The sequence below is a fragment of the Bacillus salitolerans genome, assembly GCF_042680805.1.
GTDB classification, from domain to species: domain Bacteria; phylum Bacillota; class Bacilli; order Bacillales; family SA4; genus Bacillus_CJ; species Bacillus_CJ salitolerans.
This window is the reverse complement of sequence record NZ_JBHUEM010000039.1, coordinates 13,432-63,770: the sequence shown is the minus strand read 5'-3', so window position 1 is coordinate 63,770 and position 50,339 is coordinate 13,432. Positions and strand designations below refer to the sequence as shown.

Below are 50,339 nucleotides of genomic sequence, written 5' to 3'. Positions count from 1 at the left end.
AGTTAAGCTTAATCCCACTCGTCCTGTAAATGCGGATTAGTACGTTAATAAAATTTGTACGTTATGCCAGAATGCATCAATGCAGATTAAGAAGCGAGTGAATAGCCCATTTCTGAATCAAGAAAGTGGTACCTATATCATAGATAACTTGGTTAATTGTTACTTGTAAAAAAAGGATATTACAGTAAGTGTATTTGAGTTACCCTAAAACTTAAAAAAAGTATTTGACATTGTACGCTTAACTTATAAAAAAAGCTCAAATTTGTATAGGAACAAATTTGAGCTAATAAATTATCCAATAGGTACACCAGGGTCTAAGGTAGAAGTAAATGTAGACAAGCCTTATCCAGAGAATAGTAGAGCAACAAACATGAAACTAACGATTAATTTTTCATGTAAACTCTCCCTTTTTATACTATATACTTTTTAATATATGAATAAAAAATCTATCCTTATTGGAAGTGAAAATTTGTTTTGCTTGCTTAAAACAGTCCATATTATTGGTAGCAAGGCCATAATAGTACCATTGAAAGGCGGTTAAATGATTTCCTTGTTTAGTTCGAATCTCATCAAGAATATCAATGCCCATATCTATATTCCCTCTAACGATATGTCGGTGAGCGAGTTCTGCTAATGAATCTGGATTGGAGTCTAGCTCACGCTTCCAATAGCTCCGAAGAAACTCTTTTGTGTTATTTATATCTTTCGATTTTTGTACCTTCTTTTTATCTGGAAGTATGGAGATGATCTCTTCTGCTCTTTTAATATATTTCATACTTTCTTCAAATGATTCAAACATATAAGATTGAGCTAATACGTGATATGCATTTGAAGCGACTATAGGATATCTCAAGTAGTGTGTTTGTGTCACAATACATGTAGCAATGTGTCTGCACTCTTCCACTTTATTTGCCAAGAGATGGCTAAAGCAAAAAAGGTTATATAAATGAAGTTCGTAGGATGTCTTAATATATTCATTTTCAAAGTGCTGCACTTCTGGCAATATGGCATTACTCACTTTGAAAAATGCCTCATATTCTCCAATGTCATATACACCAAACATATGTAAAATACAGAGAAGTAGATGAAGCTCTTTCGATTGACTGTTCCTACTAAGTACGATCTGATTTAGCTTTTCTCCGAATAGTTCGCCTTTATATCGTTGAACAACGATTTCATAGACCTCTGCCCACTCTCGATTAAGTGGATCTTTTGAACTTTTTTCTCTATTAACAAGTTCTTCTAGTAATTCTATCTCCCCATGCATCGTATAGAACTCCATCGCAACCCTAAGATTTTCTGCTAAGGTTGTGTGATTCATTAACAGCGTTAATTGTTGTCTTTGCATTGGTATATCATTCTTATAGAGCTTTTCTACAAGAGTATACATATCCTGAAAAGGTATGTTTTGTACTCCATCAGCTAAAATTTCTGGGAATAGGTGCTCGAGTTTATTATTCATCACATGTTCTTTTAATGTTGATACTACGTCGTTCATACTATCCCCTCCCTGTTTTTGGCTAGGTATCATGGTATGTTTTCAATATTATATCAATCTATTGTAAAAAATTGCAAACTATTAGTGAACAAATTAATAATAGTACAATGTATAATTTATTTATATAGGATAAATTTACGATTTTTCAGAATTGGCGTGATAGGGTTGAATATATTAACACATTATATACAGTTGTTTAATGGAATTGCTCCTTCTATTAACAAAAAAATAGAAATATCAATAAAAGAAATCTCGCAGCTATTATATTGTACAGATCGAAATAGTAATCTCGTTATTGCAAAATTAGTAGAGCAAGGCTGGATAGACTGGTTACCAGGCAGAGGGAGAGGGAACCGCTCCCGTATTGTTTTCCGAAAAAATCCGACGAATCTCGTTATTCAAAGATGTAAGGAGTTCGTAAAAGCAGGAGAGATAAAGGAAGCTAGGAAGATGATCTCTGAGCATGAGGGTGATGTTGATTCATTAAGAAAGCAATTTGATCAATGGTTTGAATCATTATTTGGCTTTCATGTCGAATCAGTTGAAGAGGAAAAGGTAGATTTATTACGTCTAAAGGTTCAATTCAATTTGTTAGCATCGCTAGACCCCTTACATGCCCACCTTCGTTCAGAATGTCATATAGTGAAACAGGTATGTGATACTCTCGTTCGTTACAACAAACAGACAAGGGAAATTGAACCGCACTTAGCTTTTTACTGGGAGCATGATCAAGAATGTAAAAATTGGAGTTTTTTTCTGAGAAAAGGTATTCGATTTCATAATGGAGAAACGTTAACAGCTCATGATGTGGTGTATTCTCTTATTAGGGTAAAAAGGACGGATAATGCTTATAAGTGGATGATGAAAACAATGTCATCCATTAAGGCTATTAATGAAGGAGAGGTAGCCATTTCTTTTTCTAAGCCCTATCCCTTTCTCCTACAGATTCTATGTGATGAAAGATTATCTATTGTTCCGGATGGTTTTGACATAGAAACGCTACTAATTGGGACGGGTCCTTTCTATCTATCACAATTGAATGAATTTGTAATTCAATTAAACGCACATTCTCATTATTTTAAGGGCAGGCCCTATCTAGATGTTGTGGAGCTCTGGAATGTTGAGGAGGGAAGGCAGGATGATGATAAACCTCACGATGTTAGATTTGGGTTGTTACAAAAGGAAGAAGAAACATCTGATAGAAAACAAAGTAGGGTGCTAGAATGGAATGTACAGTATCTCACTCTCAATTGTAAAAAAACAGGGCCTCTCCAAAGCATAAAGCTGCGGCAAGCTCTTACAATCATGTTGGACCGTCAAAAACTAATAAGCGAACTTGGTGGCCCAAGAGAAGAGATTGCCCATGGTTTTCTTCGAGATTCTCTCAAGTTCGAAATAGTAAGTCAATCAGTTCAACAGCTTTTGGCTGAGAGTGGATATAATGGTGAAGTACTTCACTTGTATACGTTTACCGACGAGGATCATCAAGAAGATGTAACATGGATTCAGCAGCAGTGCGGAAAATATGGAGTACATATTGAATCTCATTATGTTGAGGCGACTGAGTTGTTACAGGCAGAAACACTTGAAAAAGCAGATATCCTTCATGATAGTGCAAGTCTTGATGAAGAAATAGAGAGAAATTTCCTGCACATAATACTTGCACGTAATAGCTTTATTTTTTGTCATATGAGAGAAGAGATGAAATTATATATGGAAAAATCATTAGATCACCTATTTGAGGCGGATAGCGAAGAGGTACGTCTCACAATCTTAAAGGAAATTGAAAAGAAACTTTTGGATGTGTGCCAAGTGATTCCTCTTTATCGAAATCAGGCAAGGGTGCATTCAGATTCAATGGTCCAAGAAGCAACGCTCAATGCTCAGGGATGGTTAGATTTTTATCACATATGGTTTCGAAGAGACAGAGGTGTAAAAAGTTGAAAAGATTTACAAAGGTGGTGTAAATCATGGCATGGATATTATTAATTGTGACGATTCTTCTCGAGGTAGCTGGAACCATTTCTATGAAGCTTTCGAATGGACTTACAAATCCTATCCCCAGTGTCCTGCTATTTGTGTTTTATGGTGCATGTTTTGCCTTATTTGCAATTGCTGTAAAAACAATTGACCTTAGCATTGCCTATGCTATTTGGTCAGGAGCTGGGACAATGCTTGTCTTTATCATTGGTGTATTTGTATTCCAAGAAAATCTCACATGGATGAAAACGGGCTGTATCATTTTAATTATTATTGGAGTCGTCGGGCTGAAATGGTCACACTAAAGGGTCATAAGACAAGTGAAAGATACAGTTGGAGGAATTAAGTATTGGATGACCCTAGTGCTTTCGTTTGTTGTAATTGTCTTTTTCATTCGGAGTGGTGAAAACAATACGCCTTACACCTTTATCCGGAGAATGTATGTAAGTTTGTACATCTTGGGAAGATTCACATGGATTTCAATAGTGATGGGTAGCTTTATTATTGTTGTAATTTCATCCTGTAATGGGAATGTAAAAGGTTATTTATTCCGAGAGCAAGGAGATACATTTTATCATGAAATGAGGTTTTAAGTGCTCCTTTTTTTTCCATAATGGAAGTGGGAGGTGCAAGCTTGAACCACTATTTATCTATTGCACTAGAAATTACTATCGGTTTAGGTTTATTGTTTATCGTGACGAAGGTCCAGGGGAAAACTCAATTTTCTCAAATTACACCCTTTGACTTTATCTCAGCGTTAATTTTAGGAGAATTATTAGGAAATGCCATTTATGACCATGAAGTAAAAATTACGGAAATCCTATTTGCAGTAACTCTTTGGGGAGTACTGATTTATTTTATAGAGTTTCTCACCCAAAAATTTAAAGGATCACGAAAGATACTTGAAGGAGAGCCTAACATTGTAATTCATAAAGGACAAATAAAATATAATGCCTTAAAAAAGGCAAGGCTCGATATTAATCAATTACAAAGCTTAATTCGACAGCAAGGATATTTTTCATTCCAAGAAGTGGAGTTTGCCATTATTGAGACGAACGGATTAGTAAGTGTTTTACCAAAGCCAGCTTTTGATACACCTAAAAACCAGGACTTAAACGTCCCTCTCAGTTCAGTCTCTTTGCCCATTAATCTGATCTTAGATGGTGAAGTCGTTCAAAAAAATTTAAAAGAAGTAGGGTTTGACGAACAATGGCTGAAGAGTGAGCTAGAACAGCAAGATATATCTGATTACCGGGATGTGCTTTTTGCTGAATGGGTGCAAGACAAGCCATTATTTGTATTAAAATATGAGAGTGCCACGAGTTGACTAGCGAGCTCTAGTTATGGAAAAAAGTGTTGTTTGCCATTAAGACGGCTCTTTTATAAGAATATACTTTGTTCATATAAAAAAGAAGAAATCACCAGTTTCATATGGAATTTGGCGATTTCTTCTTTTTTCTACTATTTAATTACCTCATCGATAATCCCATATTCCTTTGCTTCCTCAGCACTCATAAAGAAATCTCGGTCTGTATCATTTGCTACTTTCTCTACTGATTGTCCAGTTCGATCCGCAATAATTTGGTTAATATGCTCTCTTAGTTTAAGAATTCGTTTCGCTGAAATCTCTATCTCAGTCGCTTGGCCTCTTGCACCGCCTAGTGGTTGATGAATCATTATTTCACTGTTCGGCAAAGCGAACCGCTTTCCTTTTGTTCCAGCTATGAGAAGCATAGCACCGAATGATGCAGCCATTCCCGTACAAATGGTTCTTACATCTGGCTTAATATATTGCATCGTATCAAATATTGCAAATCCAGCTGTTGTCGAACCACCAGGGCTGTTAATGTATAGAGAGATATCTTTGTCCGGGTCATCCGCTGCGAGGAATAACAGCTGTGCAACGACACTGTTTGCCACTGCATCATTTATTTCATCACCAATCATAATAATCCGGTCTTTTAAAAGCCTTGAGTAAATATCGTACGAGCGTTCTCCACGACTAGATTGTTCCACAACATAAGGAATCGTATTCATATTTAATTGCCTCCCTCGTTTTATTGAGCTAGTAAACATGTAATTTTTACTAGGCTGCCATTCGAGCGAAACTTGAAGGAGAAGTAAAGTGACGCAATTTGTGCATCGAGAAGATTGGATTTGTATGTTCCTTCTTTAGAGAATGGATAGAAGGAATGCTCTTTATAATGATCGTAGGATCTTGGCGGGTCAAGGCTTCATGTACAACGGTTTCGATTCTACCTCTCTCTTCATTATCCCAGTATTGGTCGACGAGTGGATTCCGGTTTAGTGATTCACGCTTTTCGAGTTTTTGTTTAGCTCGGTGAATGGTCGCTTTTACAGCTGTCTCCGTTGTTTGAAGAAGGTCCGCAATTTCCGAAAGCTGGTACTGAAATCCTTCTTTTAACGTAAACATGATGACCTGTTTTGGTGTTAGAATATTTAACAGCAATTGTATGGTTTCATCCCGGTTATCCACTTGAATCATTTCATCTAACGCTTTTTCTGGCACGCGCTCTACGGTTTCCTTGCCACGTTTGCGGAGTGTGTCAACCCAATGATTATGAGCAACTTTATTGAGTAATGATGAAGTAACGTCCTCGTTGCTACCATATTTTTTCCATACCTTTAATAAGGCTTCTTGAGCAAGGTCCTCACCATCCCAGCTACTCTGCGTTAGAAAATGACAATACTGACGAAGTCTTGGATAGAATTCTACTAGTACTTCCTCTGAAACATGACTTTTCTTTTCTTTATGATCCATAGACCCCTCTCTAAGCTCGTTATACACTGTGATCACTCCTTCAGTAACGTCTCTACCCTTTAAAACGATTAGCACGCATGAAAAGATATGGGGGAGACTTCTTTTTTTTATTTTATCCGAATAATGCAGTTTCGTACCAGTAAATGTCATTGAAAAGAAAAGTTTCGACAAACTTCGGGAAGTGACTGTCACTTCGTTCTAAAGTTGTAGAGATTATTCCATCTTTCACATGATTCGGGTAGGTGTTGTTCTTCTTATAATGAAAGTAAGAAGACGGTTGAAGGAGAGATGAAGGATGAAGGGAAATCAAAAGGTTGCGATGATTACGGGGGCTTCAAAAGGGCTGGGGAAGGCATTAGCTATTGCGTTTGCGAAGGAAGGGTATCGTCTTGCAATCTGTTCAAGAGGCGAAGAAGCTTTGCAACAGGTGAAAAAAGAGCTAGAAAGCATGGGAGCAGAAGTAATTGCTGTGATTGCAGATGTCGCCAAAATACGGGATGTCGATCGGTTTGTATCCGTAGTCGAAAATGTTTATGGGCAAATAGATGTTCTTGTTAATAATGCTTCAATATTTGGGCATGGCCCGAAGTTGTTGTTAGATTACTCAGCTGAAAAGTTTGAAGAGGTACTCAGCGTGAATGTCATGAACCCGTTTCTACTTACGAAACGAGTATTGCCAGGGATGCTGTCTAGAAATGAAGGATCTGTTATTAATGTAACGTCAGAGGCTGGGAGAACAGGATTTGCTGAGTGGGGCGCATATGGGATATCAAAGTTTGCGGTAGAAGGTTTAACTCAAACATGGGCAGAAGAACTGGAAGAAACAGGTGTAAGAATAAATATGGTAGATCCCGGTGAAATGAACACGGAGATGCATGACATTGCTGTTCCTAGTTGTGACTATGAGCTTGCTGAACCAAACGAAGTTGTAGGTGTCTTTCTATATTTAGGTTCAGACCAATCAATAGCAGTAAATGGTCAAAGATTTGAAGCACAAAGCTTCTTAGAATCGAAAGGAAGTGGTGAGAAATGACATTAGCGAATGAGCAATTTGAAATTCCAACGACTCAGAGTGCGAATATACCAATTGAATTAACGGGTAAAAGTAGAGATTCAGTCAGGATGATGGTGCTTGATCGTAAGACAGGACAATTTTCTAATCACCATTTTAATGAATTAGATTCATTCTTACAACCTGGCGATGTCGTTGTACTCAATAATAGCCGGACCATCCCTGCCGTATTAAAGGGCAAGCAAGGAAAAAGAGAAGTAGAAATTCGTTTATCACGAAGGGTTTCAGCTCAAACATGGGAAGCACTTATTGTAGGAGGGATCTATTCCAATACTAAATGTATTGAATTTTCGAATGAGGTTACGGCAACAATTGAAGGACAAGGTAGTGAACGACCGTTAGTAGTACTTTCATTTTCAGTAGGTGGAGCTGATTTCTATCAATTTATTTACAAATATGGTGAGCCCATCCGTTACGAATATATTGAGCATCCATGGCCGCTTGAAGCGTACCAGACAGTTTACGCTTCTGTCCCTGGATCAGTAGAAATGCCATCTGCCGGACGTGCCTTTACGTGGCAACTTTTAAATCGATTAAAGAAAAAGGGAATTGAGGTCGTCATCCTGCAGCTACATGCTGGTCTCAGCTATTACGGGAATGATCGCTGGCCAAATCCAACGAATCACCCAGAGGCATTTCATATTCCTTTGCATACTGCAAAGGTTATTAATCAGGCGAAAAAAGATCGACGAAGAATTATAGCTGTCGGAACAACCGTTGTACGTGCGATTGAGACCGTGGCAGACGATAACGGACATGTTCGTAGTGGAGAAGGAACGACAAGATTATATATTAAAGCAGGTATGAAACTGAAAGCTATAGATGGTCTAATTACAGGATTACATGAACCTGAAGCGAGTCATTTAGATCTTCTCACGTCTCTTATTGAGAAAAAGAAACTTATCCATGCTTATGAAGCAGCGTTAAAACAAGGATACCTTTGGCACGAATTTGGAGATATGAACCTGATCTTACCAATCGAGGTATAATATGAAGCATCATCATGTGGGTTTATATGTGACTAATTTAGCGAAATCAGCACAATTCTACGAATATTACTTTGAGTTTAAACCGGTGAAGCGATTGACGCTACTAGGGGAAGAAATCATTTTTATCGCTCGTGAACGAGTAATAATAGAACTCATTCAATCAGAGGAACAACAAGGACCGTTCCATCATACCTTTCATTTTGCACTAGAGGTATCAAATTTAGATAAATGGATTCAAAACTTAACCAGTAAAGGTTTAGAAATAGCCGAAGGACCATACGATCTTGAAACCGGCTGGAAAATCGCTTTCTATCAGGCACTAGACGGCGAGGTCATTGAGTTAATTGAGCGATTCGACCAGGATCGATTCGACAAGTGACAGTCACTTGTCGAAATTTCTTTGTAGACTTTCATTTGATGCATGTGAGCCCAAGAGCTAAATGATCCCAAAGTGTGTGTTCAACTTTTTCTTTTTGGTAGTCCTCACAGCGTATCATTAAGACAATCTCAGAGGTGATTTTCCGGGTGCTTCCTTTGTTTTTATTTAGTAATAACAGCTTTATAAGTATACCTAATAAAATGCCTGAAACCGCTCCAATAATTCCCCAAATAATAGGGCCCCATGCCAGTACATACCCGTATATGGAACCGAGAAGCATGAGGCATGTCCCTAGGATTGCTCCCAAGTCGAATAGACTATAGCCGTCAGCCTGATAGATGGAATCAAAGACCCTTCTTGGTTCTGTTCGCTTATCAAGAGGAGCTGCAAAAATCCGTTCCTTGGGAATGCCGATTTGTTCGAGAGAGCTAACGGCGAGCTCAATATATATTGTGTTTTCAAAAGTCGCTATGATCATCAAAGGGGCTCAACTCCTAATGCTTAACGGGAAACTCGAAAAGAGGGTCTTGGTAGCGCTGTCTCAAGAATTTAGACATTTCTTTTTCAAAAAGCTTGTTGTATTCAACAGCAGATGAATAAGCATCGTAAATAATAAATAAGTAGATAGAAGGTAGATATAGTACCCATTGTATATCTGTTATTTCTTTTGCTTTTTCAAAATGACCTACTAAGGTGTATTTAATTCCAAGTGGTATTTCTCCGAAATATAAAATTGCAATTGTATAGCCGAAGATAAAGAAACCCGTTAACACTTTATGTATGTAAAGGTGACCAAGACCAGGAATCAAGGCGGACCATGCAGCAGCAACCAAAGGTAAACGCTTGTCCATAAAATTCATTCCCCAAGGACCAAGAAGAAGAGGCTTAAGAGGGGCATCTTCCCGGTCAGCTAAAATATATTGTTTATTTATATCGACGGTGGTTCGGTAACTATCCCAAATCCCTAGCATGTAAATCCCAACATAGAGCATTAACCATCGTTCATTAACGACTTCCTTTGCTGTATCAAAATCCCCAATCATACTGTAGTAGATACACAGGTTTACTTGGGCTAATTGATTAATAAACAGTTCCCATATAATGAGGATAAATCCAGCCATATAACGGTGCTGCAGTAAATGACCAAATCCAGGATAAGCAAACGAGAAAAATGCGACCACAAAAGGGTTACGAAGGTGAAGTTGAGTAAGGGTAAACTGGGAAATATGAGCTCGTTGACGTCTAGATGGTTGGATATGATTCAAAAGGGACACTCCTAAATGGTTGGATATGAATGGCTTACTAGTTTTATTATTTTCCAACTTTTGAAATCCATACGATTTAATATCCTTAATTGGAAACTTTTTAGCGAATAGGAGAAGATAAACCATATATCTTAGAAGCGTAGCGTATAGGAAACGGCCAAAGAATTGACCCTAGTCAGTATTCCTAAAACAAGCAACAGGGTGTGAACTGCATTTTAAGCTTGGATATGTTAGAATGGTTTTCAGTGTCAAAAAGGAGGCAACGAAGAAATGAAGAAAAGAATACTAATGGGCTTTTTAGTGTTAGGGTTAAGTGTAATGATCCTTGGAGCATGTAATAATTCAAGTTCAACCGACAATGATCCAGTTGCAACTGTGGATGGCGAGGAGATTACCCGTACGGATTACGAAACGCTATTACAGAGCGTGAAAGAAAATTATACCGCCCGGGGAATTGACACTGAAAATCTTGATGATGAAACGAAAAAACAACTAGAAGAACAGGTGATCAATCAGCTAGTCAACACGAAAATATTGCTACAAGCTGCTAAAGCGGAAGGTATAACTGTTGAACAAGAAGAAATAGACCAAAGTTTAGCAGACATGAAGGCGAATTTTGAGGGAGACCAAGCCTATCAAGATGCTTTAGAAAAAAATAAACTAACTGAAGAAAGCTTAAAAGGAAAAATCCAAGAAGAATTATATATCACGAAATACATCGATCAACGTGTAGGCGAAGTCGAAGTCAGCGAAGACGAAGTGAAGAAGCTTTACGATGAATATAAACTAAGTGCTGTAACAAACCAACAGGAAGTTCAAGAGTATGAAGAAATAAAAGAGATATTAGAACAACAAGCAGTCTCACAAAAGAAGCAAGAAAAAGTCAGTGAAATGATTGAGACGCTACGCGAAGAACATGATATCAAAGTATTATTATAAAAAATGCTAGCTGCCTCTTATTGAGGGAGCTTTTTTTATTATTTCGTAAGTATAAAAGTTTTCAGCAAGAGAATGGGTGAGTGACTTGGAATCCAGCTTAAGTACCTAGCTAAGATGAAATGGCGACGATTTTTACCATTTCATCCTATTCGAGGGAAAAAATAATCACTTTTTCCTTGGTCAAATAACCTGTCATGAATAAAAGGAAAAACCACCCTTGTTTTCATGCCAGAACATTTGCTCTGCCTAAGGCTAAACGTGGCGCTCTGAGCCTTTTGTTCAAATGTCCAATGTAAAAAATTTGAAGATGGAAAGGAAATCAGCTTTCTTTGAGCATCATAAAAATTTGAAGGTTGTCAGTTTAAAGGAACCTTCTAGGAGCTTCGCCCATATGATAGTGAGACGAAAAAGGGCAGGGGTGACACAAGATGGAGCAAAGAGAACGTAATCTTTTTACAGCTTCACTGAAAACGGTAAAAGGAACAAAATACGGATTTATCAATAAACAAGGAGAATTTGTCATTAAACCGGTATTTGACTATGCGTTAGACTTTCAGGAAAATGGTCTTGCTATCGTAGAAGAACAGAATCGATATGGTGTGATTAATCATGCAGGGAGGTATGTGTTAAAACCAACCTTTCAATCGATTAACCCGTATTCAGAGGGAAGAGCTGTTGCGATGGATGATAATGGCTCACACGTTATTAATGAAAAAGGACAGATTATAACGAAGAAGCCATATTCATTTATTGGGTCATTTCAGGAAGGTAGGGCTGTTTACTCAACAAAAACCGATTCAGACTATCTTTATGGCTATTTAAATCTACTAGGAAGTGAGGTAATCCGTGCAAAATATAGATTTGCCAATGATTTTCAAGATGGAGTCGCTCTCGTTCAAAAAATGGATGGAACGTATGCACTTATTAACATAGAAGGAAAGGAACTCCACCAGTATACCAAGCCTTTTATTTCCTACTTAGGAAATGGCTTATTGGCCTTTAAGGAAGCAGACGATTTTGAAGCGAAAGCAGGTATTATGGATACCGTTGAAAACATATTAGTCACACCGACTTACTCCTGGATTCAACCATTCCAAGATGGTAGAGCAGCTGTGAATATTTCAGATGATTATAAAAATCAAGTGGGTCTCATTGATAGAACGGGTAAGTACTATATAAAACCAAAATATATGGACATCATGATGCTAGGACATAATCGTGTAGCTGTTTCTAAAGCTATAAGTGAAGAAGAACCTTTCCTCGGAGCGAATTATGCCATTGCTACCACAAACGGTGAATTTTTGACTGATTTCAATTTTACACAAGTCTCCCCTTATGAAAACGGTTATGCATCTGTAAGTGATGGGAAAGAAACCTATTTTGTTGATAAGGCAGGAGTGAAATCGAGACGATATCCTACTGTGAATGGAGAAGGAACACTAACATTTGAAGGTGAATTAATTCAGAGCCTTGTAGACCAGCGTGTCACGTATTTTACAAGAGACGGGAAGCTAGTCTGGAGTCAAAATAAAGTGATTCCGCTGAATAAACAATATAAAGTAGTAGAAAAGAAATATCAACCATCTAACCATTATTTGGTTTACTATCCAGCTGTCGAAGGAATGATGGATGAAAAGGCGGAACAAAAATTAAACGAAACATTATTAAACTTATCAAAGGCTGAACCAACCTCTGAAAAACAGGACTATACGTACTCAGCTGATTTCAATGTCGAATTTTATAAAGAACAATTGCTCGTTCTAGAGATTGATGGGTATTTTTATCCACTGGGGGCAGCCCATGGAATGCCATCGAAAGAGACTCCATCCATTCATTTAACGAACGGTACGATTTATGAATTAAAAGATTTGTTTAATCCAGGTAGTGAATATGTAAAAGTTTTGAGTGATATCATTGAAAAGCAAATAAAAACGGATGACACGTATTCATATGTTTTCCAAGATCAATACAAGGGAATTAAACCGAATCAACCTTTTTATGTAAATAACGATGCATTATTTATATACTTTGCACCATATGAAATTGGCCCTTACGCAGCGGGTTTTCCAACGTTCAAAATTCCGTTTGCTGAGATTATGAATATGATCAATAAGAAGGGTGAATTTTGGCAGGCGTTTCACTAAACAATTATCGGTTCGATATATATTTTGTTTCAAAAAAACTGGGTCAACAAAAGCTGGCTCAGTTTTTATTTAAGAATAAGGAATTATAAGTTGTTGATTGTATCTTATTACGATGTGCTTAGTAATCCGGCTCCAGCGCCCAGCCAAGATGAAATGACGACGATCTTAACCATTTCATCCTACTCGAGGTTGGATACAGTTGAAACTTCCATCAGTGAGTATTTCTGATGGTTAGTTGAACCAATCGGACTCCAACTGGTGATTTTGTTTTTACCGCCAGTTGGAGTGGGATAAAATAAGGGAAAACCACCTTTTTTTCATGCCAGAACATTTGCTCTTCCTTAGGCAATACGGGGCGCCCTGAGCCTTTTGTTCCGTTCGATGTGTAACTTTTCCTTATCTTGTTCGTATAGTAAGTAACATAGGATATGGAGGGAATCTTCATGTTAACTTTAGCTGAGAAATTTTTATTATTAATGATCGATGATGAGACTGGAAAAATGGCGCCTGGTTCATCCACTGTACTTCCATATGGGTTGGCAGGTGCCATTATCATTGATCTTTCACTGAAAGGCTGCTTAGACTATAAGGATAAGAAAGTGTTTTTCTTAGACAAGGAAAATGCGGGCGATCCAATTTTAACTAACATGCTTGGATATTTAAAAAGCAAGGGGACTTCTAGGAAGCTAAATTATTTAGTCCAAAAATTGGGATACGAGATCTCTCGGAAAAAAATAAGTGAGTCGTTTATAAACAGGCTTGTTGAAAAGGAAATCCTCCAAATGGACGAAGTTCAATATTTATTCTTTTTTACAAAAAAAGTATATCCATCTAATAATACGGGGACTGAGAATGAAATACGTTCAAACATAAGACAACTTATTTTAGAAGAGAATAGCCAGCATGATGAGGAAAGTATTGCGCTTATTGGATTATTAAAGGCATGTAACCTTGATAAAAGTTTGTTTTCAAAGGAAGAGTATAAGCTAGCAAAGAAAAAGATTACGAAAATAATGAAGGAGATTCCATATGGGAAAGCAGTGAATGAAGCCATTATGGCGATGCAGTCAGCGGTCATGGCGAGTATAATCGCTGCAACAGCTGCAACCACATCAACTTCAGGAGGTTAACGTATGAGAGAACTTGGCATGTAACAAGTTCCTTCATTCACGCGTATTGAAAAAACACCGATATTATCGGTGTTTTCAAGTATCTTGTAAGATTTTTCTGTTTTTTTGTTCGGTTATATCAATGCTGGATCCAATGATCTCACTAATTTTTCCGCTACGGATAATAGGGGTTAACGTCGTGATGTAGAAAGTATCTCCTATCTGACCTTCAAAAGAAACTTTATCTTCACCGTTCCACACTTTATCATAATAGATCTGCTTCAAAGCTGCATCATCATCAGGGAAAATATCGAATATATCCTTTCCCACTATATTTTCAGGGCTTAGCCCCATTCTATATAGAAGGTCTCCATCACAGAGTGTATAGATAAAGCGCCCATTTTGTTTCTTGCATTTAAAGATCATCCCATTATGAAGGCGAATTGCCTCAGAAAGCTCACATTGTGCTCTTTTGACCATATTTTCATCCCATAATTGCTGCGAAACTTCTTGAGGTAAAGCGCTAAATTGTAATAGATGCTCTAGCTCTTCTAACATGGAAGGAACCATATCTGCTGGTATCGGCTTACTAAAGAAGTAACCTTGTGCTTCATGACAGAGATGCTTTTGCAGGAACAATAGGTGTTCCTTTGTTTCTACACCCTCTGCGATTACTTGCAGTTGAAGGCTATGGGCCATGGCAATAATTGTTTTCACAATCGTTGCATCACTTAAGTCTTGCAGTAATTCTCTTACAAAGCTTTGATCAATTTTTAGCTTATCAATAGGAAAACGTTTTAAGTAAGCTAAGGAGCTATAGCCTTTACCAAAGTCATCCATGCTAACCTTTACACCAAGCTTTTTTAACTCTTGAAGAATGGAGATGGTGTAGGTTGTATCCATTAGCATACTCTCTGTAATTTCAAGCTCTAGTAAAGATGGTTCAAGTTTGGTTTCAGTTAGAATCGTTTTCACTTTTTGTACAAAGTGAATGTCATAGAATTGCCTTGCTGATATGTTGACCGCCATTACAAAAGGAGGAAATCCCTCTTGTTGCCACTTTTTATTCTGAAGGCAAGCTTCTTTTAATACCCACTCACCAATTGGGATAATTATTCCAGTTTCTTCTGCAAGTGATATGAAGGAATGGGGAGAAATAATCCCTTTTGTAGGGTGGTTCCACCGGATAAGAGCCTCCATCCCAATTACTCGATTGTCAATTATATTTATTTGTGGCTGATAATGCAGGATAAATTGATAGTTTTCAATCGCCCTTCTAAGGTCAGTTTCAAGCTCTAGCCTTTCAGTGTATCGCTTTTCTAGTTCAGCATAATAGAACTGATAGTTATTTTTACCTTTATTTTTTGCTAGATACATAGCTGAAACAGCATTTTGTACAAGAATGTATGGAGCGATATTCTCATTTGAATAGATGCTAATTCCTATACTCGGAGTGATAAAAATCTCTCTTTCTTCAATGATAAAAGGGTGTTTGAAAGAACCTAGAATCGAATCGGCCAAATGCTCAACCTCAGTTTGATTTTCCAATTGTTCTAGTAAGATAGTAAACTCATCTCCACCTTGTCTTGAAAGGGTTGCCCTGTGATCGAGCTTTTCTTTCAATCTTGTTGCAACTTCTATTAATACGAGGTCCCCTGTTTGGTGACCCAAGGATTCGTTTATGATTTTAAAACGGTCTAAGTCGATACATAAAATAGCGATTAATTCAGTGTTTAATTTAATCTGTATGGATTGTTCGAGCTGTTTTGTAAGGAGTTGGCAATTTGGAAGACCTGTAAGTGAATCGTGGTAAGCAAGCTGATGGTTATATTCTGAGAGTGACCGGTACCTCTCTTCACTTTCCATTAATTTTTGGATTAGTTTGCGATCTTTTTTTTCTTTTTGATATAAATGAAAAAAAAGAAACAGAATGATCAAAAAATGCAAGAGATGAATCACCCATTTTTCCCACAAATGGTTGGATTGATCAATGGAGAGAAGTGTCTCCATGATAAGAATGAAGAATAAAGCGTATATAAGCTTATTAGACAGAAAAGACATTCTCATCGTAGACCTCCCGTAGCAACTACTTTTATGAAAATTAGGTTAAAATTAACTAATTTATATAAACGTAACGTATCCATACATACAGGTCAATGTCATAAAGTTCCAAAAGACGACATTTTCCGACATTTTTCGTAAAAATTTTTATTCGTTCAATCGCTTGCGAAAAGTGTCGTCTTTTGCATTATGAATTCAATAGATTATAGACATTCATTTTGGTTGAGGCAGAAGCAGTTTTTGCCATAGTAGAAGTCCGGTAACATTAAATCAAAATAGTTTTATCCAAGACGAAAATCAATTCCTTTGCATTGAATGGGATTCAATGGTGTAAGTAAATGCAAAAAGGTAAGCTTTTTAGTTTGAGCTTACCGGTATCATAAATCCATATTTTTTAAAAATCGAAAGGGACGTTTCACTTGATAAATAGTGGTAAAAAATTTCCGCTTCATCATGATGATTGGTTGAAGATATAACCCCTACTGGATATATGATGGGGCTATGTGCCGTGTCTTCAATTGTCCTTATAATCTCTACTTTGGATGAAATATAGGCGTCTGTTTGATAAACAAAGCCGAAATCAACATTTCCAGTTTCTACGTATGTTAAAACTTGGCGTACATCTTTTGTATAAATCAATGTAGGCTTTAGCTGTTCCCAAACTCCTGCCTTCTCCAATGCTTCTTTCGAATAGCTACCAGCAGGTACTGTTTCAGGTGAACCTATGGCAATTCTCCAATCTTTCTTCGTTAATTCTTCTAAATCGGATATTGTCCTATTATTAGTCTTTGAAGCGATAAGTACAATGGCATTACTGATTAAATTTGAAGTGTAGCGTTGATCCACAACATTGCTATGAAGTAAGGTGTTAAACGGCTCTTTTGAAGCCGAAATAAATACATCTACAGGGGCACCTTGGGATATTTGATGCTGCAAGGAACCAGAACTTCCAAAATTGTATGTAATTGTAATCGATGGGTTTTCTTTTTCAAAGTTCGTTTTGATTTCATTTAATGAGTCTTTCAAGCTAGAGGCGGCTGAAACAGTTAATTCTGTTTTGTTGTGATTAGGACTGCAACCTACAAATATGCTAATAAGGAAACATATTACTAAAGATATATAGATCATTTTTTTCAATGTTAAAATCCCTTCTTTCCAATGTCTATTATAACCTTTTTTAAAAAAAGGATTGAATAAGGAAATATTTAGGGAGGAACTGAATGTATTTTAAAGAATTAGTAAAAATCATGTGACTCTATTCTTATGGTGGATAAAATGACTTTAAAGATGATAATGATTTACGTTTTGGTCATTGTGTTAACAGACATAGGGAAAACATAAAGAATATAACTGTGTAACCATATATTGATTTTACAAAACATTAAAAAAGTAATCGCTGACAATATGATACGATTTGAATGGAACGATGATATAGGAGGTATATATGGAATTGGTATTTCAATTTTTCAAAATCATTCATATTATTGGTGGATTTGTCGCTTTATTCACCTTTTGGATACCGGTAGTGACAAAAAAAGGTGGGAAAATTCATAATCGTGCAGGGTGGATTTATGTGTACGGAATGATAATTGTAGCGATTTCTGCCTTTTTCATGGGAGCATACCGAATCTTAAATGGTGAAAGTTCAAGCGAGCAAGTATCCTTTTCATGGTTCTTGCTCTTTATCGCAATCTTAAGCTCTTCTGCTGCCTATTACGGGCTTCGAGTGTTAAAATTTAAAAAGCGAAAAGTACGGCATACTCACCCAGTTGATCTCGGATTTCCTTTAGTTTTATTATTTTCAGGAATCGGTATTAGCATATATGGTGTTACTCAAAATTTCCCTTTATTAATTTGGTTTCCAATCGTAGGTATTCTGCTTGGAATCGTCCAATTAAAATACTGGCTGCAAAAGCCCTCAAAGAAAATGCATTGGTGGTATGAACATTTCTCTGGTATGCTAGGCTGCTCGATATCCACGATTACAGCCTTTACCGTTTTTGGAGCACCTAGATTATTACATATAGAATCGGTCAGTATCTGGTTATGGTTCATACCGACAATTATCATTACACCGATGATTATAGGATTTGGTATCTATTATGACCGTAAGTTTTCTGGAAAGAAGGCAAAGGTGGCAGAAGAATTGTAAATAAGTGAGGGAACTGTAATGGAAATATCTCTTAAAGGAAAGAAAGCAATCGTAACTGGCTCGTCTAGAGGAGTTGGTTTTTCTATTGCTGAAAAGCTAGCATTATCAGGGGCTACTGTTTTACTAAATGGACGGTCAGAACAAGGGGTCCAAGAGGCAATTATGCAATTAAAACAGAGCAATCCACTTGCTGAAGTGACAGGCTGTGCTGCAGATATAAGTACAAAAGAGGGGTTTCAAGCTATAGTAAATACATGGAATAAGGCAGATATCCTTATTCATAATGCTGGTGTTTACGAACCGAAACCCTTTCTTGAAATTAATGATGATGAGTGGGAATATTATGTAGAGTTACATATTTTAGGGGCAGTTAGGCTATCTCGACATTACATCAAGGGAATGACACAAAATAATTGGGGAAGAGTTCTATTTAATGGAAGTGTGACTGGTGGCTTTTTCTCAGGAGAAATGGTTCACTATGGAACAACGAAGGCTGCTTTATTAGGGCTTTCACGAGGAATTGCGGAAAGTGTTTCCGGAAGTGGCGTAACAGTCAATACATTTCTGCCTGGACCGACGAAAACTGAAAAGGTACAGCGTTTTATTGAGAATGAGGCAAGTAGGTTGAATCAGTCAGAAGGTGAGTTTGAAAAGAAGCTATTTCATGACTCATTACCGACTTCTATTATTAACCGGTTTGTTACACCTGAAGAAGTGGCAAACTTAGTTGTGTTTTTGGCTTCCAATCAAGCATCAGCTATTACGGGGGCAACTCTTAAGGTGGATGGTGGTATTGTTAGATCTATATTATAGTAGAAATGAGACTACAAATATGATTAGTATTATTGATTTTACGAATGATCGTTTAGTTCAAGAGCTATATCAATTACAGAGGGCATCCTATCTTATAGAAGCAAAGATAATCAATTTTGATGATATTCCTCCATTACTTGAAACGTTAGAAGACTTTCGTAACTGCAAGGAGATGTTTTTAGGCTATTTTGAAGAAGGGGTGTTAGCTGGAGCCATTTCGTTCGAAAAAGAAAATCGAGCGTTAACCATTTGCAGATTGGTCGTACATCCGAATCATTTTCGTAAAGGAATTGCACAAAGCTTGCTACATGCTCTTGAGGCATTAGAGCCAAAAGGATCCATTCAAGTATCAACTGGCCGAGATAATGAACCAGCAATAAAGCTTTATAGCAAAAACGGCTATACATTGGAAAGGGATATAGAGGTTGTTCCAGGACTGGTTATTAGTTCATTTATTAAAAGAAAAGAAATGATAAGTTTTTAAGGTGTCTTATTACGAGATGTTTAAGTAATTCAGCTCCATCGCCCAGCCAAGATGAAATGGCGACGATCATTGCCATTTCATCCTACTCGAGGGAAAAAGAAAAATCACTTTTTCCTTGGACAAATAACCTGTCATGAATAAATGGAAAAAGCACCCTTTCTCATTTAAGAACATTTGCTTTGTCATAGGATAAACGGGGCACCCTGAGCCTTTTGTTCAAAATAGGTAGGGTGAATGGTGTGGGAAAAAGTAACACACCAAACTCTTTCTATCATTTGTCGAAATATGTTAGAATAGGCAAGAAGGGAAGGTGGATGTAAATGAATTATGATGTAATTGTCACACTTGGTGCTATTTTCATGGCGTTTGGTTTTATTGGCTTAATTTGGTCTGATTTGAAGAATGCCGAATATCTTAAGGGTAAAACATACCTACCATTTTTCCCTGGGATCTTCACTATCGGTGGGATTATGATGATTTTAGTTGGGTTTATAAGTCCATTATTATTACAATCGCATTAAAATAAATACAGTCTGAAAAACTCTTATTCTGTTTGATAGAATAAGAGTTTTTTTTGTAAGGATTAAAAGAAGACAGAGTAATGGTAGTAATCATTATCATCGAAGGCAAAAACATGCAATAGTATGACCCCTTTTTGCTAATTACCTTCTATATAAATAACAAAGGAGGTGATAGTACATGGCACAAGCGATTATAACGGACTCACAGCTTCGCTTAACGTTTGACATGGGTGTTGGTGAGGATGGAAAACCAGTTTTTAAGAATAAAAACTTTAATAATGTAAAAACGGATTCCACAACAGATGCCTTATATGCCGTTGCTCAAGCACTAGTAGGTCTTCAGCAAAAGACGTTACATGAAATTGAGCGCAATGACAGCCACTTCCTAGGGGAGTAATCATGAATAAAATGGAGAAAGGAGGTGTATAGAACATGGCAAAGGTACTTCAATTACAGTTTCTTAATCAGGAGGATAAAACGGTTACTCTTACGATTGAGGATCCAATTGAACCAGTTGATCCAGCGGCAGTTAATGCAGCAATGGATGTAATCATTGCTTCAAATGTGTTTATCTCTTCTGGTGGAGAGTATACATCAAAAAAGGGCGCACGAGTCGTTGAGCGAAACATTGAAGAAGTAATCTTATAGTTCAGGATCTCCCAGGTTACACATGTAACCTGGTTTCTTTTTAACTAACAATACAGAAGGGAGTTGACGTGTATTGGAACAGCTATTGCCTTTCATTAGTGAAGTGGGGTTTCCAATTGTCGTAACCATTTATTTGCTACACAGGATAGAAACAAAGCTTACTGTACTAAATGAATCGATTCAAAAGCTTCCAATCGAGCTAAAAGACCAACTATTTCCATTGAAAAGACCCGTGTGAAACACGGGTTTTTATGTTGAAAACGATGTGTTTAGCTCAAAAACTAGTAAAAATAATATAAAAAGTAGTAAAAAAATTGGTATTTACTTCTAAGTAAAGAAGTAGGGAAATTGAATTTGTTATGTGTATAAAGATTGATGTATCAGGGGTTTAAGCTTCACGAAATATGTTAAAGACAAATTATTGGAATTAACAGTTGGTTACAAATATTAAAAAAATATTAAATTTTCTAAAAAAAATGATGCAAAATAGTTTGAAAACTTATATAATACAAATTGTAGATGGAAACATCGAAGATAAAAAATTAATCTTTAGGGGAGGTTACCTATCCATGAGAAAGTCAAAATGGATGATGCTACTAGTTCTATCACTAGTACTAAGCTTGTTCCTTGCAGCTTGTGGTGGCGGCGACAAAGAAGAAGCTACACAAGGTACTGATGGAAAAGACAGTGGCAAAGATACTACTAAGCAACAAGAAGAAACACCTGCAGCTCCACAAGTATTAAATGTACTTGAAGGTGCTGAAATTCCAACAATGGACTCTGTACAAGGTACAGATGCTGTTGCATTTAACGTAATGAACCAAGTTTTTGAAGGTCTTTACAGACTTGGAGAAAACAATCAACCAGTTCCTGGTATGGCTGAAAGCCACACTGTAAGCGATGATGGATTAGTTTATACGTTCAAGCTTCGCGATGCTCAGTGGTCAAATGGTACTCCAGTTACTGCGAAAGATTTCGTTTATTCATGGCAAAAAGCTGTTGATCCTGCAAGTGCTTCTCAATACGCTTTCATCTTAGGTGATGTGAAGAACGCTAACAAGATCAATGCTGGTGAAATCACTGACTTAAACGAATTAGGAGTTAAGGCTCTTGACGATAAGACTCTAGAAGTTACTTTAGAGCAACCTGTTCCTTATTTCTTATCACTAACTACATTCGCTACATTCTTACCACAAAACCAAGAGTTCCGTGAGTCGCAAGGTGAGAACTATGGTTTAGAAGTTGAAAACCTAATCTACAATGGTCCATTCACATTAACAGAGTGGAAGCATGAAGAAGGTTGGGTAATGACTAAGAATCCTAACTATTGGGAAGCTGACGTTGTTAAGTTAGAAACAATCAATGTTAAAGTTGTTAAAGATACAGCTACTGCTGTAAGTTTATATGAAACTGGTCAAATCGACCGTGTAGGTTTATCTGCTGAATTCGTTGATAAGTATAAAGGAGATCCTAACTTTTCAACATTAGGAGAGCCAGTATTATTCTACTTCAAGTTTAACCAATCAAGAGGTGGAGCTTTAGCAAATGTCGATGTTCGTAAAGCACTTTCTATGGCAATCGACAAGCAAGGTCTAGTTGATGTTATCCTAAACAACGGTTCTCAAGTTGCGAACTTCGCAGTACCAGCTGATTTCGTAACACACCCAGAAACTGGTGAAGATTTCCGTGCGAAGCATGGTGACTTCAACACGTATGATGTGGCAAAAGCTCAGGAACACTGGCAAGCAGGTCTTGCTGCTCTTGGAACTGACTCTGTTGAGTTAGAAATCCTTGGTGGTGACACTGAAACTGCTGTTAAAATGCAAGAATACTTTAAGAATCAATTAGAAACTAACCTTTCAGGTTTAAAAATCAATCTATTAAACGTACCATTTAAGCAACGTTTAGAGCTAGATGAAAAAATGGAATACGATTTACAATTCGCAGGTTGGGGTCCTGATTACCTAGATGCGATGACATTCGCTGATCTATGGGTAACGGATGGTGGCCACAACATGATGGGCTACTCAAACCCTGCATATGACAAGTTAATTCAAGATGCTAAGACAACTCTTAGTGGTGATCCAGTAGCACGTTTTGAAGCAATGCAAGAAGCTGAGCGCATCCTTCTTGAAGAAGATGCAGCACTTTCACCACTTTACCAACGTGGATCTGCAAGGTTAATCCAACCTTATATCAAGAATGTGTTAGAACACTCATTTGGACCTGACTTCAGCTACAAGTGGGCTTCTATCGAAAAATAAAAATAGCCAATCGGTGTATTTTAACCCTTTAAAGCGTAATAGCTTTAAGGGGTTTTTTATTGTTTTATATTCCGAATCCGCACCAAATAGTAATTATATTTACTTTATAGAGTATATAAGATAATGTGAAACCAGATGAACTAAAAAGGAGAGGTGCACATGTCGAAGATTTTTGAGTTAAAACCAAGTAGTGATACACTTCACGGATTTTTTAGCCGAGAATTAAAGCCTGCTCTTGACATATCTACTGGAGACACTGTTATTTTCCAAACCTTAGATTCGGCTTGGGGGATTGAGGAAAGGCCAGGTATAGGGAAACCGAGAAGGAAGTTTACGGGATTAAGTGAAGAGAGAATCCATAACCAGTTTGGTCATGCACTTGTTGGACCTATATATGTGAAAGGTGCTCAAGTGGGTCAGACACTTGAAGTGAAAATTAATGAGGTAATTCCAGGAAAGTATGGGTGGATATCGGCTGGTGGTTTTCCAAGCTATTGGATAAAGAGATGAAGCTAGATGATGTAGAAGAGGTTATGCTGGACTTTGAGCTAGATACAAAGACGAACCTTGGTAAGAGTAAATTCAACAATTTTGACTTCGAAGTTAAACTTCGTCCGTTTATGGGCGTTATGGGTATGCCTCCTAATGAAGAGGGGCGCTATTCAACTGTTGTGCCGAGGTATTGCGGGGGGAATATAGACTGTAAAGAGCTTGTAGCTGGAAGTACTCTTTACCTGCCTATTCCAGTCGATGGGGCTCTATTTTCAGTAGGAGATGGTCATGCACTTTAAGGGGATGGAGAGGTAGGTGGACCTGCACTTGAATGTCCGATGGAACGGGTTAGTTTAACCTTTTCGATACGCGATGATATACCTATTAAGATGCCAATGGCACATACAAAATCTGGCTGGTTAACGATGGGAATCGATGAAGACTTGGATAAGGCTATGTGGATAGCTCTAGATGGCATGTTAGATTTAATGTCTGGCCTCTATTCTATTTCTCGTACAGAAGCCTATGCCTATGCATCAATGGTTGTTGACATGAGAATTACGCAGATAGTCAATTATTCAAAAGGAGTTCATGCTTTTTTACCACATGAAGCCTTATCAAAGAATGGAAGGGACTTTATAACTAGGACAAATTAATGAAATTTCCTTTAATTCACACTCACTATAATTAGAAATATACTTTATAGTAGAAGTAATACATTTTATTAATATGGTGAGAAATTTGAGGAGAATAATAATATTTAGGCGTGAAAATTTAAAGGAAATAATGATTAATATAGTGTTAGGGTTTTTACTGATACTTATTACCTTAACCGGAACTTCCATCTATATGGGGTATAAAGTAATGAGTCCTATTAAACTCGGTATTCTACAATTGCCGTCCGACTATGAATTAGCATATGAGGACGTATCGTTTGAGAATATTTATGATGGTGTTGAATTAAAGGGATGGTGGATCCCTAGTTCACGCTATGATTACTTGTATCATAAAGCCGTCATTTTTTCACATAGCTATGGTGATAATCGAGAGAGAATGCCAATTGAAACACTTAAACTGGCAAAACGTTTGTCGAGCCAAGGCTATCACGTCTTTATGTATGATTTTAGAGCAAGTGGTGAATCAGGTGGTCGGTTTACGACAATAGGTAGGAAGGAGAAAACAGATCTCCTTTCAGCGATTCATTATGTAAAGGAGGACAAGGGAATACACGAGATTGCGTTAATAGGATGGTCAATGGGAGCAGCTACCTCTATTATCGTGGGCAGTGAATCAGATGATGTAAAGGCGGTCATCGCAGATAGTCCCTTTGCCGACTTAGAATCGTACACTTCTGAAGCTTTTGCCTATTGGACAGGTCTTCCGAATTCTGTAGGTAAATATATGATTAGAGTCGCAGATAACATTTTTATAGACATGAATCTTTCAGAGGTAAAGCCATATATTGCTGCTCAGCGATACGAAAATAAAGGATTAATGCTCATTCATAGTACGAAGGATGGAGCAATTTCCTATAAACAAAGTGAACTTATATTTAGCCATGCTCCTAGTGCAGAATTATGGATTACAAAAAAGGGTGGGCATATTCGAAACTATAAGCACCAAAAGGAAATTTACGAAGATCGAATCATCGAATTTTTAAACAAATATATTGAGCAGGATTATATGTTTCAGCCTCTTTAAAGGGATTCGTAAGGTCATATCGAATATATTATAGATGAAAAATAGCCTATATTAAGGGTGTGTAGTTAGATGATACTAGAAGAAGTGCATAAGTTAGAAGCTTTTGAATTGGAGTTAACGAAATTTAATTCGAAAAGAGCCTTATCAGAAGAAGTAAAACAACTTGAAGTGCTTGAAGTAGGAAATTGTAAGGTTTTAATTGATACTAAATCCCCTAAATCTATGTACTACAATCGCGTAAAGGGGTTTAGCTTAGAAGACAAGGATCAATTACACAAAATACTTGCTATATACGAAAAGGAGAATATCTCGCCTTGTTTTGATATGTCACCTCTACATGTAAATAACGAAATCGCGAATATATTAACGGAAAACGGATTTATGCTATCAGATCAGCTCGTATTTTTAAAATGGAGTCAAGATCAACCGTACTTTTCTAACTATAATCAAAAAGCACTTACTATAAGTGAAATTACGAAGGACAATGTAAAAGAGTTGATTCAACTAATAGTTAATTCCAATGATTTGAAGCTAAGTGATGATGTCATTCATAGACAATCACATTATTTTTATCAACCAAATTTTAAGAATTATATTGCTTACGTTGATAACAATCCAGCGGCATTAGCATCGATTTTTATTCATCAAAATAAGGCTTATTTTGCAAATGCCTATACGTTTCCAGAATTCAGGGGTAAAGGGTGTCAACATGCATTACTTCACCACAGACTAATGGTTACAAAACAACTAGGAATTAGCATGGTCTATTCTGACGTTGAATTCGGTTCAATCAGTCATAATAACCTGAGGAAGTTCGCCTTTCAACAATTGTATATGAATTCATTTTGGATCAGAAAAGCTTAAATATATGTTGAAAACATCTATTATCGAGTTGTGAGCTGCTGTTAATTCCTGAATGACGAAGACAATCATTGGTTGATTATTCAAAATAGAGGAATTTAAATTACTAAGTACTGAGAAGCATAAACAGAAAAAGGCTACTTTTCGTTCATTGAAAAGTAGCCTTTTTCCATTTGTATACATTTGTAAGTATATGTGGAATATCACGGTTGAATTGGTAAACTTTGCGCATAATAAGTGAAAATTGATTCGAGGTGACTGTATGGGTAATCCATTTGAAGCTTTGTGGAACACGATTAAAACGTTCGTTGATGTTGAAGAAAAATCACCACTTAACATTATTGAGGTAGGTGACTGCTGGCAGTATTTAACGACTGTACAAGAATTTATTCGATATGAGGAGATTGGCCTCAATACGACGAAGGATGATGAAGTAAAAGAAATGTTACACGATGCATTGAAGCTATGTAAATCTCAGTCAAAACGATTGTCAGATTTTATGATAAAGGAAGGCATTCCACTCTCAGTCGTTGCTTCCCCTAAGCCTGATTCCGATAATAATGATATTCCCTTAGGAGTTAAATTAACAGATGACGAGATCGTAAATGGGGTAGCATTCAAATTTGTTACAATCTCTCAGCTATCATCAAAGGGGCAGGTGGATGCGATTCGAAATGATGTGGCCATGATGTGGCTGGAATACTACTCAGAGATTGTGACATTTGGAGCAACTCTTCGTGTCCTAATGAGAAAGAGGGGATGGCTGAAGGTCCCACCTTACTATGTTCCACCAGGAAACCCGATTAAGTAGCGTTTGTTAAGAAATGACTATTAAAATTTATATAAGTGAAATGAGAGTATCGAAGAAAAATATGGGTAAACTTATGTGTGAGTACATAGTGAAGGAGAATTTAAGATGACAAATGTAAAAGTAGCAATTATTTATTATAGCTCAACAGGAACGAATTATCAGTTAGCTAGATGGGCGGAGACAGCAGCTAAGGAAGCTGGGGCTGATGTGAAAGTATTACGAATTCCTGAAACGGCACCAGATAGTGCGATTGATACAAATCCTGCTTGGAGGGGCCATATGGATGAAACCAAAGATGTTCCAGTCGTGACACTTGATGATCTTGAGTGGGCAGACGCTATGATCTTTAGTGTTCCAACTCGTTACGGGAATGTTGCCTCTCAGTTTAAGCAATTTATTGATACAACTGGTGGTTTATGGTTTAATGGAAAGCTGGCGAATAAAGTAGTCAGTGCAATGACCTCTGCTGCAAATCCACATGGAGGCCAAGAGCAAACGATTTTACAGTTATACACTTCTATGTATCACTGGGGAGCGATTATTGCTGCACCAGGCTATACAGATCCAACCATCTTTGCGGCAGGAGGCAATCCATACGGAACTTCAGTAACGGTTAACCAAGAAGGTAAAATGGTAGAGAATGTAGAAGATGCTGTTAAACACCAAGCAAAGCGGACGGTGACAGTGGCTTCTTGGGTGAAAGCAGGATTACAATGAACATAAAACTCGGGAAAGAGCTACTTTCCCGAGTTTTATTTGATGGTATAAGGCCCACCTTCTATCATGAGAACTTCAATTGATACTTTTGCGGATGACTATAGTGATTTAGGCGATTATATTTGTACATTTCTTTTGATAGCTTATCTAGTCCTTTTACCTTTTGGACGGCATCTAGTACAATGTCATTGATCGTTTTCATTTGATTTATTGATGCACCCATAAGTTCTTTACGTTGGTATGTAATTCGAATTACATCAGTTGTTGATTCATCAATGAATTTACCATTTTGACTTGCTTGGTTAATTCGACTTGATAACAAATCCATTTGTTCGGAAAGTTGACCGGTGGACTGGGCTTGCAGTTCAGCCCCTTCTGAAAGCTCTTGCATTGTGATTGCTACTTGATTACTTCCTTGATTTACCTCTTCAAATGATTGTTTCATTTGTAAAGAATGGCCCTTGACAGTAGAGGAAAGGTCCGTAATATTTTGAATAATGCTTTTTAGATTAGATTGTGTTTCAATAATAGATTTGGAAAGTTGACCAAATTCATCTTCTCGATGTCTATCATCTATTTTGTTTGCTAGATTACCAAGAGAGATTTGTTTCATCACTTCATTAATTCTTACGAGTGGATTTGTGAATCCTTTGCTACCAAACCAAGCGATTACAATAACGATAAGAAGTGTTGCAAGACCAACAGCTACTAAATAGACTAAAATACTTTTATTTAAACTCTTAATAGTTGTTACGTCTTGTTGAATTTGGATGACACCAATTACTTCAGTCTTAGTGGGGTCATAAAGTGGCATGTTTAATTCTACGAGAGTTTCTCGAGTATGGATTACTTCTTCTCCTGATGTTACATCTGAAATCATAGATTTAGCATTAGCTTCAAGAGTATTACCTAAATTCTCCTCCAAAGAAGAAACGAGAATTTCTCCATTTAAATTTATAATGTTAAGTAAAACACCTTTTTGTGATTGAGTAATTTCATTAACGACACTACCATTTAGACCAGTTTGGAGTGTACCGATTATTTTATTGTTATATTTTAAGGGTACAAATGCTCGAACTGCTAAACCACTGCTTCCAAACTCAAATCCAGAAGATTGAGCATCCTTTAAAGCTTCTTGTATAGCAACCTTATCACTTTTGTTATCCCCGAATTTTTCTGGGTTGTGCCCTCTGAAAACGTCATCCCTGCAGCGCAAGTAGGCGGGGTGATAAGTTTTCAATCTGTTATATTACGCTAAAAATAAATTGTAAACAAAAAGCAGAAGATGCCTATCACCTTTTGCTTTTTTTTTGCAATTTACTTGCTCATTCGTAAGTGGAAATGTAAAGTCCTGAATAGAGGAAACCTTTCTCGATTCTTATTGATAACTTACCTTGCATATAAATGGAAGAAGGTTTGATGGGGGAGGTTTATTCATGAGTAAGAACTGGAGAGATATTAGAAAGGGTGGAAGAAAACAGTTTGTACTTATATATAGCCTAACTTTATCGTTACCACTAGTGATGGATTACTATATCATTAAGTTTTTTCTTCGTTCGTATAAACTGGAAACTTCATTCATGGAGCTGTTGGGAGTTTGGGTCATTTGTCTGTTCTTGGGGAGCTTATTCTCTCTTTACGCATGGAGAAAAATGGAGAGTTGGGTTGAGCAAGGATCGGGACGTGTTTAAACATTAAAATTTACTGGGAGATAGAATCAGTCATGGTTCAAAAATGAGAATGTAGTCCTTTTATATCTTCCATTTATTCTAATTGAAGTAAAAGATGGATTTTAAAAATTTGTATATGTTCACTTAACATTATGATTTCCCCATTTCTGCTCATAAAAAATACACCTATCACATGATAGGTGTACAGTGTACAAGCATCTTAATAATAGATAGTTGTTTTCTACAAAATAGAGCACCCTGTGATGATCGAATCTTTATGTGAATGTCTAAAAAAGGGCAGACTACTCCCTTTGAAAGAGAACGTATCAAAAATTTGATTCAAATCACTTGTGAATACATACCTATTCTTCACGGGTTTTCTCCTTATTATGGATTTTATTAAGATCAACTAACAATCAGTTAAGGTTTTCCTCATCCCCACTTAAACTTATTTGAATCTTCTAAAGTTTTGAAGTGGGGGTCTTAGCCCCAGTTAGAGCGGGATAAATTTCATTATAACATGACAATCCAATATTAAACAGAACTGTAAAATGTATTAAGGAAGTACCTTTGGTTTCTAATGAAAAACATGAACACTGTACAATATTTAGATTAGTAACATCATAAATAAGCAAAGTTTCTTAAAAAAATGATGCTTCGTGAAAACTTTTTATGAAGTAGCGAGGTAATGATAGTGAAGAGGTTACAAAGGAAGGGGGATGAACAGTGGAACATGAACTGATTCAAAGAATAAAAGGCGGCGACCAAAAAGCCTTTAAACAACTATATGAACAATATGCAGATTATGCGATCCGAATTGCGACAGCCGTTACTAGAAATCAAGCAAATGCTAAAGATGTGGTTCAAGAAACCTTCATACGTGTGTATCGAAATATTCATTCCTTTGATAATCATCAATCGTTTCAGCCATGGTTGTACAGAATTTTACTAAATGAATGTAACCGATTCTTAAAGAAAAATAGCCAAACGATTCCGATAGACATTAATGAGGAACTCAATCTTCCGCCAGAAGTTGACCATTATGAATTTGAAGAGTATGAAGAGCTTTACGAAGCCATTGGGGAGCTTGAAGATATACACCGAGTCCCATTAGTGTTGAAATATTTGAGTGATTTTAAAGAACGAGAAATAGCACAAATTCTAGAATTAAATCTGAATACGGTGAAATCAAGGTTATTTAAAGGAAGGCAGAAATTAAAAGAGCTCTTATTAAAAGTGAGGGAGGGATAATGATGGCGAAAGAACCTATTGATCAGCAGTTAAAGAAAAGCTTGCTCAAGGGTACAGAGCATTCAGGAAGTTTGAAGGACGATATTTGGAACCAAATTGAAAAGCGTATTCAAGAAGAAGCTCCTGTTAAGGAGCATGCACCTAGAAGATATACAGAGCCAAAACCAAAGAAACAATGGGGGCGAATCAGTTTTATTTCCTCCATTGCTGCGGCCATTATAATGGTCCTGTTAGCAACGACAACAGAAACGGGGATGGCTCTCGTAAGTCAAATGAAGGAATGGTTTGTCCCTGAAAAGACAATTGAAATAGAGCTAGAAGGAATGAAAGAAGACTCAAATGTAACGGTTCATGAGGGTACATCCAACTATGTCATTTACTTTGATGAAGAGCGTTACAAATTGATTCAAGTTGAAGGAAATGACCGAATCGTGCTAAAAGAAGAATTAGATGAGCGCTACCCTGAAGTCTATATGGAAATTAGTCAAGTCAAGCAATCACCAGATAAGGTAATTCAAGTATTACAAAATCGATTAAAGGAAGAAGGCATGATCGAAATTCCAGATGCTAAAGAAGTGGAAGAACCAGTTAATGGATGGATGGTATATGGTATCGGCGGATCAGGTGGTACAGAATGGGATGATCCGATGATTCGTTACTATGTATTTGATAACGGGCAGAACGGAAGCTTCATTGTGAAACAGAAATTTTTCTTAGAGGCAGAGGAAGGTCATGGAGTCCGTTTTGATCAAATAGTAAAAGAGCTTCATATCGTAGAAGATGTAGAATCATAAGGAGGATCTTACTATGAAAAAATATTTGAAAACGATGTTAATCGAAATGTTCTTAATCAGTAGTATAGCAGCTTGTAATACAGTAGGAACAAACGACGAAGTGGTGCAAGAGGAAAATAGCCAGACTGGGGAACCACAAGAGGCAACAGAAAAATCGGAACAAAATACCGAAAATGCAAAACAAGATGAGGAAAACGAGGCTACTAATCCAACTGAAGAAATTGATGAAGCAACCAAGGAAGATAATAAGGAAGCAAACAATACGGACGAAAATATAGTGGAAGACATTAAAAAGAAAAATATAATTGGAAAGACTGAAGAGGAAATAAAGAGCATGTTTGGTGAGCCACAAGCAAGTAGCAATAAACAGTTTACACAATACAGATATGACTTTACGAATGAGGGCTATCAATATAGTGAGGAAGTCATCTCGATCGATGATGCTGGGATTCAAGAGGGACAAATGAAAGCACAGTTAATTGTTCTGTTTAGTGATAATCAAACAGTAGACTCTTACAACATTTACTATCTTAAAGATGGAGAAGTCATGAATTTATGGGTGAAGCCAGAGGGTGAAATTGAATCACCGGCTCATGGTGACTAATAGCAAGGCTTGACTAGTTTATATACATGCTAAAATAAAAATAGAGGCACCTCAACATAAGTAGTTCGGTTCAGAGGTAGAAAAACTAAAATAACAAGCGAAATAACAGGATAAATCGCATAAATTTAGACAACGAAATCGCACAAGAAAACGCAGAGGTTTTAACAGCCCTCTGCGTTTTTATATAATTTATTGACCTGTTCTTCAACTAAAGCACCCGTTAACGCAATAAGACTATTTAGTTATCCAATCCTCAAATTTGATGTTATTACTATTTTTAGCTATCTCCATTGCTTCTTTTAAAGAGTCGCAATCAAAGTCACCAATAACTTCCCATTTCAAATCACATGAGAAGAGGTAATACTCATTACTTCCTTCGTATTTGCAAATAGCTTTTGCGGTAATAGGTATTTCATCAATTGTTTCTTTCTGCTCGTTTATAATCCTAACCGTTCCAAATTTATTTGATAAGGTATTTGAAGTATACTTAATTACCTTTGCACCGTCTAATTCATCCGGTATCACCATATTAGCCTCCACATCTGTATTACCCTATTTAACATAAACACCAGTTAATTCAATAAGGATATGAACGTCAGTATAGTTAAGAATTCAATATTTAATTTGAAATAGTATGCTCTTAAATTCTTCTGTAACCTTGTAAACATCACCATTTGATTCTAAGATTACATAATTTTGATCTGTACTTACGTATAAATGAAAGTTAACTCTCTTGTTAAAGGATTTCTGCTCTACTCTTATCATTGAATTCCACTGTATATTTTTCTTTGCGATTCGAGTAAATTTTCCTATTTCATTATATATATATCTACCATATTTTTTATCTTGATTTAAAATTTCTATGTCATGCCCATTTTTATCTTTTACGGTAATAATAAATTGAAGATTTTGCGTAGCTTCTTTATTCCCAAGATATCTTTCATCCTCTTTAAATTCATTTGGGTCACCATTAATGAATAGTGAGAGGACGAAAAAAGTGATTATAATTAATAAAAAGAGAAGGATAGGAAGTAACAATTTAAATGTTACCATTTTTAGGTGGTGCATAGCTTAACTTCTCCTTTCTTGAATAAAGATAAAATCAGCAAATGATCTTATCTTTATCTTCTTAAATTCTCGCACCCATTACTTTAATAAGAAATTTACTTGATTGATTGCAATTCCTTGTGAATTTTAGTCAGTTGGTCAATTACTAAGTCTAAATTTTCTTTTTTAAAATCTATATTTATCTTGGTTTGTGGTTGACTAATTCCCCATTCACCTTTTCCAACAAAATTTTTATAAGCATCATCCATTTTCTCTTCTAAGGATATCAATTGTTCCTTATTCATCAATGGTAATTTTTCTTTAAAAGTATTTATTACATCTTCATATTTTTTTTCAAATGAAAATATAAAAGAAGAATGTTCGGTTTTCAAAACATAAAGAGTTGACTTTAAAATAACTGACTGCATTGGTTTTGCAAGCTCCCAATACATATCAGATTGTTTTTCTAATACAGGAAAGCTATCCTCTTCTTGTTTTGAAAGTTCTTTAATAAAATCATTAAAGTTACGCCACTCTTTTGCTCTTTCACTAAACTCATTTATTATAATTGCACTTTTAAGTAATTCCTCTTGATTGACCTTATTGGTTTTCGTATTGAAAACTACATAAATAAATATAGTGTTAGAAAGAAGTGAAAGGGCAAGAAGCACTTTTATCCAATTATTTTTATTCAAAGATGACACCCCCTCTTTAAAAGTATAGTATTTACCATAAAAATCCAATACCCTTATTAAACATAACTGCCTCTTTACTTCAACAAAAAGTGGTACATCCTTCATGGAACAGCACCACTGTTATTGCATTCTCTCAACGGTTAATTCAAATCAAACTAATGATTTACTTGTTCAAGAATCTTTGTAGTAATTAAATGAGATGCTATAAGAGAAAGTAGTATACATACTGGTTCAAATTGGTCCAATACCCCTTTAAATGAGATAGAATCAACAATAAAGTATATTGCAATTGTTAGAAATACCAAGGTAACAAGATAGATTAAATTACGCTTAATTCCCAAAATAACGCCTCCCTCTACAACATTTCTTCTTCTTAAACTCTACTGACCTATACTTCAATAAGAACAGATCCATATCCTTCTTCCAATAAAAAATGAGACCCGCATCTGCCGATCTCTCATTTTGCTTATTAAAAATTGCACCCGTTAACGCAATAAGACTATTTTTGTATTTTTAGTTTTTCTCTCTTATTTACAGGTTGTTTTAACCAATAACGAACTCCTTTACCAGCTAACGGCTCATCGTTATATCTTGGGATAACGTGAAAATGACTGTGGAAAATAAACTGATTAGATACTTCACCAACGTTCCACCCCAGTGTATAACCATCAGGAGAAAACTCTTTATCTAAATACTCTTTAGCATTTTGTAAAAGTTCATATGTATCGTTCCACTCATCTTTAGTTAACTCAAAGGCATTAGCGTGATGTTTTTTAGGAACTATTACTGCACAACCTTCTAATACATCTTGTTGTTTATTATGCTGTAACAAATAACAAGTTTCATTTTCAGATAATATATTTTGGTCTTTATCTTTATGAGGATTACAAAAAGGACAATTTTCTTCGTAAGCCATAATTTTTCCCCCTTACTATTTTTAAACTATTCTGATTTTATCATAGCTACTAATCCTCTTGTTGAACTATCCTGCTTCGTTAGTTTAAGAACATTCTTTCACAATCTCTATATCTATATTTTACCATGAAAAACCTTATTTACCTCCGATATACCTTTAATTAGTTATCCAATTATCATAGGTTTTGACCTTATTTTTAGCACACATTTGACTTGTGAACAATAACTGTTGTCCACTAGTCAGAAGCAATGCTAAAACCGTTGCTATTTTCAATGTTAAACCAAAGTAATCCTTGTCATATCAATAAAAAGAAACAAGGGAATTATTATGCGAATTCCCTTGTTAAAAGACTTGTGATTTTATATTTTCTACTCCACAACCGAATTACTTAACCTCAACAAGTGCTTCTATTTTTATTTTACATAGAATAATAAGAAAGAGTGTTTACCAGTAAAAAAGTACTTGAAAGATTTATCCGACTTTTGTATTATCTTAAAGGTACGAATTAATACATGAAAATATTTATTTTAAAATGACGATAAAGGCAAACTTATCGAAAGGTAAGGACGCAAAGCTTTGGGTCTAACGTTCTCATAAGGAACTATGATTGCCAGGTTGCCGAATAGCCCAAACAAAAAAACGGCTATTCCATATCTATTTATGGATATATCCGTTTTTCTTTGTTTGTCTTTATAAAAGGAGGAAGATGTTACTAATAGCCTAAGAGTGTTTAAAGAAGATGAGTTATGATCCATGAGTAATATTGTGGAATTAAAGATTTTACTTTAGAAAGTTATGAAAATACAAACTTAAAAAAGCTGACTTCATTGAATACAATCTCACTACATATAAAACTTTGAGAACAATACGTATCAATTATCAAAGCTTAGTTACTAAAGGAGAGCAATATGAAAACAAAAAAATTATTAACCGTGCTTCTTATTCTACTTACGGTAGTATCTACCACTGGCTACTACTGGGATCAGGAGATAACTCAAGTACAAGCAAAAGAAGAGAAGAAAGTAGAACAAATTTTGGATCCGTTTAAAGTAGCTTCAGTTCAATTTAATCCTATTCTCAATGAAAGAGATAAAAACGTTGAAGAGCTTTTAAAGATAACTGAGGATGCTTTTAAAAACGGAGCGAGGCTCGTTGTAGCTCCAGAGATGGCAACAACAGGTTATTATTATGCTGATCGAGAGGCAATTGAGCCATTCGTTGATTCAATCCCAGGAAAAACAACGGATGCCTTTGAAAAACTAGCTAAACAATACGATTCATATATTGTCTTCGGTATGGCTGAAGTAGACAAGGAAACAAATCTTTATTATAATTCTGCAGCACTTGTTGGGCCGGAAGGCTATATTGGAAAGTACCGAAAAACGCAAATGTGGGAAACAGAAATGCATTGGGGAGCTTGGGGAGACCTAGGTGTACCAGTATTCAATACGAAGCTTGGTAAGATAGCCATAAATATTTGCATGGATTCAGCTTATTGGGAGACTGCCAGATTAGCAGGTATCCAAGGTGCTGATATCTTAGCCTTTCCAACAAATTCTTCAGCACAAGCCATTTCAGCTTTACCAGCGCGAGCACAACAAAACGGAATGTATGTTGTTAGTGCTAACCGTTCAAATACTGAAAATGGCTTTCATATGATTGGTGGTAGTGCTATTTGGTCACCAAAAGGAACGAAGCTTGCAGAAGCACCTGTTGTTATGACACCAAGTGAAGATATCGATGAGCCAACTATAACGTTTGCAACAGTAGATCCTAAATTATACGAAAATGAGAATAAAGAAGCTTTAGAGGGAAGAAGGCCTGAATTATATAAAGAGTTAATGCATACCGTTGCACCATGGGATTATACAAAGAATACAACATCACATCATATTGTTGCGGGTGCTCTTCAATATGAACCTGTTTTAGGAGAGAAAGAGCAAAACAAAGAGAAGATTGTACGTTTGATTGAAGAAGCAAAGAATAAAAATGCTGATTTAAACTTAGTTGTTCTTCCTGAGCTATCCTTAACGGGACCAGTTGATGGACTGAAGAAACATGACGTAAATGCATTGGCAGAAGCTTCAGATGGCGAATCTGCTAAGTTCTTCACAGAGATTGCTAAAAAATATGAAGTTGCTATTGTATTTGGTTTTATTGAACAGGACGGCATGGATCTATACAATTCAGCCTTACTTATTTCTCAAGATGGTTCCGTAGCAGGAAAATATCAAAAAACACATTTAAGTAAGAGTGATAAGGTTTGGGCTAATGCTGGTGAATCATTGCCTGTTTTTAAAACAAAAGAATTAGGGAAAATTGGTTTATTAATAGGTGAAGACGCAGAGTTTCCAGAAGCATCTGGAGTTTTAGCGGTTAAGCGTGCAGACATGATTGCAATTCCGTCTGCTTGGCATGGACAATACGGTGGAGAAATGGAAATAAATAAGGTTATTTCTGCTAATCCGTATCCAGAGGGTTCAATGGTTACATGGGATGCAGTCGCTATTGGAGCACAAGCTTACACGGTTGTATCGAATTATGTTGGAACAGAAAAGAACTTCCTTGGTGGGAGTAGTTTATATACACTAGATCCTTTATACGCCCTTGACCAGCCAGTAGTTGCTGATGATAAGGAGCAGGCGTTAGTCGTTGAATTTGATACAGTGCAAGCAAATGCTTGGTTTAACCAGGAGATGTTAATTCTCTCAAGACAAACAGCATATTTTAAAGCATTGGTTCAAAAATAACAGTAATCAGCGGAAGGGGCATTTTCATATGCCCTTTTCTAATTAAAGGAAAGGATTAGAGGATATGAAAAAATTAAAGTTCACCTTTAAAGCTAAATTATTAGTCTATTCGCTATTACTCTCGTTAATACCGATGCTATTTATTGGATTTTTCGTTAATAATAAAGTGAGTAAAACCACAGAACAGGATTACATTAATTTTAGTGAACGAGAAATTACACAGGTTGATAACGCCATTTCTATGTATTTTGAATCAATAAGAGAAAATGCCTTATTATTAGCAACAAATCCAGAAGTAATGAAAGCGGACAAAAGCATTACCTCTTATGTTGCTCAAACTGCTGCGGGTGATTCCATTGATATGACACCTTCGCAAAATGGAGAAGTAGAGAAAGCAATCTTTGAAGTATTTTCACAATTTGGAGAAACACATCCAAATGCTGCTTATGTATATATGGGAACACCTGATGGAGGTTACGTCCAATATCCTGAAGGCCCTACAACACCTGGATTTGACCCAAGAGAACGCCCGTGGTATAAAACAGCTCTTGAGGAACCAGGTAAAGTTAAACTAACAAGCGCCTATGCTGCAACAGGTCAAGATGGAATAATAGTTAGTAACGTAGTAACAATTGAACAAGATGGTAAACAAAATGGTGTTTTAGGACTGGATGTTAGTTTAGAAGGTTTAACTAATATTATAAAGGATATTAAAATAGGCGAGAATGGCTATGTCATCCTAACCCAAAGTGATGGAACGATTCTAGCAAATCCGAAAAATCCAGAGTTGAATTTCAAGCCTATTTCTGAGCTGAATGTCCCTCAATTAAAGGATTTAAGCAAAGATGGGACATTTGAAGCAACAATTAATGGGGAAGATTTTGTACTAAATACAGTTACTTCAGCTAATGAAGGATGGAAGTACATTGCTGTTATTGAACAAAGTGAACTGTCTGAAACGGCAAATGATATTCGTGGGGCATTATTGTTTATTGGTGCAATCGCGGCTATTATAGCTGTACTAGTTTCTATTTTCATGAGCTTGCGAATTACTAGTAGTATTCAAAAGATTAGTAATCTTTCATTAGCTATGTCAAAAGGTGACCTTACACAGCGAGTTACCATTAATTCTACTGATGAAATCGGAGAAATGGGCAAAAATTATAATATTATGGCTAATAGTTTAAAAGATGTCATTACAAAAATATCCGATGGGTCTCAGCAATTATCCGCTACTTCTGAAGAACTTGCTGCAGGGTCAATTCAAAACCAGGAAGCGTCAATTCAAATCTCACAATCAATCCAAAGTGTTGCAGCGGGAACAGATGATCAGAAGATGGCTATGGAAGATGCAGTTGAAATTATTAATGAGGTATCTAAACATGTAGATCATGTTTCACTAAGCATGGAGAGTGTAAGAGATTCGATTAATAGTTCAGCAGAAACAGCTAAACAAGGTAGTAATGTGGTTCACCAAACTGTAAGGCAAATGAACGAAATTGATAAGAACGTTTCCTCATCTGCTAAAAAAATTAGTGAGCTGAGCGAAAAGTCCAACAAGATCAGCCAAATTAGTTTAATAATCCAATCAATTTCAGAACAAACGAATTTATTAGCTTTAAATGCTGCAATCGAAGCTGCAAGAGCAGGAGAACATGGTAAGGGCTTTGCGGTTGTTGCAGATGAAGTGCGAAAACTTGCTGAGCAATCGAGCCAATCCGCATTACAAATAAATGATATAGTCGTAGACATTAAGGATGGAATAAACGAATCAATGAGCCTCGTTGATAAGGGAGCAAATTCAGCAAAAGATGGACTACTGCTTATAAATGAAAGTGGAAGAGCGTTTGACGAGATTAAGGGTGCAGTGATTACGGTATCTTCAAATATTTCAGATGTTGGTATCGCTATGGATCAAATGAAAAACCGTATTATCGAAGTAGTCAATCACATTAAACATGTATCAAACACATCTTTAGATGTAAATGAACATTCACAGAATGTTGCAGCGGCTTCTCAACAAATGAGTGCTTCTATGGAGGATGTCTCCTTTGCAGCGAAAGAGTTAGCTAAAATGGCGATGGAGTTAGAGGAAGTTATTCTTCAATTCAAACTATGATCAAATACTTTTATGACGGTAACTAAAATCAAAGTATGACTATAATAAAAAGTCAGACTATTCTTCCGGAGCCACAGTGGGTAGTTGCTGAAAGGGAAAAAATTAGGACAGTAAGTAAATATAAAAAATGGGCAAGAGAGAGGAAATTGCACGTATTGAATTTCTTGGTAATGGAATGACATACCGAGAAATAGCATCTTTATTTGATAGATCAAAAATTAGTATTGAAAAGAAATATAATCGCTTGATAAGTTAGTAGAAGTAGGTGTATTAATCCAAACAGGATTAATACACTTTTTTGTACAGAAAGCATAAGTTTCTGGTGTTTAGTTTATACAATGTTACGGCTAAATCCAGCTCCATCACCCGCCAAGATGAAATGGCGACGATCTTTGCCATTTCATCCTACTCGAGGGAAAAAGAAAAATCACTTTTTCCTTGGTCAAATAACCTGTCATGAATAAAAGGGAATGTTAGGGAGCCAATGGTTGCTATGCTGGAGATTTCCTCCATAGGTGGTTTGCCCGTTCAGACAGTATCAATCCTCGGATATTTGGAGCCGCTGTCGGCATTGATATTTTCAGCTGTCATTTTAGGAGAAAAGTTAAGTCTTGTGCAAATAGCCGGGGCTATGTTGATTTTAGGAGATGTAGCATTTGGAGAATTGTTTCGACCCGAGAAAAAACGAGCTACGGGAAGAAAAAGGCAAAATGGTATTATGAATGAGTAGTAGCATGGAAATTTTTTCAAATATCACCATATACGTTTGCTGTCTTATTTGTCTATCGACTGGTACCTGCTATATGTCGTTAAAGCAGTAAATAGTAAGTAGAAATAGAAGCCCCTCAGAGTCCTAATGGGTCATGGTAGCCTAAAGGAAGGAAGATTGTGAAATATTGTACTTAAACAAAATTAGCTAATAGTTTGTCAACATTTTCCAGCAATGTGTATACTTAGTTAGACCATAAAGAGTTTCCGTAAGAGGTATAGTAGCTGGGCACGAATCACCATTTGTAAGATAAGAACAGGACTTTAAAATAGGAGTGATGAGATGGGGAAGGTTGCGTTTTTCGTTTATGATCAATTCGCTATGTGGCAGGTTGCATTGCTTCAAAAGTTTTTGGTAAACAAAGGATACACCATTGAGACTGTATCCATCGGTGGAGGTTTGATTTCATCTGATGGAGGTATGCTTATTTCATCAACCTCCATGGAGGGTAAGGACCCTAATCAATATGATATTTTTCTCATGGCAGGTGGAGAGATTACGGAGGAATTACTTCAAAACGTTGCGCTCCTTGCGTTTATTAAAGGCTTTGAAGGCGTGATAGCAGCAAGTTGTGCTTCTTCCGTATTAGTCGCCGCTGCCGGGAAGTTGCAGGGGAAGTATACGACACTTCCACATATTAATGAGCATTTTAGACACTATTATCAGGAAGGTACTTATATTGATACCGAGTGTTGTGTGGATGGAAATATCATTACGAGCCGTGGACATGCTCACTATGACTTTATGATAGCTGTGCTGGAGAAAATCGGCCTGTCTGGAAATGATCCTAGGCTACAGAAAATTGCATTAAAGCTATCGAAGAATGGTCATGAATAGGTTTTATAAAAACAGCCTTTTAAAAAAACAGGCTGTTTATTTATATTCTAATCAGTAGCAATTTGTACTGTATAAAAGCTTTAAACGACGCCATCCTATTTATAGTAGGAGGTGACCTAGAAATGAGTAGAAAAAAGAGCAATCTTCCATATTATTTATTAATGCTTACCACTGCAATTGGATTGATTCTGTTACCTTTCGCCATCGTAAAGCGGTCCTTTAAAGATTGGGTTATTGTGTATCTTGTTAGTGTGATTGGTAATTATTTTGCAGATCTTTATTTAGTTTCAAAGGGATACTTGAAATATAAAAAGAAGTTTTCTGGTAAGCTGAAAGTTCATTTACCCTTTGATTTTATACATTACCCTTTAATGCTCCTTTACTATAATCAATGGACACTCAATAGTAAGCCAGCAGGGATACTATTAAAACTATTTCCCTTTGTTATTCCCCAAGTTCTCATAGAGACCATTGCGGAAAGAAAGACAAAACTAATTACATGGCGAAAGGGCTGGACATGGGTTCATTCATTTATTAGTGTTGTGTTAAAGCTGTTAATTTGTAGAAGTATCATTGCATTGATTCGAACGATTAATAAAGGGAAAATTTCTGTGAATTAATTGACATATTTAAGGTGAAAAAGCCTGGGACCCCCAAGTTTTTTGTAGTAGGCGTGCCCAGTAAGACGTTAATTGCTAGCTGATAAAAGTCCAATCCGAGTAAGTGCCAAAGCGCTCGGTAGCTGACAGGAAACTGGTGGAGAATTCCTAAGGTTGAAGTCTAGAATAAATGCTAACTTGCTGCAACATCATCCAAACTGTACATTCTTAAGGTGTCATCTATGTACATACTATGAAGTGAATGTTACATATTCAAATCAGTGTAAATACAGATATAGAGATTATGAAAGTTACTTACAGAAAGTTACAATGATTAGGGTAGTAGTTTCATTTTAAGTAAATGATACCAACATTTTTTTTTTTTTTTTACAGCCTCAACTACCTAAGACGGTTATAACTTTAGGACTATTTAACAAAAGCTCCAGCATCTCCTTTAATAAATGTTGGAGCTTTTTGTTTCGGTTAGTAACTTTTCTCAAAATGATTCTTATACAGGCAATATTTGATTCCTGTATTCTTTCTACTCTATTGCTCCCTATGTTTACGATCACCGATATATTCAGATTGTGGACGATAGATGGTATTGTTTTCAGCTTGCTCTAATACATGCGCCGTCCAACCTACAACTCTGCTTGCGGTAAATGTAGGGGTGAACAATTCAGGCTTCATATGAATTGCTTTCATAATCGCTGCTGCATAAAACTCTACATTCGTATATAACGCGCGACCTGGCTTTAGCTCCTGTAATACGTCAATGGCTGTATTTTCGACATGCAGGGCTAAATCAAGCCAAGCATCCTCACCGACTAATTGTAACAGCTTTTCTCTTAAGGCAACCGAACGTGGATCATGAGTCTTATAGACTCGGTGGCCAAAGCCCATTAATTTTTCTCCGCTTTGTACTTTTGCTTTCAGCACTTCCTTTGCACGATTAACACTTCCAATTTCATCCAATAGATCTATAACACCTGCCGGGGCACCGCCATGGAGTGGACCCTTCATCGTTCCAATAGCTGATGTGATCGCGGATATAATTTCTGACTCAGTCGAAGCTGTTACTCTAGCAGAGAAGGTGGATGCATTCATCCCATGCTCGAGTGTTAATATCATATACGTTTCAAGCGCATCAACATGGGCTCTTGCTGGTATTTCACCAGTTAACATATATAAATAATTGGCAACGTGGTCTAATTTATCGTTTGGCGCTACATAGGGTGTCCCTTCTTGTTGATGGTTTCGAAATGCAATGATGGATGGAACTAGTGCTGTCAACGTAATGGCCTCGTTAACGGTTGGCTTCCATCCATATTCTGTTGTTCCTAGCGATGAAATAGCTGTTCGGATGACACTCATCATATCCATATGAACTGGAAGTTGTTTGATGATATTTTTCACGATAGGTGGAAGCTCTCTCTGCGCTTTTAATTGTTTCTTCAACAGTTGAAGCTGAGGTGGTGTCGGAATTTCTCCGTACCATAATAGATATACGATTTCTTCAAATGAATGGCTTTTGGTTAAATGACGAATTTCAAATCCTCTGTATAGTAGTATTCCGTTTTCACCATCGATATGGCTAATCATCGTTTGTGCGGCTACAACACCTTTTAATCCTTGGTTCATCATGCTATCATCCTCCAATTATTTTGAAGTTTCACTTTCTTACATTTATTGTATAAAATATAATCAATTAATAAAATTAAAGATTATTAAATGAATTGATTAATAATTTTAATAAGGAGAGGTAAGAGGTGGAATTTAGCTGGTTAACGACGTTTATAACAGCGGGGGAGTGTGGGAGTTTCCGGAAAACAGCGGAAATATTGTATATATCTCAGCCAACTGTTACCGTTCATATTAAACAATTAGAAGCAGAGGTTGGAGTGTCATTATTTGAACGAGAAGGGAAGAAAGTGAAGCTAACGGAAGAAGGTAGACGGTACTTAAAGCACGCTAGGGAGCTTCTTCATATGTATCAACATGGATTAGAGGATATTAGCTCATTTAGCCAAGGCTATACGACCAAGCTTTCAATTGCAATCTCTCCTCTTATTGCAGATACGATTTTGCCTTTTGTGTTAAAAAGGTATATTGATAAGCATCCTGAGGTTGAAATTGCTGTTAAGATTATTGAATCGAAAGAGATTGAAGAGGCTGTGCTTCATGAGGTTGTCGATATTGGTTTATCTTGTCTTCCGACTGTCCATTCAGAACTCATAAGTGAACTTTTATATCATGACCAGGTTGTTTTAGTCACATCACATGATGGAAGGGATGCAGAATCAGCCTTGCCGTTAGAGGAAGAAGAGGTCCTTACAAGCCAATACCTTTTGACCCATAACCACCCTGCCTATTGGGACAGTCTATGTAAAGTGGTCAAGCATCACTATCCCACTATTCGAATGATGAAAGTATCGCAGGTTCATATAACGAAACGATTTATTGTTGAGGGACTGGGAGTATCATTCTTACCTACATCGACCGTACGAAGAGAGCTACTTGAAGGAAGGCTTCTTCAAGTAGATTGTCATTCCTTTCAACTACCTGAAGCCAATACGTTTGCTGTAATGAAATATAAACATCGGACACAAGAAGAATTTTTAACCTTTATTTCCCAATATAGGTTATAAATAGTATATAGAAAAATAGAAAAGAGGGTCAATATGATTAAAGAAGAATTGCAAAGAGTAGTTGAAAGTGGATATAAGCTGCCTGATGGACTCACAGAATATGAGGCGGTAAGTAAAGTAGTAGATATTTTAGATTCGACCGATCCAGAGCTGCGAGATCAATTAGGTTACACGATATTATACAAATGGCTCATCGAACAAAAGTTTCTTACTAATAAGGAATTGAGGGAGCAGCTTGATGTAGCAGTTTCAGATAAAATGCTATTTCATAAAGTAGGAGAGTCAGAGACTGATAGCGTCTTTCTAAGAGCGTTCTCGTCTTTATTGATTGCCTTACTCCTCCATAGAGACAACCAAGATCCGTTTCTAGACAAGGAATCCTTTGATCAAATATTACATAGACTAGTTGCCTATTGTGAAGAAGAAAGAGATGTTAGAGGCTATGTTGAGGAAAAGGGATGGGCTCATGCAGCAGCACATATAGCAGATGCTTTAGAAGAGTGTGTACAAAGTGAGAAGGTTCATAGAGTAGAATGTGAAACTTTATGGATTGGAATATGTGCATTGATAAATCATGCTCATCATGTGTTTGATGCTGAGGAAGATGAAAGAATGGCGACAGTTGTTGTGGCAATGGTAGCCTTGGAGAAGGTTTCAGTCAAAACAATTTGCGAGTGGCTACAAAAGGTTGAAGTAACGAAGGGACAGGACATCACTTTCCGTTATAGAAGAGTGAATTGGAAGCACTTTGTTCGAAGCATCTATACTAGATTACAGGAAAAGAACCTATTAGGAGAGGCGGATTTAGCTCTTCAAAAAGAAGAGAGAAGATTTAATCCATATTTCTCAAAGCTGTAACGAGGGAAAAAGTGAAGAAGATCCTTGCTGGGGCTATCATTCTGTTAGTAAGTAGTATCTGCTTTGTTTCCTGTTCTATTTCGTTTGGAGCAAACATTAAGAGTCAAAAGTGAATTGAAAAATGCAGCCTTTGGAGGCCCTTTTCCAATTATTACTCAAGATTTATCCATGACGGGATATGAAGGGGAATATCCAAGGAGATTTTCGATTGAAACCGACTTTCTAGATTTAGATCCTCGCATTAAATTTCATCTCTCCCAATTTATTTTATCGGTCAGTAGTATGTTTGGTTTGTTTTTACTACTGTATTTTGCATTGCGTATAATCAAGTAAAGGAGGACACGATGTGTTCTCCTTTTTCGTAAGTTAAGAAATATAAGTTATGGTGTTTAGTTTATACCATGTTACGGCTAAATCCAGCTCCAGCACCCAGCCAAGATGAAATGGCGACGATCTTTGTTATTTCATCCTACTCGAGGGAAAAAGAAAAATCACTTTTTCCTTGGTCAAATAACCTGTCATGAATAAAAGAGAAAGCAACCCTTTTCTTCATGACAGTTTATTTGCTCTGCCTTAGGTTAAACGGGGCGCCCTGAGCCTTTGTTCTTTACTATTAAAAACTGAGTACAAGTTTAGTTTTTCCGTTTCCAAAATGTAGTCAGTTTATCAATGAATTGTACAAACGAGGGCGGGAGGTATCGATTTTTCCGATAAATCAATGAAATGGATGTGGAGGGGAAGATGTCTTCCTCTAGTTCAAGGCATTTAAACCTACATTCCTCATTGTCTGGTCGTAACGGGATGATGGAGATACCTACGCCTTTTTCAACAAGTCTAATGGCTGAGTCTATATGATCCACGACCACTTTGACATTAACTTGAACTGGTAACTTTTGAAGAATCGTCTGGGTAAAGCTCGATTGTTCATCAAATAAAATAATAGGTAAAGTTTCTAACTCTTTGAATGTAAGTGTATCTTTAGCTGGAAAAGAAGGAGGCGCTATCACTTTAATAGTCGAAAAAATGGGCAAATCAATCTGTTCGATATGGTGAGATGGCTTAACGGTTGTCACAAATCCAAAATCCAATTTATATTGCTCAATTAATTCATAGACTTGGTGAGAAGTTAGTGTTCGTAAAGAGAATGTTAGATTGGGCCTATCCGTTTGTTGATTTACTAATAAGTCTGGTAAGTAATAGTGGAGGAATGAATAGCCACCACCAATTCTAATATGACCGAAGGATGGGTCCTTTAATAATTGTATTTGATGCTTTACTTGACTGAATTGCACGCTTAGTTTTTTGCCTGTTCATATAGCTTTGAGCCAGATGGATTTAAAATTAACTTTTTTCCCTCTCGGTCAAATAATACGATATCCAAATCCTTTTCCAACTTTTGAATTCGGAGCGTTACATTTGGTTGAGAGGTGTGAAGTTTTCTAGAAGCTTCAGATAAAGAGCTAGATTCTACAACTGTAATGAACGTTTCGTATAGATCCATCATGTGATATTCCCCTTTATATAAAAAAATTATAACTTTTATAAAATATATATATTTTACTAATAACGTAAAGTAATCTAGAATGCAAGTATCGCGAAGGGTGGAGGAGTAAGGATGATAAAACGTAAGGAGCTTGTACAGTCATTAAATAAAGAGTTTCGTATAGATTCTTTTGGAAGGGATTCTGCTTTTAGTAGATTTGTCCCAATGGTATATGAACCTGTGGGATTCGATTGGAAAAGCGAGTTTACCACTTCATTCACGACCTATTTTAATGGGTTAATGCTTGAAGGTGCAGAGGTCGTCAATCAAGTCTTTTTAGCAGTGTTTCCAACTGATGATGTTCTTGCTACATTTATTTCGAAAGCTAACGCAGGCGATTTGTTATTTATGCATCATCCTCTTGTGATGGAATGTGGTGATCCTAAGGGTGAGTGGGGGAGAGGGTTTGTTCCAATCCCTAAAGATTGGATTGCGGGTATGAAGGAAAAGAATCTATCTGTATACACATGTCATGCCCCAATGGATTATCATAAAGAACTAGGGACAAGTGTAGCGATAGCAAGGGAGCTACATGTGAACATTGAAGAATGGATTATCGGTGATGAACATGGTGAAATAGGGATCATAGGAAGCATCTCCTCTATCTCAACGCAACGACTCATTCAAAAGCTAGAAAGCACATTTGACATCCCTTATGTTGATTTTGAAGGCAAGGATCATCAAGCAATCGAGAAGGTGGCGATTATTCCTGGGTGCGGGGATAAGGTCGAATGGATGAAGCAAGCAGAGGCAAAGGGCGTGCAGGCATACATTTCAGGAGAAATTCATTGCCATATTGACAATGAATATGGAAATAGGCGCTTTCAAGAGATGATGAAGTATGTGGATGAAACGTCCATGTCTTTAATCGGTGTTTCTCATGCTGCTTCTGAATATCTTGTGAAAAAGACACTGATAAAAGAATGGTTCGAAAGAGAATTTTCGATTGAACCGATATTAATTCCTCAAAGCAAATGGTGGTTATAAAATAAGGCTTTTCTTTTCAGGTGAAACGTGGTAAGATATGTAAAAATTAATAGGAAATGCGAAGAAAAGAAGAGTACATTACAAACTAGTTCAAAGAGAGTGCTTGGTAGCTGGAAATAGCACAACAAAGTGTAATGGAAAGACATCTTGGAGCAGTTGTTCTGAATGTAAGTAGGAACAAACGGTTCTAGAACCGTTATTATGATAAGTTGGTCCTTTAGGACAATTTGGGTGGTACCGCGGATGATCCGTCCCTCTTTTTGAGGGGCGGTTTTTGTTTTTTTTAAACTTAATAAAAGAAGACGATGATGAGGAAAGTAGGTTATGGTCATCCTTTACAGAGAGCGTTCATAGCTGAGAGAACGTAAGGACCTATAACGGAAGGACACCTCGGAGTAGTGGTTCTGAAAATCAAAGTAGGAACACACCGGTTCATACCGTTATCTAGCAAGAGCAGGTCCTATTTGGGACAATTTGGGTGGTATCGCGGATTATTTCCGTCCCTTTTTTAGGGACGGATTTTTTTTTTTTCAAAATTGGGAGGCAAGAGTAATCACAAGTCTCCCAGGATTTTGTGAAAATAGTATTTTTGAATGCTTAAGGAGGAATCGTTATGAAGAGAACGTATGTAAAAGAGAGTGTTTATTGTATTGGAGAAACAATTTTGCTAAAGGGATGGGTGCACCGCGTCAGGCATTTAGGAAAAATAAGCTTCATGCAGCTAAAGGATCGTACGGGTAAGATTCAATGTGTTTTAGAGGGAGAGCTAACGGGAGTTCATGTATCAGTAGAATCTGCCGTTGAAGTACAAGGAAAAGTAGTCGAGACAAAGCAGCAAGGACTAGGAGTCGAACTGTTAGTCCACTCACTCACAGTATTAAATAAGGCACAAATGCTTCCCTTTGAAACGAACAAGGAAGAGTTAACGGTAAACCTTGACACCCTGTTGAACAACCGTGTTTTATCCATGAGGAATGAAAAAATACAAGCGATCTTTTCAATTAAAGCGAAGGTCGTTTCGCTTATGCAGGAATTTTTAATGAGAGAGGATTTTCATCAAATATTTACCCCGAAAATAGTGGCACAGGGTGCTGAAGGCGGAGCAAATGTGTTTACATTTGATTACTTCGGACAATCTGCCTATTTGGCACAATCGCCGCAATTTTATAAACAAATGATGGTCATTGCTGGCTTTGAACGAGTATTTGAAATCGCACCTGTTTTCAGGGCGGAACAACATAACTCTTCTAGGCATTTAAATGAATATACGTCCGTTGACGTAGAGCTAGGATTTATTGAATCGTTTTTAGATGTCATGAAAGTAGAAGAGAAGCTTTTGAATTATGTATTTCAAGGATTGAAGGAACATTGTGAGCAGGAATTATCCTTATTTACGACTGAATTACCTGAAGTAGGGATTATTCCTAGTATGACGCTAGCCGAAGCACACAAGCTTTTAGTAACGAAGTTCAATAAGCAATCACCTGATGGGGATTTAGACAATGAAGGTGAAAGACTTCTAGGGGAATATGTAAAGGAGAGCATGAATTCTGACTTCGTCTTTATTACGCATTATCAGAAGGAATCACGCCCAATGTATACAATGCCAAACCCGGACAATTCAGCTATTACTGATTCCTTCGACCTACTATATAAAGGTGCGGAGATTACATCTGGTGGTCAACGAATTCATGACTACGACATGCTTATTCAATCATTTACAGAAAAGGGTCTGCAGCCAGCCGATTTCTCTTCTTATACAGAAGCATTCAAGTATGGTGCACCCCCACATGGAGGGTTTGCGATAGGACTCGAGCGTTTTATTGTAAAGCTTTTGAATCTTTCGAATGTGAGAGAGGCAGCCGAGTTTCCGAGAGATATTGATCGATTAGTACCGTAAAGTGTAGTTTTTAGTTCAATAATTGAGTTTAAAGAAAGACTTGTTAAAGGAGAATTAACGGTCTGATGGATAATAATCAAGCCGAAAGATGGATGTTAGTTCAAAAGATAAAAGATGTAAAGAGCTTGGATAAACCAAGCTCTTTTATTGTAGGGTGATATACGAATCTTTGTTGGTTCCAAAAACCGGTTATTCTTCTCTTAATTCTTGTACACTAACAGTTTGCTCGTGTTCGGGTTGATCTAAAGGGAAAATTCGAGCAGTCTCTGTTTCTGGGTCTACATGCTGAATGTAAATATTGCTTCCATTAAAAGACACATTCGCCATAACAGGTGAACCAGCAATTTCCTTTGCACGCTGAACGTTCATACATCGTCCTCCTATTTCTAGAAATCAATGATTGTAGTTTCTCTAATTTATATAGATTTATTCGGAGATTGTGCCGAGCCGAAGATTAGGGGAGCTTATCAAGAAAAAAGAGGCAGAGGAAAGTAAAAAGCAAAACGAGGTAAGTAAACGGGACACAGAGGAAAGTAAAAGACAAAACGAGGAAAGAAAAAAGAGGCAGAGGAAAGTAAAAAGCAAAACGAGGTAAGTAAACGGGACACAGAGGAAAGTAAAAGACAAAACGAGGAAAGAAAAAAGAGGCAGAGGTAAGTAAAAAGCAAAA

At 36.8% G+C, this 50,339-nt stretch carries 54 protein-coding genes, 1 pseudogene, 1 riboswitch and 2 other annotated features; of the genes and pseudogenes, 38 read left to right on the top strand and 17 right to left on the bottom strand.

Going from position 1 to position 50,339, the window contains the following annotated elements:
• Positions 1 to 415 precede the first annotated feature (415 nt).
• Entirely contained in the window at positions 416 to 1,498 is a 1,083-nt protein-coding gene (locus ACFSCX_RS16895; RefSeq protein ID WP_377929418.1) for an AimR family lysis-lysogeny pheromone receptor, read from the bottom strand.
• Positions 1,499 to 1,663: 165 nt separating this feature from the next.
• Between ACFSCX_RS16895 and ACFSCX_RS16890 the strand changes: the two genes are divergently transcribed.
• The 3 genes from ACFSCX_RS16890 (at position 1,664) to ACFSCX_RS16880 (ending at position 4,805) form a co-directional block, all read left to right on the top strand.
• The gene (locus ACFSCX_RS16890) at positions 1,664 to 3,442 is read left to right on the top strand and encodes an ABC transporter substrate-binding protein (protein ID WP_377929417.1); all 1,779 of its coding nucleotides are present in this window, start codon (positions 1,664 to 1,666) and stop codon (positions 3,440 to 3,442) included.
• A 23-nt stretch (positions 3,443 to 3,465) separates the two neighbouring features.
• Positions 3,466 to 3,783 carry a DMT family transporter gene (locus tag ACFSCX_RS16885; protein WP_377929422.1) on the top strand — a complete coding sequence of 106 codons (318 nt, stop codon included), beginning with the start codon at positions 3,466 to 3,468 and terminating at the stop codon, positions 3,781 to 3,783.
• Positions 3,784 to 4,112: 329 nt separating this feature from the next.
• On the top strand, positions 4,113 to 4,805 hold the full coding sequence (locus tag ACFSCX_RS16880; RefSeq protein ID WP_377929416.1) for a DUF421 domain-containing protein: 693 nt from the start codon (positions 4,113 to 4,115) through the stop codon (positions 4,803 to 4,805).
• 134 nt (positions 4,806 to 4,939) lie between these two features.
• Here the strand turns inward: ACFSCX_RS16880 and clpP are convergent, their stop codons facing one another.
• Both clpP and ACFSCX_RS16870 read right to left on the bottom strand, forming a co-directional pair.
• Positions 4,940 to 5,515 carry an ATP-dependent Clp endopeptidase proteolytic subunit ClpP gene (clpP, locus tag ACFSCX_RS16875; RefSeq protein WP_377929415.1) on the bottom strand — a complete coding sequence of 192 codons (576 nt, stop codon included), beginning with the start codon at positions 5,513 to 5,515 and terminating at the stop codon, positions 4,940 to 4,942.
• Between the two features lie 49 nt (positions 5,516 to 5,564).
• Positions 5,565 to 6,287 carry a sigma-70 family RNA polymerase sigma factor gene (locus ACFSCX_RS16870; protein WP_377929414.1) on the bottom strand — a complete coding sequence of 241 codons (723 nt, stop codon included), beginning with the start codon at positions 6,285 to 6,287 and terminating at the stop codon, positions 5,565 to 5,567.
• A gap of 268 nt (positions 6,288 to 6,555) precedes the next feature.
• Between ACFSCX_RS16870 and ACFSCX_RS16865 the strand changes: the two genes are divergently transcribed.
• The 3 genes from ACFSCX_RS16865 to ACFSCX_RS16855 are packed head-to-tail and all read left to right on the top strand — an operon-like array spanning position 6,556 to position 8,700.
• Positions 6,556 to 7,293 carry an SDR family NAD(P)-dependent oxidoreductase gene (locus ACFSCX_RS16865; RefSeq protein ID WP_377929413.1) on the top strand — a complete coding sequence of 246 codons (738 nt, stop codon included), beginning with the start codon at positions 6,556 to 6,558 and terminating at the stop codon, positions 7,291 to 7,293.
• Positions 7,290 to 8,321, top strand: a complete 1,032-nt coding sequence (locus ACFSCX_RS16860; RefSeq protein ID WP_377929412.1) for an S-adenosylmethionine:tRNA ribosyltransferase-isomerase — start codon at positions 7,290 to 7,292, stop codon at positions 8,319 to 8,321. The genes ACFSCX_RS16865 and ACFSCX_RS16860 overlap by 4 nt, the downstream gene beginning before the upstream one ends.
• A 1-nt stretch (position 8,322) precedes the next feature.
• Complete coding sequence (locus ACFSCX_RS16855) at positions 8,323 to 8,700, top strand: VOC family protein (RefSeq protein WP_377929411.1); 378 nt, start codon at positions 8,323 to 8,325, stop codon at positions 8,698 to 8,700.
• 31 nt (positions 8,701 to 8,731) lie between these two features.
• Here ACFSCX_RS16855 and ACFSCX_RS16850 read toward each other — a convergent pair whose 3' ends face one another.
• Entirely contained in the window at positions 8,732 to 9,178 is a 447-nt protein-coding gene (locus ACFSCX_RS16850; RefSeq protein WP_377929421.1) for a hypothetical protein, read from the bottom strand.
• Positions 9,179 to 9,194: 16 nt separating this feature from the next.
• The gene (locus tag ACFSCX_RS16845) at positions 9,195 to 9,965 is read right to left on the bottom strand and encodes a hypothetical protein (protein WP_377929410.1); all 771 of its coding nucleotides are present in this window, start codon (positions 9,963 to 9,965) and stop codon (positions 9,195 to 9,197) included.
• A 270-nt stretch (positions 9,966 to 10,235) separates the two neighbouring features.
• Here ACFSCX_RS16845 and ACFSCX_RS16840 point away from each other — a divergent pair, with 270 nt between their 5' ends.
• The 3 genes from ACFSCX_RS16840 to ACFSCX_RS16830 all read left to right on the top strand — a co-directional run bounded on the left by ACFSCX_RS16840 (position 10,236) and on the right by ACFSCX_RS16830 (position 14,178).
• On the top strand, positions 10,236 to 10,904 hold the full coding sequence (locus tag ACFSCX_RS16840) for a SurA N-terminal domain-containing protein (protein ID WP_377929409.1): 669 nt from the start codon (positions 10,236 to 10,238) through the stop codon (positions 10,902 to 10,904).
• Between the two features lie 428 nt (positions 10,905 to 11,332).
• The gene (locus ACFSCX_RS16835; protein ID WP_377929408.1) at positions 11,333 to 13,048 is read left to right on the top strand and encodes a WG repeat-containing protein; all 1,716 of its coding nucleotides are present in this window, start codon (positions 11,333 to 11,335) and stop codon (positions 13,046 to 13,048) included.
• Between the two features lie 443 nt (positions 13,049 to 13,491).
• Entirely contained in the window at positions 13,492 to 14,178 is a 687-nt protein-coding gene (locus tag ACFSCX_RS16830; RefSeq protein WP_377929407.1) for a GOLPH3/VPS74 family protein, read from the top strand.
• Between the two features lie 75 nt (positions 14,179 to 14,253).
• Here ACFSCX_RS16830 and ACFSCX_RS16825 read toward each other — a convergent pair whose 3' ends face one another.
• Together ACFSCX_RS16825 and modA are read right to left on the bottom strand one after the other, a co-directional pair.
• Positions 14,254 to 16,224 (bottom strand): putative bifunctional diguanylate cyclase/phosphodiesterase, encoded by a 1,971-nt coding sequence (locus ACFSCX_RS16825; RefSeq protein ID WP_377929406.1) that lies wholly within the window; start codon positions 16,222 to 16,224, stop codon positions 14,254 to 14,256.
• Between the two features lie 351 nt (positions 16,225 to 16,575).
• Positions 16,576 to 17,346 (bottom strand): molybdate ABC transporter substrate-binding protein, encoded by a 771-nt coding sequence (modA, locus tag ACFSCX_RS16820; RefSeq protein ID WP_377929420.1) that lies wholly within the window; start codon positions 17,344 to 17,346, stop codon positions 16,576 to 16,578.
• A gap of 316 nt (positions 17,347 to 17,662) precedes the next feature.
• Between modA and ACFSCX_RS16815 the strand changes: the two genes are divergently transcribed.
• From ACFSCX_RS16815 to wrbA, 15 genes are all read left to right on the top strand, one after another.
• A complete protein-coding gene (locus ACFSCX_RS16815) occupies positions 17,663 to 18,370 on the top strand; it encodes a DUF2306 domain-containing protein (RefSeq protein ID WP_377929405.1) in 708 nt (235 codons plus the stop codon).
• An 18-nt stretch (positions 18,371 to 18,388) separates the two neighbouring features.
• Positions 18,389 to 19,183, top strand: a complete 795-nt coding sequence (locus tag ACFSCX_RS16810; RefSeq protein WP_377929404.1) for an SDR family NAD(P)-dependent oxidoreductase — start codon at positions 18,389 to 18,391, stop codon at positions 19,181 to 19,183.
• Positions 19,164 to 19,667: a GNAT family N-acetyltransferase gene (locus ACFSCX_RS16805; protein ID WP_377929403.1), complete on the top strand. Its 504-nt coding sequence runs from the start codon at positions 19,164 to 19,166 to the stop codon at positions 19,665 to 19,667. The genes ACFSCX_RS16810 and ACFSCX_RS16805 overlap by 20 nt, the downstream gene beginning before the upstream one ends.
• Before the next feature lie 320 nt (positions 19,668 to 19,987).
• Positions 19,988 to 20,188, top strand: a complete 201-nt coding sequence (locus ACFSCX_RS16800; protein ID WP_377929402.1) for a hypothetical protein — start codon at positions 19,988 to 19,990, stop codon at positions 20,186 to 20,188.
• Between the two features lie 178 nt (positions 20,189 to 20,366).
• On the top strand, positions 20,367 to 20,585 hold the full coding sequence (locus ACFSCX_RS16795; RefSeq protein WP_377929401.1) for a DUF1659 domain-containing protein: 219 nt from the start codon (positions 20,367 to 20,369) through the stop codon (positions 20,583 to 20,585).
• Between the two features lie 35 nt (positions 20,586 to 20,620).
• A complete protein-coding gene (locus tag ACFSCX_RS16790) occupies positions 20,621 to 20,836 on the top strand; it encodes a DUF2922 domain-containing protein (protein WP_377929400.1) in 216 nt (71 codons plus the stop codon).
• 73 nt (positions 20,837 to 20,909) lie between these two features.
• A complete protein-coding gene (locus tag ACFSCX_RS16785; protein ID WP_377929399.1) occupies positions 20,910 to 21,074 on the top strand; it encodes a YvrJ family protein in 165 nt (54 codons plus the stop codon).
• Between the two features lie 331 nt (positions 21,075 to 21,405).
• Positions 21,406 to 23,100, top strand: coding sequence for a peptide ABC transporter substrate-binding protein (locus ACFSCX_RS16780; protein ID WP_377929398.1), 1,695 nt, complete (start codon positions 21,406 to 21,408; stop codon positions 23,098 to 23,100).
• A gap of 159 nt (positions 23,101 to 23,259) precedes the next feature.
• On the top strand, positions 23,260 to 23,610 hold the full coding sequence (locus tag ACFSCX_RS16775; protein ID WP_377929397.1) for a hypothetical protein: 351 nt from the start codon (positions 23,260 to 23,262) through the stop codon (positions 23,608 to 23,610).
• Entirely contained in the window at positions 23,595 to 23,891 is a 297-nt protein-coding gene (locus ACFSCX_RS16770; protein WP_377929396.1) for an acetamidase/formamidase family protein, read from the top strand. The genes ACFSCX_RS16775 and ACFSCX_RS16770 overlap by 16 nt, the downstream gene beginning before the upstream one ends.
• Positions 23,892 to 23,930: 39 nt before the next feature.
• Positions 23,931 to 24,248, top strand: a complete 318-nt coding sequence (locus ACFSCX_RS16765; RefSeq protein ID WP_377929395.1) for a hypothetical protein — start codon at positions 23,931 to 23,933, stop codon at positions 24,246 to 24,248.
• A gap of 208 nt (positions 24,249 to 24,456) precedes the next feature.
• Positions 24,457 to 25,293: an alpha/beta hydrolase gene (locus ACFSCX_RS16760; protein ID WP_377929394.1), complete on the top strand. Its 837-nt coding sequence runs from the start codon at positions 24,457 to 24,459 to the stop codon at positions 25,291 to 25,293.
• Positions 25,294 to 25,362: 69 nt separating this feature from the next.
• Positions 25,363 to 26,157 (top strand): GNAT family N-acetyltransferase, encoded by a 795-nt coding sequence (locus tag ACFSCX_RS16755; protein ID WP_377929393.1) that lies wholly within the window; start codon positions 25,363 to 25,365, stop codon positions 26,155 to 26,157.
• A gap of 259 nt (positions 26,158 to 26,416) precedes the next feature.
• Positions 26,417 to 26,965 carry a DUF3231 family protein gene (locus ACFSCX_RS16750; RefSeq protein ID WP_377929392.1) on the top strand — a complete coding sequence of 183 codons (549 nt, stop codon included), beginning with the start codon at positions 26,417 to 26,419 and terminating at the stop codon, positions 26,963 to 26,965.
• A gap of 105 nt (positions 26,966 to 27,070) precedes the next feature.
• Entirely contained in the window at positions 27,071 to 27,682 is a 612-nt protein-coding gene (gene wrbA, locus ACFSCX_RS16745) for an NAD(P)H:quinone oxidoreductase (RefSeq protein ID WP_377929391.1), read from the top strand.
• A 64-nt stretch (positions 27,683 to 27,746) separates the two neighbouring features.
• Here the strand turns inward: wrbA and ACFSCX_RS16740 are convergent, their stop codons facing one another.
• Positions 27,747 to 28,922 carry a methyl-accepting chemotaxis protein gene (locus ACFSCX_RS16740; RefSeq protein ID WP_377929390.1) on the bottom strand — a complete coding sequence of 392 codons (1,176 nt, stop codon included), beginning with the start codon at positions 28,920 to 28,922 and terminating at the stop codon, positions 27,747 to 27,749.
• 196 nt (positions 28,923 to 29,118) lie between these two features.
• Here ACFSCX_RS16740 and ACFSCX_RS16735 point away from each other — a divergent pair, with 196 nt between their 5' ends.
• The 4 genes from ACFSCX_RS16735 (at position 29,119) to ACFSCX_RS16720 (ending at position 32,001) form a co-directional block, all read left to right on the top strand.
• A complete protein-coding gene (locus ACFSCX_RS16735) occupies positions 29,119 to 29,373 on the top strand; it encodes a hypothetical protein (protein WP_377929389.1) in 255 nt (84 codons plus the stop codon).
• 705 nt (positions 29,374 to 30,078) lie between these two features.
• Positions 30,079 to 30,603: an RNA polymerase sigma factor gene (locus tag ACFSCX_RS16730; RefSeq protein ID WP_377929388.1), complete on the top strand. Its 525-nt coding sequence runs from the start codon at positions 30,079 to 30,081 to the stop codon at positions 30,601 to 30,603.
• 2 nt (positions 30,604 to 30,605) lie between these two features.
• Positions 30,606 to 31,397 carry a hypothetical protein gene (locus ACFSCX_RS16725; RefSeq protein WP_377929387.1) on the top strand — a complete coding sequence of 264 codons (792 nt, stop codon included), beginning with the start codon at positions 30,606 to 30,608 and terminating at the stop codon, positions 31,395 to 31,397.
• A 13-nt stretch (positions 31,398 to 31,410) separates the two neighbouring features.
• A complete protein-coding gene (locus tag ACFSCX_RS16720) occupies positions 31,411 to 32,001 on the top strand; it encodes a mucin-associated surface protein (RefSeq protein ID WP_377929386.1) in 591 nt (196 codons plus the stop codon).
• Between the two features lie 234 nt (positions 32,002 to 32,235).
• Here the strand turns inward: ACFSCX_RS16720 and ACFSCX_RS16715 are convergent, their stop codons facing one another.
• The 5 genes from ACFSCX_RS16715 to ACFSCX_RS16695 all read right to left on the bottom strand — a co-directional run bounded on the left by ACFSCX_RS16715 (position 32,236) and on the right by ACFSCX_RS16695 (position 34,659).
• The gene (locus ACFSCX_RS16715) at positions 32,236 to 32,526 is read right to left on the bottom strand and encodes a hypothetical protein (protein ID WP_377929385.1); all 291 of its coding nucleotides are present in this window, start codon (positions 32,524 to 32,526) and stop codon (positions 32,236 to 32,238) included.
• Positions 32,527 to 32,613: 87 nt separating this feature from the next.
• On the bottom strand, positions 32,614 to 33,069 hold the full coding sequence (locus tag ACFSCX_RS16710; RefSeq protein ID WP_377929384.1) for a hypothetical protein: 456 nt from the start codon (positions 33,067 to 33,069) through the stop codon (positions 32,614 to 32,616).
• Between the two features lie 95 nt (positions 33,070 to 33,164).
• A complete protein-coding gene (locus ACFSCX_RS16705) occupies positions 33,165 to 33,743 on the bottom strand; it encodes a hypothetical protein (protein ID WP_377929383.1) in 579 nt (192 codons plus the stop codon).
• 155 nt (positions 33,744 to 33,898) lie between these two features.
• A complete protein-coding gene (locus tag ACFSCX_RS16700) occupies positions 33,899 to 34,084 on the bottom strand; it encodes a hypothetical protein (RefSeq protein WP_377929382.1) in 186 nt (61 codons plus the stop codon).
• A 158-nt stretch (positions 34,085 to 34,242) separates the two neighbouring features.
• Complete coding sequence (locus ACFSCX_RS16695) at positions 34,243 to 34,659, bottom strand: HIT family protein (protein ID WP_377929381.1); 417 nt, start codon at positions 34,657 to 34,659, stop codon at positions 34,243 to 34,245.
• A gap of 533 nt (positions 34,660 to 35,192) precedes the next feature.
• A riboswitch (cyclic di-GMP riboswitch) is annotated at positions 35,193 to 35,282 on the top strand.
• Between the two features lie 285 nt (positions 35,283 to 35,567).
• Between ACFSCX_RS16695 and ACFSCX_RS16690 the strand changes: the two genes are divergently transcribed.
• The 6 genes and pseudogenes from ACFSCX_RS16690 to ACFSCX_RS16665 all read left to right on the top strand — a co-directional run bounded on the left by ACFSCX_RS16690 (position 35,568) and on the right by ACFSCX_RS16665 (position 41,754).
• Entirely contained in the window at positions 35,568 to 37,409 is a 1,842-nt protein-coding gene (locus ACFSCX_RS16690; RefSeq protein WP_377929380.1) for a nitrilase-related carbon-nitrogen hydrolase, read from the top strand.
• 64 nt (positions 37,410 to 37,473) lie between these two features.
• Positions 37,474 to 38,586, top strand: a pseudogene (locus ACFSCX_RS16685) (HAMP domain-containing protein); the annotation flags it as partial.
• Positions 38,560 to 39,528, top strand: coding sequence for a methyl-accepting chemotaxis protein (locus tag ACFSCX_RS16680; RefSeq protein WP_377929419.1), 969 nt, complete (start codon positions 38,560 to 38,562; stop codon positions 39,526 to 39,528). The pseudogene ACFSCX_RS16685 and the gene ACFSCX_RS16680, both read left to right, overlap by 27 nt.
• 520 nt (positions 39,529 to 40,048) lie before the next feature.
• Entirely contained in the window at positions 40,049 to 40,258 is a 210-nt protein-coding gene (locus ACFSCX_RS16675; RefSeq protein ID WP_377929379.1) for an EamA family transporter, read from the top strand.
• Positions 40,259 to 40,579: 321 nt separating this feature from the next.
• Complete coding sequence (locus ACFSCX_RS16670) at positions 40,580 to 41,134, top strand: DJ-1/PfpI family protein (RefSeq protein WP_377929378.1); 555 nt, start codon at positions 40,580 to 40,582, stop codon at positions 41,132 to 41,134.
• A gap of 122 nt (positions 41,135 to 41,256) precedes the next feature.
• The gene (locus ACFSCX_RS16665; RefSeq protein WP_377929377.1) at positions 41,257 to 41,754 is read left to right on the top strand and encodes a CBO0543 family protein; all 498 of its coding nucleotides are present in this window, start codon (positions 41,257 to 41,259) and stop codon (positions 41,752 to 41,754) included.
• A gap of 525 nt (positions 41,755 to 42,279) precedes the next feature.
• Here the strand turns inward: ACFSCX_RS16665 and ACFSCX_RS16660 are convergent.
• Entirely contained in the window at positions 42,280 to 43,377 is a 1,098-nt protein-coding gene (locus tag ACFSCX_RS16660; protein WP_377929376.1) for a citrate synthase/methylcitrate synthase, read from the bottom strand.
• Between the two features lie 125 nt (positions 43,378 to 43,502).
• On the opposite strand from ACFSCX_RS16660, the gene ACFSCX_RS16655 reads away from it, so the two are divergent.
• The gene (locus ACFSCX_RS16655; RefSeq protein WP_377929375.1) at positions 43,503 to 44,381 is read left to right on the top strand and encodes a LysR family transcriptional regulator; all 879 of its coding nucleotides are present in this window, start codon (positions 43,503 to 43,505) and stop codon (positions 44,379 to 44,381) included.
• A gap of 33 nt (positions 44,382 to 44,414) precedes the next feature.
• A complete protein-coding gene (locus ACFSCX_RS16650) occupies positions 44,415 to 45,239 on the top strand; it encodes a DUF2785 domain-containing protein (protein WP_377929374.1) in 825 nt (274 codons plus the stop codon).
• Positions 45,240 to 45,871: 632 nt separating this feature from the next.
• On the opposite strand, the gene ACFSCX_RS16645 is transcribed toward ACFSCX_RS16650, so the two are convergent.
• A complete protein-coding gene (locus ACFSCX_RS16645) occupies positions 45,872 to 46,531 on the bottom strand; it encodes a LysR family transcriptional regulator substrate-binding protein (RefSeq protein ID WP_377929373.1) in 660 nt (219 codons plus the stop codon).
• A gap of 2 nt (positions 46,532 to 46,533) precedes the next feature.
• Positions 46,534 to 46,743, bottom strand: coding sequence for a LysR family transcriptional regulator (locus tag ACFSCX_RS16640; protein ID WP_377929372.1), 210 nt, complete (start codon positions 46,741 to 46,743; stop codon positions 46,534 to 46,536).
• 111 nt (positions 46,744 to 46,854) lie between these two features.
• Between ACFSCX_RS16640 and ACFSCX_RS16635 the strand changes: the two genes are divergently transcribed.
• Together ACFSCX_RS16635 and aspS are read left to right on the top strand one after the other, a co-directional pair.
• Positions 46,855 to 47,769: a Nif3-like dinuclear metal center hexameric protein gene (locus ACFSCX_RS16635; RefSeq protein WP_377929371.1), complete on the top strand. Its 915-nt coding sequence runs from the start codon at positions 46,855 to 46,857 to the stop codon at positions 47,767 to 47,769.
• Positions 47,770 to 47,821: 52 nt separating this feature from the next.
• Positions 47,822 to 48,028: a binding site (T-box leader), on the top strand.
• Between the two features lie 37 nt (positions 48,029 to 48,065).
• Positions 48,066 to 48,277: a binding site (T-box leader), on the top strand.
• Positions 48,278 to 48,382: 105 nt separating this feature from the next.
• Positions 48,383 to 49,669 carry an aspartate--tRNA(Asn) ligase gene (gene aspS, locus ACFSCX_RS16630; RefSeq protein WP_377929370.1) on the top strand — a complete coding sequence of 429 codons (1,287 nt, stop codon included), beginning with the start codon at positions 48,383 to 48,385 and terminating at the stop codon, positions 49,667 to 49,669.
• Between the two features lie 189 nt (positions 49,670 to 49,858).
• On the opposite strand, the gene ACFSCX_RS16625 is transcribed toward aspS, so the two are convergent.
• Positions 49,859 to 50,038, bottom strand: a complete 180-nt coding sequence (locus ACFSCX_RS16625; RefSeq protein ID WP_377929369.1) for a small acid-soluble spore protein H — start codon at positions 50,036 to 50,038, stop codon at positions 49,859 to 49,861.
• Between the last annotated feature and the right edge of the window lie 301 nt (positions 50,039 to 50,339).

Excerpts from the sequence above, each read along its gene's own strand:
- ACFSCX_RS16895 (WP_377929418.1), bottom strand. The coding sequence starts at position 1,498 with ATGAACGACGTAGTATCAACATTAAAAGAACATGTGATGAATAATAAA.
- clpP (WP_377929415.1), bottom strand. The coding sequence starts at position 5,515 with ATGAATACGATTCCTTATGTTGTGGAACAATCTAGTCGTGGAGAACGC.
- ACFSCX_RS16865 (WP_377929413.1), top strand. The coding sequence starts at position 6,556 with ATGAAGGGAAATCAAAAGGTTGCGATGATTACGGGGGCTTCAAAAGGG.
- ACFSCX_RS16860 (WP_377929412.1), top strand. The coding sequence starts at position 7,290 with ATGACATTAGCGAATGAGCAATTTGAAATTCCAACGACTCAGAGTGCG.
- ACFSCX_RS16855 (WP_377929411.1), top strand. The coding sequence starts at position 8,323 with ATGAAGCATCATCATGTGGGTTTATATGTGACTAATTTAGCGAAATCA.
- ACFSCX_RS16850 (WP_377929421.1), bottom strand. The coding sequence starts at position 9,178 with ATGATCATAGCGACTTTTGAAAACACAATATATATTGAGCTCGCCGTT.
- ACFSCX_RS16840 (WP_377929409.1), top strand. The coding sequence starts at position 10,236 with ATGAAGAAAAGAATACTAATGGGCTTTTTAGTGTTAGGGTTAAGTGTA.
- ACFSCX_RS16835 (WP_377929408.1), top strand. The coding sequence starts at position 11,333 with ATGGAGCAAAGAGAACGTAATCTTTTTACAGCTTCACTGAAAACGGTA.
- ACFSCX_RS16830 (WP_377929407.1), top strand. The coding sequence starts at position 13,492 with ATGTTAACTTTAGCTGAGAAATTTTTATTATTAATGATCGATGATGAG.
- ACFSCX_RS16825 (WP_377929406.1), bottom strand. The coding sequence starts at position 16,224 with ATGAGAATGTCTTTTCTGTCTAATAAGCTTATATACGCTTTATTCTTC.
- modA (WP_377929420.1), bottom strand. The coding sequence starts at position 17,346 with ATGATCTATATATCTTTAGTAATATGTTTCCTTATTAGCATATTTGTA.
- ACFSCX_RS16815 (WP_377929405.1), top strand. The coding sequence starts at position 17,663 with ATGGAATTGGTATTTCAATTTTTCAAAATCATTCATATTATTGGTGGA.
- ACFSCX_RS16810 (WP_377929404.1), top strand. The coding sequence starts at position 18,389 with ATGGAAATATCTCTTAAAGGAAAGAAAGCAATCGTAACTGGCTCGTCT.
- ACFSCX_RS16800 (WP_377929402.1), top strand. The coding sequence starts at position 19,988 with ATGAATTATGATGTAATTGTCACACTTGGTGCTATTTTCATGGCGTTT.
- ACFSCX_RS16795 (WP_377929401.1), top strand. The coding sequence starts at position 20,367 with ATGGCACAAGCGATTATAACGGACTCACAGCTTCGCTTAACGTTTGAC.
- ACFSCX_RS16790 (WP_377929400.1), top strand. The coding sequence starts at position 20,621 with ATGGCAAAGGTACTTCAATTACAGTTTCTTAATCAGGAGGATAAAACG.
- ACFSCX_RS16780 (WP_377929398.1), top strand. The coding sequence starts at position 21,406 with ATGAGAAAGTCAAAATGGATGATGCTACTAGTTCTATCACTAGTACTA.
- ACFSCX_RS16775 (WP_377929397.1), top strand. The coding sequence starts at position 23,260 with ATGTCGAAGATTTTTGAGTTAAAACCAAGTAGTGATACACTTCACGGA.
- ACFSCX_RS16765 (WP_377929395.1), top strand. The coding sequence starts at position 23,931 with ATGGAACGGGTTAGTTTAACCTTTTCGATACGCGATGATATACCTATT.
- ACFSCX_RS16760 (WP_377929394.1), top strand. The coding sequence starts at position 24,457 with ATGAGTCCTATTAAACTCGGTATTCTACAATTGCCGTCCGACTATGAA.
- ACFSCX_RS16755 (WP_377929393.1), top strand. The coding sequence starts at position 25,363 with ATGATACTAGAAGAAGTGCATAAGTTAGAAGCTTTTGAATTGGAGTTA.
- ACFSCX_RS16750 (WP_377929392.1), top strand. The coding sequence starts at position 26,417 with ATGGGTAATCCATTTGAAGCTTTGTGGAACACGATTAAAACGTTCGTT.
- wrbA (WP_377929391.1), top strand. The coding sequence starts at position 27,071 with ATGACAAATGTAAAAGTAGCAATTATTTATTATAGCTCAACAGGAACG.
- ACFSCX_RS16735 (WP_377929389.1), top strand. The coding sequence starts at position 29,119 with ATGAGTAAGAACTGGAGAGATATTAGAAAGGGTGGAAGAAAACAGTTT.
- ACFSCX_RS16725 (WP_377929387.1), top strand. The coding sequence starts at position 30,606 with ATGGCGAAAGAACCTATTGATCAGCAGTTAAAGAAAAGCTTGCTCAAG.
- ACFSCX_RS16720 (WP_377929386.1), top strand. The coding sequence starts at position 31,411 with ATGAAAAAATATTTGAAAACGATGTTAATCGAAATGTTCTTAATCAGT.
- ACFSCX_RS16710 (WP_377929384.1), bottom strand. The coding sequence starts at position 33,069 with ATGCACCACCTAAAAATGGTAACATTTAAATTGTTACTTCCTATCCTT.
- ACFSCX_RS16695 (WP_377929381.1), bottom strand. The coding sequence starts at position 34,659 with ATGGCTTACGAAGAAAATTGTCCTTTTTGTAATCCTCATAAAGATAAA.
- ACFSCX_RS16690 (WP_377929380.1), top strand. The coding sequence starts at position 35,568 with ATGAAAACAAAAAAATTATTAACCGTGCTTCTTATTCTACTTACGGTA.
- ACFSCX_RS16680 (WP_377929419.1), top strand. The coding sequence starts at position 38,560 with ATGGGCAAAAATTATAATATTATGGCTAATAGTTTAAAAGATGTCATT.
- ACFSCX_RS16670 (WP_377929378.1), top strand. The coding sequence starts at position 40,580 with ATGGGGAAGGTTGCGTTTTTCGTTTATGATCAATTCGCTATGTGGCAG.
- ACFSCX_RS16665 (WP_377929377.1), top strand. The coding sequence starts at position 41,257 with ATGAGTAGAAAAAAGAGCAATCTTCCATATTATTTATTAATGCTTACC.
- ACFSCX_RS16660 (WP_377929376.1), bottom strand. The coding sequence starts at position 43,377 with ATGATGAACCAAGGATTAAAAGGTGTTGTAGCCGCACAAACGATGATT.
- ACFSCX_RS16650 (WP_377929374.1), top strand. The coding sequence starts at position 44,415 with ATGATTAAAGAAGAATTGCAAAGAGTAGTTGAAAGTGGATATAAGCTG.
- ACFSCX_RS16640 (WP_377929372.1), bottom strand. The coding sequence starts at position 46,743 with ATGATGGATCTATACGAAACGTTCATTACAGTTGTAGAATCTAGCTCT.
- ACFSCX_RS16635 (WP_377929371.1), top strand. The coding sequence starts at position 46,855 with ATGATAAAACGTAAGGAGCTTGTACAGTCATTAAATAAAGAGTTTCGT.
- aspS (WP_377929370.1), top strand. The coding sequence starts at position 48,383 with ATGAAGAGAACGTATGTAAAAGAGAGTGTTTATTGTATTGGAGAAACA.
- ACFSCX_RS16625 (WP_377929369.1), bottom strand. The coding sequence starts at position 50,038 with ATGAACGTTCAGCGTGCAAAGGAAATTGCTGGTTCACCTGTTATGGCG.